This window comes from Roseococcus sp. GW821-FHT12F05 (genome assembly GCF_058806835.1).
The window spans coordinates 166,515-221,176 of the sequence record NZ_JBXAQB010000010.1 but is presented as its reverse complement, the minus strand read 5'-3'; the positions used below and the strand labels follow the sequence as shown (position 1 = coordinate 221,176).

The following is a 54,662-nucleotide window of genomic DNA, read 5'->3' as shown; positions in this document are numbered from 1 at the left end:
CGCTTGAATCATCCTGAGGCGCGCAGCCGGAACCCGACGTTCCGGCCTGCACGATCGACGGTCAGGGGATCACCCGCCCCAGGGGCGTGACGCATGGTCAACTCTGGTTATGCGGGCCGGAATTTCTTGCCTTAGAGCAGGCCATGCGCGCCTTCTCGCAGAGCATGGATCCCAACAGCACGGCCGACATGATCAAGATGCAGAGCATGACCCAGCAGTGGTCGGTGGCCGTCGACCTGGAATCCAACATGGTGAAGACCATCGGCGACGCGCTGAAGGGCATCGTCCAGAAGGTGGGCTAACCGCAGCCCCATGCAGATCGAAACGGCGAGCTAGGATGGCGCGAGCATCCTCCGCGCCCATGGCCGGCTGGATTCGGGCACGAGCGACGCGTTCGAGGCCGCGCTGATGCCGCTGCTGCGCAGCGGCGCGCGAATTGTGGCGCTGAATCTGAAGGGGGTGGCCTATGTGTCCTCCGCCGGCCTGCGGATCTTCCTGCTGGCGGCGAAGGAGGCGAAGGCCACCGGCCGTCGCGTCGTGGTCTGCGGCCTGTCGTCCGGCATCCGCCACATCTTCCAGCTCGCCGGCTTCCTGAAGCTGATGGCCGAGGCCGGCACCGAGCAGGAGGCGCTGCAGGGCAGCGCCTGACCCCTTCGCTTCCTTACCGGGTCAGGCGCGGTGCTTCGGCGCCGACGGCCGCAAGCGTCGCCATCACCCGCTCGAAGTCGCGCAGGTTGGCCATCTCGGATTTCCGCAGGATGGCGCGGATCTGGTTCCGGACCGTCTCGGGGGAGACGTCGCGCTGCGCGGCGACCTCTTCCGCGCTGGCCCCGCCGACGAGCGCGACCGCGACCTCGGCCTCCGAGCGGCTCAGGCCGAAGAGGTCGCAGAGCATCGAGGCCGGCGGAGCGGACCGCCGCACGAGATCCTCGATCACCACCAGCGCCAGGCCCTCCGCGCCGCCCAGGCCGGCCGGGGCCGGCATGACGAAGGCCGCCTGCATCGGCAGCTCCGACACATCCGCGTCGCGGGGCCGGATCCGCAGCGAGCCGCCCGGCCCGCCCTGGGCCGTGGAGGCGATCAGGCGCCGCAGCGCAGCCGCATCCTCCTGGTGGAGCGCCGTCAGGATCGAGCCGTCCGCCCGCGGCCCGGCGGCCCGCATGGCGATGCCCGAGCCGGGCCGCCGGAGCGCCTCCAGGCCGGCGGCGCTGGCGAAGCGCACCACCGAGCCCGCATCCACGCCCACCGCGCGGATGGAAAGCGCGTCGAGAAGGCCGGCCGCGAGGCGGTCCTGCGCGGCATCCGTCTTCGGAAGCGCCTCGACGGCCTGCTCGCGCGGGGCGGGCAGGGGCCTGACCAGGCGGTCCTCGCGCTGAATCTCCCGCCGGAGGTTCCGGAAGCCGGCGTCGCGGGCCGACGGCCGGGTGTTGGCGCGCGGCGCCGGCTGTGTCTTCGCGGCGCTGCCTCGCGCCCAGGGTGTCGTCACCTGCTCCAGCATCGGCATGGTCTCGCTCCGTGTCCCCGCCTGCCGCTGCTCCGGCTCCCGGAGGACATCCGGGGCGGCCACGGCCTTGCTGGCGGGGAGATAGCCGCGGGCGGCGCGGCAAGTCCCGAGAAGCGGGCGATCATGCGCTGAGCGTTTGCCGAAATCCCCGCCGGGAAGTTGTTCGGGAAGCGCGGCGATGTGCCGCCCGAGGCGGCACCATGCCGGGTGTTTTACATCGGCGGGATGCACGCAGGGGTTGCCGGCATGTCAGGGTTCGGCAGAATACCGCTCCTGGAGACTCCAGGCGTGCAGCACGAGCCTGGCTGCACCTGGAGCAGAGGAGCTGGGCTGCGATGGCGGTGGAGAGCCGGGCTGTCTACCGGTTTGACGGGTTTCGCCTCGACACGGTGCGCGGCACGCTGCACGGCCCGGATGGTGCGGAGCTGTCGCTGCGCCCGAAGGGCTTCGCGCTGCTGCGCTACCTGCTGGATCATCCTGGCGTGCTGCATGGACGCGAGGCGCTGCTGGACACGCTCTGGCCCGGCGTCGTGGTCACCGACGACAGCCTGACGCAGTGCATGGGCGACCTGCGCCGGGCCCTGGGCGATCGCGCGAGCCACGTGCTGCGCACCGTCTCGCGCCGCGGCTACCTCCTGGCGGTCGAGGTGACACGCGAAGCCGAGTCGGTGCCTGCGACGCCTGCCGCCCCGCCCGCGGCCGCCTCCGCGCCGGCGGCGCCGGCCGCGCGGGCGGCCTCGGACGGCCGATGCGACCTCGTGATCCTGCATCCCTTCGAGGCCGCCGCCGAGGACGCGGCCCTGCGGCATCTGGCCGGCAGCGTGGACACCGAGCTGATCGGCGAGTTCGCCCGCTTCGAGAAGCTGCGCCTCGTCGCCGCGCCCGCGGGCGAGGGGCAAGCGGACTACCGGGTCCGCGGGACGCTTCGTTTGGCCGACGGCGCGTTGCGGATCGCCGTCCGGCTGGAGGAGGCCGACAGCGGCGCGGTGCTCTGGGCGCATCGGGCCGAGGCGCCGGTGGGCGAGCCGCCCGAAGGCATGATCGGCCGGCTGGTGTCGCTGATCGCCCGGCAGATCGACCGGCAGAGTCTGCAGAGGGCGCGCGCCAAGCCCCTCGCCGCGCTGACCCCGCGCGAGCTCTGCCTGCTGGGGCGCGAGCATCACCAGCGCGGCACCGAGGTCGACACGCTCCTGGCGCGTGAGCTGTTCGACCGCGCCATCCGCGCCGATCCCGGCTTCGCCGTGGCGCATGCCTGGCAGGCCTATACGGTGCACCGCGCGATCACCCACGGCTGGGGCAGCCCGACCGGCGAGCAGGCCCGCGACCTGTCGCTGACGCTCGCGCGCCGCGCCGTCGACCTGGCGCCGGAATCGCCGCTCTGCCTGTCGCGGCTCGCCTTCGCGCTGCTGCTGCACCGGCGCTGGGAGCCGGCGCTGGAGGCTGCGCGGATGTCGCTGCGCAGCACCCGGAACGCAGACCACGGCAGCCGCAACACGGCCGGGGAGGTGCTGGCCCATGCCGGATATCCCGAGGAGGCGGTTGAGGCGGTGCAATGGACCATCGCGCTCGACCCGTATTGCCCTCCCACCACGCGCGCGGTGCTGGGGCGGGCGCTGGTGCTCGCCGGCCGCCTTGAGGAGGCGCTGCCGGAGCTGCGCTGGTGCATCGTGCGCCTGCCGGACTATGCGCCGGCCTATCACTCGCTGGTCGTCGCCGCGGCCGAGACCGGGCGGATCGAGGAGGCCCGCGAGGCGCTGCGCGAGGTCTTCCGGCTGCAGCCCGCCTGGAAGCCGCGCAACCACACCGGCGTCTGGTTCTTCCGCTACGAGCGCGATGCCGAGCGCTTCCTGGCCGCCTTCCGGGTGGCCGGCTGGATCGACGCGGCGGGGTCGCCGCTGGGCGCCGCGCCGCGCCGCGTCGAGAGCGACCCGGCCTCCTGACCGGCCGGCGTCAGCCGCGGAGGAAGCCGCCGGGGGGCTGGAGGGCCGCCGGCGCGTCCTCGGCGTCGTCGATGTCCGCCTCGCCCTCCTCCTCGTCGTCGGCGTTCAGCGTGCCGCGCAGCCGCTCGGCGGTGTTCACGAACTGCTGCAGCGCTCGCTCGAAGGCTGGGAAGTCCAGCCTCTCCATCGCCAGCGGCTGCTGCAGCACGATCGCGCGACTGGCGGAATCGCGCGCCAGCATCGCGCCCTTCTCCTTGTCCACCAGCGGGCTGATCAGGACGTCGTCCAGCGCCCAGGAGGACAGCCCCACCTGCGCCCCGAACTGCTCCAGGACGCCGTTCATCTGGTTATGCAGGGTCGTGCTCATGACGCATTGGCTCAGGATCGGGTGGCGAAGGGGCGGGGGCCGGATGGGGCGGCGGCCTCGCCGGGAGGCATAGGACGCTTCCGCCCGGGCCCCCAGGCGAGCAGCGCCAGGATCGCGGCCGCCATGACGGCCACCGTCAGGCTCATCGCCAGGCCGTAGTCGCCGCCGAGGCGGCCGGCCATCCAGAGCTGGATATTGGCATTGGCCGCCGCGAGGAAGTTGCCCGCCTGGTAGGCGAAGCCGGGGAAGGTCGCGCGCACGGCCGGGGGCGACAGCTCGTTGAGGTAGACCGGCACGATCCCCCAGGCGCCCTGCACGAAGAACAGCAGCAGGGCGGCGGTGAGGCCCAGCGCCGCCGGCGTGGCGGCCGCGGCCCAGAACGGCAGCGCGGGCAGGGCCAGCGCCACCGCGAGGCCCATCGCCCAGGGCCGGCCGATCCGGTCCGACAGGGCGCCGAAGGCCAGCCCGCCGGAGAGCGCGCCGAGATTGGCCGCGATCATGATGAGCGAGATCGTGTCCGTCCCGAGCCGGTGCTCGGTGCCGAGCACGGCGCTCGGATAGAGATCCTGCGAGCCGTGGCCGAGGAAGTTGAGGGCCGTCATCAGCAGGATCGCGAAGACGGCGAGGCGGGCCTGGCCGCGCAGGACGGGCCACAGGCCCGCATGGCGCCCGGCCTCGTCGCGCGCCAGCCATTCCGGGCTCTCGGGCACCGAGCGCCGCACGTAGAAGACCAGCAGCGCGGGCAGGACGCCGACCATGAAGAGGCCGCGCCAGCCGAGCCAGGGCTCGGCCAGGTAGAGCAGCGAGGCCAGCAGGTAGCCGGTGGGATAGCCGGCCTGCAGGATGCCCGAGGCGAGGCCGCGCCGGCCGCGCGGCAGGCTCTCCATCACGAGGGAGGCGGCGACTCCCCATTCGCCGCCCATCGCCACGCCGAAGAGCGCGCGGAGGATCAGAAAGGAGGTCAGCGTCGGCGCCAGGCCGGAGGCGAATTCCAGCAGGGCGAAGCAGACGATGTTGAGCATCAGGATCGGCCGCCGGCCGAAGCGGTCCGCGAGCCGGCCGAAGATCAGCGCGCCCACCGCGCGGCAGCCGAGCGTCAGCGTGACGGCGACGGCCACGCTGTCCAGCGAGGCATCGAAGGTCGCGGCGACCTGCCGCAGCACGAAGACCATGATGAAGAAGTCGAAGGCGTCGAGCATCCAGCCCAGGAAGGAGGCCGCGAGCACGTGCCGGATCTGCGACGGCGTCGCGCTGGCCTGCGGTGGCGGGGCGATGGCGGCGGCGGTGCTCATGGCGGCTCGGTCATTCCTGGTGGCGCGGCCCGGGCCCGAGGACCCGATCCGCGCGGTTGGAGCTTCCGGGGCTTAGCCGCCGGGACGGAGGCCGCGCATGGCCAAATCTGGTCATGCGCGCCGCTGCGGAGCGAGGCACATGTCCCCCCATGGCCGGGCGGCGATCGCCCATCGTGGAGAGCGAGATGACCGATACAGAACATGACCGGCGCGGAATGCTGCGCGCCCTCCCGCTGCTGGCGGCAGGCGTGGGCGTGGTGGCGGCGGGCTGCACCATGGCGCAGACGCCCTTTCCCAACCTGACCGACGCGGAAGAGCATCTCGCCGCGGCGCTCGAGGCGCTGCATCGCGCCCCGGACCGCTTCGGCGGCCACAAGGCCGAGGCGGTCCGCCTGATCCGCGGCGCGCTGAACGAGATCGAGCTCGCCCGCATCGCCTTCCGCTGACCCTCAGACCCAGGAGCACGACATGAGGCATTCGACCTTGACCATTCTCGCGGCCGCCGCGGGGCTTGTCGCCGCCGCGGCCCCGCTCGCCGCCGCGCCGCTTCGGCCGGCCACCGGCCTGACCGCGGGCGCCGTGATCCCTGTCGCCGAGGGCTGCGGCCCTGGGCGCTGGCGCGGGCCCTGGGGTGGATGCCGTGGTCCCGGCTGGGGTCCCGCCCCCGGCTACTCCTACGGCCCGCCGCCCCCGATCCCGAGCTGGAACGGCTGCCCGCCGGGCTTCTGGCGCGGACCCTGGGGGCATTGCCGCGACACTCCCTATCACGGCCGCCTGCCCGGCGGCGGCTGGCAATAGCCCCTTCTCGACATCCCGTAATCCCAAGGATTGCTTCCATGAAGAAGATGCTCACCCTCGCGGCCGTCACCATGCTGGCCGTTGCCGCCCCCACCGCCTCCGATCGCGCCCAGGCGCAGCAGGCGCCCGCTGCCGGCCCGGCCGTGCCGGACTACACGGCCGAGGACGCCCGTGCCGTGCTGAATGCGCGCCTGGCCGCGCTGAAGGCGGTGATCGCGCTGACGCCGCAGCAGGAGCCGCTGTGGGCGCCGGTCGAGACCGCCATCCGGGACATCGTGCGCGACGCCGCCAATCGTCGCGCGCAGCGTTTGAGCGCGGCACCGTCGGCCCACTTCCTCGACGTGCTCGGGGCCATCGCCGATGCTGAGGAAGCGCGCGGGCGCGACCTGCGCCGTTTCGTCGACGCCGCGAAGCCGCTCGTGAACTCGCTGACGGAAGCGCAGCGCCGGCGCGTTCCCGCCTTTCTCGGCATGACGGACCACAGCGGTCCGGCCCAGGCCAGCGGGCAGCTCTGGCTGTTCGAGGAAGAGGAAGGCTGATTGCGGCGACCAGCGCGCCTCTGCTGGCTGGCGTGACCTTCCATCGAGGCGCCCGCCGGGCGCCTCGCCCGCCGGGGCACAGCGGGTCCTGCATGACGAGGGTTGAGCCGCTGCCGGTCTGAGGGACGGCATCCCTGGCCCGGCCGGGCGCAGCCTCCTTCAGCCCCGGGATCGCGGAGCGACGCCGCAGACGAAAGGGATCACCATGCCTCGTCCATTGGACGCCGAAGAGCTGGATCTCCTGGCGATCGGCGCCTGGATCCTGGGAACCGGCGGCGGCGGGTCGCCCTACGCCTCCCACCTCGTCGCCCGCCAATTCTACGAGGAGGGCGGCCGCATCGGGCTTCTCGATCCGGACGAGCTCGCCGATGACGACCTCGTGGCCGTGGTCTCGACCATGGGCGCGCCGCTGGTCTTCCAGGAACGGATGACCGATGCCGCCTTCGCCCTCAAGCCCCTGCGGATCATGGAGGCCTATCTCGGCCGCCGCTTCCGCGCCGTGATGACGGTGGAGATCGGCGGCTGCAATGCGTTCCAGCCGCTTCTTGTCGCCGCCGCATCCGGGCTGCCGGTCGTCGATGCGGACGCCATGGGCCGCGCCTATCCCGAGGCGCAGATGCAGACCTTCTCCATCGCCGGGCTGCGGATGGTCCCGCATGTCGTCTCCGACATCCGCGACAATGACGTCATCATTCCGACGGCTTCCGGCTGGCGGGAGATGGAGCGCGTGCGGCGCCGGGTCTGCACCGAGTACGGGTCGGTCGCGACCACCTGCCAGGCGCCGCGCAGCGGGGCCGAGGTGAAGCGCCACGCCGTGCTGCGCAGCCTGACGCAGGCCATCGCGCTGGGGCGCGAGGTGCGCCGGGCGAAGACGGCGCATGAGGACCCCGTCATGGCCACCGTCGCGGCCGCCCACGGCAAGCGGCTCTTCACCGGCAAGGTGATGGATGTGCAGCGACGCACGACCGAGGGCTTCCTGCGCGGATCGCTCGACCTCGCCGGCCTCGATGCCGATGCCGGCGCGGACTTCGAGATCGAGTTCCAGAACGAGTTCTCCATCGGCCGGCGCGACGGTGTGGTGATCGTCACGACGCCCGACCTGATCTGCGTGCTCGACAGCGTCTCGGGCGAGGCGATAGGCACCGAGAGCCTGCGCTACGGACAGCGCGTGACGGTGATCGCCCTGCCGTCGCAGCCGATCCATCGGACGGTGGAAGGGCTGCGCCATGTCGGCCCGCGCGCCTTCGGGCACGACGTCGATTTCCGCAGCGTCTTCGCGGACGACCCGGCATGAGCCGCATCGGAATCGACGTCGGCGGCACCAACACCGATGCCGTGCTGCTGGAGGACGGCAAGGTGCTCGCCGCGGTGAAAAGTCCGACCACCGCCGATGTCGCGGACGGCGTGCGCCAGGCGCTGGCCGACCTGCTGGCGGCGGCCGAGGGCCTGCCCGCGGCGGGCCGCATCGAGGCGGTGATGATCGGGACCACGCATTTCACCAATGCGGTGGTCGAGCGCCGTCACCTCGACCGCGTCGCCGCGCTGCGCATCGGCCTGCCCGCCAATGCCGGCCTGCCGCCCTTCATCGGCTGGCCGAAGGAGCTCGCCGCGGCGATGCGCGGCAGCACCCACATGGTGCGCGGCGGGCACGAATATGACGGGCGAATCCTGGTGCCGCTCGACCGCGCGGCCGTGCGCCGCGAGGCGCAGCGCATCGCCGAGAGCGGCATCGGCGCCGTCGCCGTCACCAGCGTCTTCTCCCCGCTGACCGATGAATGCGAGCGGGAGGCGGCGGAGATCGTGCGGGAGGTGATGCCGGCGGCACGCATCACGCTCTCGCACGAGATCGGCCGTATTGGCCTGCTCGAACGGGAGAATGCGGCCCTGCTGAATGCCGGGCTGCAAGGCCTCGCGCAGCGCACCACGGCGGCCTTCGAGCGAGCGCTGCGCGACAGCGGCATCAAGGCGCCGCTCTATCTGACGCAGAATGACGGCACCATCGCGCAAGGCGCCGCCGCCGAGCGCCACCCGGTCTATTGCTTCGCCTCCGGCCCCACCAACAGCATGCGCGGCGCGGCCTTCCTCTCCGGCCTCGCGGATGCGCTGGTGGTCGATGTCGGCGGCACGACCACCGATGTGGGTTGCCTGAGGGGCGAGTTTCCGCGCCAGGCCAATGCGACGGTCGAGATCGGCGGGGTGCGCACACTGTTCCGCATGCCGGACCTGATCTCCATCGGCCTTGGCGGCGGCACGGAGATCGCCGGGGACGGACGCCGGATCGGCCCGGGCAGCGTCGGCTTCCGGCTGCCACAGAAGGCGTTGTGCTTCGGTGGGGATACGCTGACCGCCACGGACATCGCGGTCGCGGCGGGACGGATCGCGCTGGGGGAGCGGGGGCGCCTGCGCGCGCTGCCCGGTAGGCTCGTCCGCGACAGCCTCGGCCGCATGGAGCGCATGGTCGCCGAGGTGGTGGACCGCATGAAGACCGATGCCGCGCCGATGCCCCTGATCGCGGTGGGCGGCGGCAGCTTCCTGGTGCCCGACCGCATGGAGGGGATCTCGGAGGTGGTGCGCATCGAGCACCACGCCGTGGCCAATGCCGTGGGCGCGGCCATCGCGCAGGTCAGCGGCGAGGTGGACCGGATCTTCTCGGGCGTCGAGCGCGATGCGGCGCTCGATCAGGCGACCCGGGAAGCCACAAGGCGCGCGATCGAGGCCGGCGCGGAGGCGGGCAGCGTGCAGACGCTCGACGTGGAGGACATCCCCATCGCCTATCTGCCGGGAAATGCGCGGCGCGTTCGCGTGCGCGTCATCGGGGACATCGGGCGGCTCCTCGCGCAGGAACGGCACCTCGAACAGTTGCGGCAGGCTCCATGACGGGCGCCGCACGGCCGTCGCCATCCGGGTCCGGCGGCCGCGTGTCTTCATTCACATCATCGAAGGAACCGAACATGCAGACCAACCTCATTGAACGAACCTCCCAGGAACAGCTCCCCGCCACGGGGCGCGTGTATCGCGAAGCCTCGCCCACGGAGATGATCTACATCGCCACGCGCATGATCGTCGTGAGCCGCAGCAGCATCGCCGGAACGGTCAGCCGCGCGCAGTTCGAGGCGGCCGTCGCCGAGCTTGAAGCCAGGTACGGCATTCTGCGCTCGGTCGTCGAGGACGGATATTTCGTGGAGCGCATGGATGGCCGGTCGGCGGTCGAGGCCTGGCTGCCGGCCGACGGACACTCCGCCGAGGCCCTGTACGCGACGCTGCTGAATGCCGAGCTGGACACGCAGAAGACCCTCTACGGCATCCACGCCATCGCCGGCGACGAGGCGCTCGATGTCTTCATGCTCACCTCCCATGCCATCACGGACGCGACATCGCTGATCGAGCTGCATTCGTACCTCGCCCACATGTGCGATTGCGCCGTGCGAGGGGAGACTCCGACCCTGGACGAGCAGCCCTTCCCGAGCCCCGTCGACGAGGCGGTGAGTCGCAGCCTGGCTGCGCTCTCGACGGAACCTCCCCCCTCTTCCTATTCCGGGGTGTTCGCCGAGATTCCGCTGCGCGCGCCGCATGAGGGCGGCCCCGTGACGCATCGCCTCGAGCGCATCGTGATCGAGGCGGACCAGGTGCAGCGGATCAGGGATGCGGGCCACGCCACCGGCTCATCCATGCACGCGCTTCTCCTGGCGGCGTTCGCCCTCGCGATACGCGACGTGGCCGAGGGTCAGCCGAGCCGGATTCTCATGCGGTCGTCCGTGGACATGCGCCGGCGGCTCGAGCCCCATGTCTCGACCGAACTGGTCTTCACGGCCATCACGGGACACATCACGCCCGTCCCCGACCTCGACCGGCCCATGACCGAGATCGCCCGGCTCATCTTCGAGGATATCCATGAGGGGGTGGCCAATGGCAGCATCTTCCATGACTACGTCAATTACCCCAGGGCGTTCGGCAGCCCGCAGCAGGCGCCGGTCGCGATCAACGTCTCCGACATCCAGTCGGTCCGGTTTCACTGGCCGACGGAGCGGCTGACAGTGACTGGATTCGAGTATGCGCTGGGCTGGCTGAAGAAGTTTCCCAACGTCTCGGTCTCCGTCTACGACGGGAGGCTGATCGCGAACGTCGCGTACGTGGAGGAATTCGCCGAGCCCGACGTCATGCGGGCCATCTCGGAGGGCTTCGTCAGACGGCTGGATTCCGTCTGCCCCTGAGATCGTCCCTGTTCCGGGATCGAGCGCTACGTCCGCCTTGCGGCGAGCGGGGCGTAGCGGGGAGTCCAGACCTTGGCGCGGATGCGCTGATGGATCTGATCGACCGGGACGTCGGCGGCGTAGCCTTCCTGATGCGCCTTCATGGCGACCGCGAGAGCGACCTTGGCGGCGACCTCGCGCAGTGCGCTCACGGGGGGCAGCAGATTGTGCTTGAGGTTGTCGCGGGCCGGCGACGAACTGGCCAGCGCCTTCGCGGCCGCCATGAACATCCCATCGCTGACGCGGCTTGCGCCGACCGCCAGCGCGCCCAGGCCGACACCGGGAAAGATGTAGGAATTGTTGGTCTGGTCCACCTTGAAGCGCAGGCCGTCGCGCGTGATCGGCGGGAACGGGCTGCCGACACCGATCAGCGCGCGCCCCCCTGTCCAGGTCTCGATATCCGCCGGCGTCGCTTCCGCGCGCGAGGTCGGGTTCGACAGCGGAAAAATGACCGGCCGGTCGTTGCATGCGGCCATGGCGCGGACGACCGGCTCGGAGAAGGCGCCCGGCTGGCCGGACACGCCGATCAGAACGGTTGGCCGGGCGTTGCGCACGACGTCGAGGAGTTCGATCCGGTCGGGATGGTCCAATGTCCAGCCTTCGATCGCCTGCCTGGTCCGGACGAAGGGAAGCTGGAAGGGCGCGAGTCCCGGCATGCCCTCGATCAGGAGCCCGTCACGATCGACCAGGAAGAAGCGGGCCGCGGCCTCGCTGTCCGACAGGCCGGCATCGCGCATGGCCGCGCGGATCAGTCCGGCGATGCCGCAACCGGCCGAGCCCGCGCCGAAGACCGCCACGCGCTGCTCGGCGAGGGGCACGCCCGTAACATGGATGGCGGCCAGCAAGGTCCCGGTGGCGACTGCGGCCGTGCCCTGGATGTCGTCGTTGAAGGTGCAGAGCCGGTCACGATAGCGCTCAAGCAGGCGCGTCGCGTTGTTCTTTGCGAAATCCTCCCATTGCAACAGGACATGCGGCCAGCGCTTGGCGACGGCCGAGACGAAGGCCTCGATGAAGTCGTCGTACTCCTGGCCCCGCACGCGTTCGTGTCGCCAGCCTACATAGAGCGGATCGGCCAGGCATTCGGCATTGTCGGTCCCGACATCGAGCAGGATCGGCAGCGTCGCCGCGGGATGCAGGCCCCCGCAGGCCGTATAGAGCGCGAGCTTGCCGATCGGGATGCCCATGCCGCCGGCGCCCTGGTCGCCCAGCCCCAGGATGCGCTCGCCATCGGTCACGACGATCGCCTCAACCGAATCGAAGCGCGGCTGCGCGAGGATCCGGTCGATCCGTGACTGGTGCGGCAGGCTGAGGAACAAGCCACGCGGCTTGCGGAACAGGCGGCTGAACTGCTGGCAGCCGGCACCGACGGTGGGCGTGTAGGCGATCGGCAACAGCTCTTCCAGGTTCCCGACGAGCACGGCGTAGAACAGGGTCTCGTTGGTGTCCTGGAGCTCGCGCAGGAAGGCATAGCGCTCGAGGTCGGTCTCGAACTGGCGCAGCGCCTGGAGAGCGCGGGACATCTGCTCGTCCAGGGTCGAGACGTTCGGCGGCAGCAGGCCGTGCAGGTCGAAGGCGTCCCGCTCGGCCTCGGAGAAGGCCGTGCCCTTGTTGAGCTGCGGATCGGCCAGCAACTCGTATCCGCTTCGCGTGGTCGTTATGTGAGATACGATTGCGTCTGACAATGACATCCACTCCAACCATGCCAGATCCTGGGCCGCTGCCGAGATCGTTGGCTCAACGATGGACGAGATCGCGCGCCGTCATCCAGTCAAGCACGAGGCCGGCGATCTCGGCGCTGTTGTCGTCCGCCATCAACGCATGGCTGTTGCCGCGAATGCCATGCGCGGGCAGGTCGATCCAGGTCACGTCGCCGCCTGCGGCGATCAGCGCATCACGCCAGCACTCGGAGGCCGCGCGGGATTTGACCCAGAATGGATTGTCGTTCCAGTGGTCGCCCCAGATGAACAGATGAGGCACGCCCGTCAGAGAGGCAACGGCGGCGACTGCCGGGTCCGGTGCGCCGGATGGCTCCATCGATATGACCGCACGCACCCGCTCGGGGGCACGAAGCGCGGCGGTGAGGCCGAAATTGCCGCCCTGGCTGTGGGTGAGGATAATGATGCCCGGATCGAGACGCTGCACCAGCGCATCGTAGGCTGCCTGCATCAGCATGTTGTTACAGCTCCATCGCGGCACGCATTGAGCGAGGAACGCCTCGAAGGCCTCCACGGGAAAGCGCAGCCCCGGATGGGGGCGCCGTTTCGACGGATCGGCGTCCCAGGAACCGGCGGGCCCGAAGCGAAAGGTTTCCTCCCAGGCCTCCCGCGCCGTGCGGAAGAAGGGTGCCTCAGGATAGACCTGAGGGAAGGGCGCGAAGGAGGCGCGCCCGCGCTCGACAGCGTCCGAGACGAAGGTGTCGAAGCCCGCCCGCAGGAAGAACATCTGCCAACCGGGCCGCCCATCGGGCGTCGTCTCCCAGTTCACGCCCGTCATGCCCCCGCCGTGCCACATCAGCAGCGGCGCCACCGCCTTCGGCGCGGCAAGCCTGACATACTGGACGTACATCTGCCCGGAGACGATCTCGCCATTGGGGTCGATCTGGCGCGCCGGTCCGCCGGGCGTGCTGACCCGCTCGCGAAGCGGCATGCCTTCGAGGCGCACCATGCGCCCACCCACATGGAAGGATCCGATCTCGGCCACCGAGATGGGAAGGGATGTGCTGGTCACCCGTCAGCTCCTGTGCCTGCGTGCTTGATCTTGCGCGGATGCTCGAGCATGCCGCCCTGCCTCACTCGGTGGGTAGTTCGTGCGGACTCACCGGAGGACCGAGGAACTCGACACCCCATTTGACCCCGAACGCGTTGAGCGCGGCCTGGTCGGGCATGCCGTCGTGCATGGTCGCCGCCAGCTCCGTGAAGAAGGCCTCAGCATCGAGGGCGGGTGCGATGAGGATGTACTGGCGGGCAGGCTTGTCGGTGACGTTGACGAAGCCGTGCTCGACCCCGCCCGGGATGCTCACCACGTCGCCGACCTCGGCGTAGAAGCGCTTTCCATCTGCCTCGTACAGATAGCGTCCTTCGAGAACGCGGAAGATCTCCGCTTCATGATGGCGATGCCTCGGCGGCCCCTTGCCGGGCGCATTGATGGTCTCGATGAGGCAGAACTCCCCGGTGCTCGTGGCAGGCGGCATGCGGACGAAGAGATCGAGCCCGATGGCGGGGATCTTGATGGGGAGCTCCGTCCCGCGGGAATGAAGGAAGGATATGGTCATGGCTTCAGCCTCCTGAGGGTTGATGTCGCGCAGCGGCGGCTGCCGTCGCGTATGCCGGGTGAGTCACGCCGGAATGCGTCTGGTCGCAGTGCGCATCCGCGGCCCACACCTCCAGATAGCTGTCAGGCCCGTAATGGATGGTATTGCGCGAGAAATACGGCGGGACCTGCATGTCGAACTGCGCGTGCCCGTGGCTGACGTCGCTGCGCAGGAGATCCGTGCGGCTTGCGATGTCGAGGCGCAGGCGATCGCCGGGCCTCAGCACCACCGGCTGCGGCGTGAGGCTGAAGACCAGCCTCACGGGCGTGTCCGGCACCAGAGGCTCGGGCCTGTCGATGTCGATGGCGATCTCGGTGGCGGTGGAGCGCGCCGGGTCGATCCGGCGGCAGGCCGGCCGGACCGTGCCCATGGAGAGGATTTGGAAAGCGCCATCCGCCGAGATGAGGCCGGTGCGGGCAACCACGTGGGAGTCGATCTCGTTGGAGCTGAAGGACAGGCTCAGCGTCAGCGGGCCGGTGAGTTCCATCTCCTCGTCGACGGCCATCTCGTAGCTGAGGATCTGGTTCGCCACCTCGTCGAAGCCGGCACACAGGGTCGCGCCGAGGGGCACGGCCGCCCATCGGTTCAGCCCATCCTGCGGCGGGTCGCGTGTCAGCCGGTGCATGGCCGCGTCCGCGCCATTCGGCGCGAGGTGCAGCCGCATCGCGGTGCTGCCGGGAAGCGGCCAGCCTGGCGCCGCGCGATAGGCGTCGATCCCCTGCGCCCAGTATCGCACCGGCGCCTGGCCGGCATAGCCGTTGGCGGCGCCATAAAGGAGGTGGTCGAAGAAGGCGAGCGCCTCCAGCTGCCAATGGTAGGCCGGCAGATCATACTCGGGAGGACCGATGATCAGCCATCTCCGGTCCGGCGGCGTGCCGGCATTCTCGAAGAGGTCGTAGGCGCCGAACTGGTGCAGGTTCAGGTATCCCGGATTCTGCACCACCACGAAGGGCACCGTGATGTCGCCCAGCGTGCCGGAAGGGCCGGCCGGCAGGGGAGAGGTCCCTCGCGTCTTGCCGTCGAGCATCAGGGCCGCGAACAACTCGCGCGCCGCCGCCGTCGGGGTATGCCGCTGGAATCCCGCCATGATCCGGCTCATCCGCTTCTTCAGCTGGGGCCACCACAGGCGCTTCAGGGCGGAATTCGTCACATGGCTCGCCAGCGCGCGCAGCAGCGGCGGCACGCGCAGCGCGAACTGGAAGGGCGTGAAGTTTGCCCCCATCCAGAGCGCGAAGAAGGCCGGCTGCGGCGCGCCGCCGAACATGGCGACATGGCGGAAGAAGTCCGTGCACATCTCGATGGAGAAGAAGCCCTTCAGTGCCGGCGGATGCAGGCGCGCCACCTGCGGCTGCGTCATCCCGTAATAGGAGGTGCCGAACAGCACGACCTGCCCATCGCACCAGGGCTGCGCCGCCGCCCATGCGATGACCCTGGCATGGTCGGCCACGTCCGTGTCGTTGAGGTAGACGGCATCCTTGCCGCCCGAGCGGCCCATGCCGCGCCGGGCCACGATGACATGGGCATAGCCGCGATCCGTGAAGACGGGCGGGCTGCCGGTCTCGTTGTTCCCGGTCGGAGCGCCTGCGGCCTGCAATTCCTTGGAATAGGCCGCGAAGGCGATGACCGCGGGATAGCGGCCGGGGACCTTTGGCAGATGGACGTCGGCCGCCAGCGCGACGGCCGGCTCCACCTCGATCATCCGGTCCGCGAGGATGCGGCAGCCGAGCCCCGATCTCGCGGGCGGGCCGGGCGTCCAGCCCGCAAGCTGGGCCCCGAACAGCCCGCCCTTCAGCGGGACGAGATTGTCCCAGAAGCCCGGCTTCATGGGCGGCTCCGGCATGCCGGATGCCATGGCCCGCCGCGCCGGCTACATCTCAGAGACATCGAGCCCCGTCCTCGTCTGCGCCGCCAGCCTCATCTCGCGCAGGGCCCATTTCTGCGTCTCGTCCGGGATGAAGAAGCCGCCGATCCCGGACGAGAAGAGCAGGTCGAACACCTGCTCCGTCACGCGGGCCAGTTCCTGCTCGATATCCTGGCCCGCCGCGGGCTTCGGCGGCACCAGGATGACGACCGTGTCGTCCACCTGCTCGATGATCTCGATCTTCAGGTCGGGGCCGGGCGTGTAGCCGAATTGCTCGCACACCACCCCGACGGGATCGGCGAGCAGCCTGGCCCGGTAGGCGGGGTCGGTTGCGATGCGCTCGTAATACCGCTCGACGAAATCCGCGTGGCTCACGATCGGTCCTCCAGCTTGCGGGCGGCGTTGCGCAGGGCCAGCAGCCTGAACTTGGCCGCGACTGGAACCAGCCAGACGAACAGGCCCTTGCTGGACCAGAGGTCCATCTGGTTGAGAGGCGCGGCCGGCGGCGCCGATCCGGGGTCCCGGACGGGCGGTATGGTGAAGTAGATCCGGTCTCGGCGCTGCACCACCACCTTCACCTTGAGGCCGGCCGGCACCTCGATGCCCATGGATCCGAGCGCCCCGACCGGGTCGCTCTCCACGCGGGCGGCGAAGGCGTCGTCCGTCCAGACGCGCCGGGTCAGCTCAGCTTCGAAGTCTCCGGACATGGGGGTCTTCTCCATCAGGGTTCGCGATCGATGATCAGGAAGCTCGGGCCGCGATGCGCGAGCGCCCGCGCGAGAACGTCGCCGACCGCCTCGACGCCCGGGATCCGTTCGCTGCGCGCGCCGAAGCCCTCGGCAATCCGCTGCAGGTCCACATTGGGATCGCTGAAGTCCATGCCGACGAAGCGCGTGGTCTCCATGCTCGTCACCATCGCGGCGCACCACAGATCCTTGAGCAGCCGATACTCGTTGTTCACGAAGCACACGAAGATCGAGGGGATGGCGTATTTGGCCGCGGTCCACAGCGCGTGAATCGAGAACAGGCTGCCGCCATCGCCGACGAAGCAGACCGCGGGCGCGCCCGTCGCGAGCCCGATCCCCACGCCGAGCGGCATGGCCCAGCCCAGCCCCCCGCCGCGGGGCGAGAAATGCACATCGCGAAATCCAAGGCGAACGGCCATGTCCTGCACGATGGCGTCCTCGGACGAGCCTTCGGTGACGATATGGGTCGCCCGGTCGAGATGCCGCAGCACCGAGAGGATCAGCGCATCGCTCGGGCGCTGGCCGGAGGCCGGATAGCACGCATCCAGAGCCGCCTCGTCGACGATCCGTGCATCGGCCGGCGCCGCCGCGGCGCCCAGCGCCGACGCCAGCGCCCTCAGGGTCGCATGGATGTCGCCGAGCACCGCCATGTCGCAGGGAAAGTCGAAGCCGAGCTGGCTGGTGGCCGGCGCGATCTGAATGACCTGGAGATCGCCCGGCAGCGCAGGGATGCCATCATAGGTGAAGCTGTCGACCTTCTCGCCGATCAGCAGCATGGTGTGGTAGCGGCCGAGCGTCTCGTTGATCTTCCGCGTCGTCGGCGGAAGCTGGCCGCGGAAGTTCGGATGGAGCGGATCGACCGTGCCCTGTACATGGAAGGGCGCGGCATAGATGTCGGCGGCGAGCGCCGTCGCGATGCGGCCCACATCGTCGACGCCATGCGCCGCGCCGACGGCGTAGTCGGCAACGATGGCAAGCCCACCCGCCGGAACGGCCTTCAGGGCGCGGGCAACCTCGTCGATGGCGCGCGGCACCGTGTCCTCGATGATCCGCGTCTTCTTGAGCGTCGTGTGTTCCGTCTGCTCCAGCATGAAGTTCATCGGGATCGACAGGAACACCGGCCCTGTCGGCTGAAGCCTTGCCTGCAGGTAGCAGCGCTGCAGCGCGACGGCGAGATCGTCGGTGCGGGTCACCTCATAGGCATATTTCGTGGCGGTCTCGGCCAGTTGCGTGTTCGGCGCGCCGAGAACCGGGTTGTGGATGAGGAAGCGCGAATCCTGCTGTCCGTTGATCACCAGCATCGGCACGCCGGACATCAGCGCGTTGCGCATGTTGAACATGCCGTTGGCCAGGCCGGGATAGGTGTGCAGGCTGACGATGGAGGGCTTGCCGGTGACGAGCGCATGGCCGGCGGCGATGCCCACGGCGCTGGATTCATGCAGGGCCAGGATGTAGCTGGCTTTCGAGGCCGCCACAGCCGCCAGGAAGGTGGTCTCCGTTGTCCCCGGATTGCCGAAGACGAACGGAATCTCATAGGCCTCGAGGAAGTCCTGGATGAGTTCGCCGCCAGTCCGAGTGTTCACGTTGTTCTCTCCACAGGAATTGCCGCGCGCGCCGGGCGCCGGCGCTAGCCGTCGCAGCTCAGGTCAGGTTTTGCGGCATCCTTGCCGGGCATCCAGTGCGCGCATTTCGTGGTGCGGCCGATCCCCGGGTTGAAGGCGTTGCACGGGTCGAGCGCCTTGTAGTGCGACACCAGCCCGGGCTTGGCGTGATAGAGATGCCCGACATTGTGCTCGGCGGGATACTCCGCCCCACGCCGGTCGAGCAGCTTCCAGATGCGCTCCTCGATCGCCCGGCAGTCGTTGCCCTTCGCCACGATGTAGTCCTGATGGAAGACGTGGCAGAAGAAGTGGCCGCAGTAGAGCTTGTGGACGAGCGAGGTCTCGATCTCCTCCGGCAGCGTCTCGAACCAGTCATCGTCGTCGCGGCGCAGCGCGATGTCCAGCGCGACGATGTCCTCCACCTCCCGCTCGTGCACCGCGCGGTAGCGGATGGCTGCGCCGGCAGCGGCAAAGCGATGCAGGAAGGCCTTGTCGCCCTCGGCGGGCGTGCACTCGAAGAAGTCTCCCGTCTGCGAGGGAAAGATCAACCTCAGGTGGCCGCGCGCCTCCTCGATCCCCTCGTCGCCCATCTTGAGCAGGAGGTGGTGTTCGTAGCGGTCCCGGTACTCGGTCATGCGCCGGGGCAGGTGCTTCGGGAAGACGCGGCTGATGGCCTGCAGGATCCTGGCGCTCAGGTTCCGCGGCAGGAATCCCAGGCGCTCGCACAGGCCGTCGAAGGCGGCCTGAAGGGCGAAGAGCCGCGGGATCATGTCCGTTCCCAGGTAGTGGATGACCAGGAAGGTGTCCTTGCCGTACTCCTCCGCGCAGTTGAAGGAGGCGCGGTGCATGTACTCGCCCTCGATCGGCAGCTCCTTGAATCTCGCCAGGATATGGCGGCGGATGCCTTCGAGCTCCTTCGTGTCGTTCGAGCCGATGTAGAAGACAGCGGTCTTTTTCTCCTTCGGGAAGGTGTCGAGCCGGACCGCCATCAGCATCACCTTGCCCGCGCTGCCGGAGGCCTCGAACAGCCGCCGCGGATCCGCGTTGAAGCGGGACGGGGTTCCTGCCTCGACGTCGCGCACGTGCCGGGCGTAGTCGTGATCCGAGGCGACGCGGGACGGATCGTTGCTGACCTCCGCCTGCGTGAACGCCCCCTTCTCCACCTTGTCGAGGATCGTCTCCGGGTCGCTCCCGAGCGCGATGCCGAGATGATTGACGAGATGCAGCGCGCCCGCCTCGTCGACCCGGGCGAACAGCGCAAGCTGGGTGAAGGCGGGGCCGCGCTGGATCAGCGCGCCGCCCGAGTTGTTGCAGATGCCGCCGAACACCGAGGCGCCGATGCAGGAGGATCCGATCACGGAATGCGGGGCGCGGCTGATCTTGCTGAGGGCCTTTTCGAGGTGGAACAAGCTGGTGCCGGGCAGGCAGACCACCTGCGTTCCGTCGTTGATCAGGTGCAGCCCTTCGATGCGCATGGTGTTGATCAGCACGACGCCGCGGTCGTAGTCGTCGCCATCCGGTGTCGAGCCGCCGGTCACGCCCGTGTTGGAGGCCTGCATGATGACGATCCTGGCCGCGGCCACGCAGGCCTGCAGGACACGCCATTGTTCGACGAGCGAGCCAGGCCGCACCACGGCGACGACGGGGCCGCTGCCGAAGCGGATTCCGGTTCGGAAGCGGCGTGTCGCCCGCGGGCTCGTCAGGACATGGGAACGACCGACGATCCCCTGAAATTCCCGGATGAGAGCAGCATCATCCGTGGCCCTCGCAACAGGAGGAAGAATGGGGTCGAGAACCGTGGATTCCATGACAAATGCTCCGATGGCCTGGCCCAGCATTGTGCCGGCCGCTGTGTCGGAATCGGCTGTTCCGTCATGACCGATCCCCCTTGAGAGTCCCAGCGACCGGACGGTCCGGAAGCGCGCCTTCCGGCGGAGGCTCAGGCGCCGCATCGGCCCGCGCCTCCGTCGCCTGCCGCGAACGCTGCCGCGGTTGTGCCGGGATTCACCTCCGCCTTCACGATCCGGCCGTCCTCCAGCGCGACCACCCTGTCGGCGAATGCAGGATGCGCGGGTCGTGCGTGACCATCAGGATCGGCACGTTGCGCGCTCGCGCCAGCTCGCGCAGCAGCGTGGCCACCTCATGGCCGCTGGCCTTGTCGAGGGCCGCGGTCGGCTCATCCGCCAGCACCAGGCCCGGATCGGCGGCGAGCGCGCGGGCCACCGCGACGCGCAGACGCTGCCCGCCGGACAATCTTGCCGGCAGGCGGTCCTGGTGCGCGGCCGGACCGACCGCGCCGAGCAGCGCGCCGGCCCGCGCGAGCCGTTCCGATTCCCGGAGCACCCCGTCCTGCTCGAGCGCCAGGGCCACGTTCTGCCGCGCGGTGAGGAAGCCGAGCAGGTTGTGATGCTGGAAGATGAAGCCGATGCGCCGGCGCAACCGCATGCGATCGGATTCCCTGGTGCCGGCCAGATCCTGGCCGAGCACGCGCGCGCTGCCGCCCTGCATCGCGCGCAGCGCCCCGACCAGGTTCATCAGCGTCGTCTTGCCGCTACCGGACGGGCCGGTCAGCATCACGACCTCGCCCGGGCCGACCGAGAGATCGATCCCCTGCAGGAGCGGACGGCGAAGCTCGCCCTCGCCGTAGGCATAGGTGAGTCCGCGGAGCTCGATGGCGCCGTCCATCGCGCTCTTCCGCCAATTCCTTGCGGCCGGATGCGCGGAGGCCTCCGTCTCGTGGCCGAAGTCCGCGGCCGTCGGCCGCCACTGCTGCGCGTTCCTCATCAGAACATCTCCGCGGGATCGGCGTCCCGCAGCTTGCGCGCGGCCAGCGCGCCGGCGATCAAGCACATGGCCAGGATCAATATAAAGACCTGCCCCCCCATCGAGGCGCTCAGGCGCAGCGGCAGCAGGGTCGCGGCGCCCACGGCATCGTAGAGCAGGAACGACAGCAGAAGGCCGGGCACGAAGCCCGTGACGGCCAGGATCAAGGCGGCCCCCAGCACGACCCGCCCCAGATAGAAGCAGGAATAGCCCATGGCCTTCAGCGTGGCGTATTCCTTGAGATGCCCGACGATGTCGCTGAAGAGGATCTGGTAGACGATCACCACCCCGACCACGAGCCCCATGAGGCTGCCGAAGGCGAAGATGAAGCCGATCGGCGTCGACTCGTTCCAGTGGCGGTGCTCGCGCCCGTTCAGCTCGGCCTGGGTGAGCACCAGGACGTCGGGCGGCATGACCGCCCGCAGCTGCGCCTGCGCCGCCCCGATGTCGGCACCTGCGCGCAGGCGGATCGCCACCAGATCGACCGCCGAGGCGTCGCGCGCCCTCGCCACGCGGCGGAAGTTCACCTCCGAGAGCACGACGTTGCCGTCGGCCGCGAAGGAGGGACCGATCTCGACCAGCCCAACGACCTGCATCCGATGGCCGCCGATCTCCACGTCGATCGCGCCATGCTGCTCGGCCAGGAGGTGTGCGACGGGGCCGAACTCGGGCCGCGAGCGCCGATCGAAGGCCAGCGTGTCGGCCCGCTTCAGGCGATCCACCAGCGGGTCGAGGCCCGGGATGTCCAGGACCCCCGCTCCGGTGTCGACACCGATGATCTGGATGGGGCGCCGCGTGCCATCCGCCGGATTCCGCCAGCTCACCTGCGCCAGGTAGACCGGCACGGCGCGCTCCACCGCCGGCAGCGCCAGCGCCTGCTGGGCGCGCACCCGCGGCATCGTCTCCGAGCGATGGCTCGCGACGGTCATGGGATGCACCAGGAAAAGGTCGGCGCGCAAGGCGCCGACCAGCTTGGTCGCGCTTTCGAACAACGCCCCGCGGAAGCCGAGCTGCATGAATACGAGCACGGAAGCGAACAGCACGCCGGCGACGGCGGATGCGAACCGCGCCTTTTCATGGCACAGTTGCCGCCAGGCCAGCCGCAGCGCCAGGCAGGAGGAGACGATGAGCTCCGGATCGCGCGGGGATTCCCCGGTCATGGCCGGCGCGTGCGACATCGACAGGGATGCAGGCCCGTCGGTCAGCTGCAGCGGCCACTCCGGGGCGACGATCTGGTTCATGGGCGGATCGCCACCTGGACCTGCATGTTGGACCGGCGCGCGAGCAGCGGCACGGTCTCCGGTGCCAGGGAGAGCCGCACCTCGACAGTCCGCGCATCGATCGCGGCAATGGGATCGGTGCTGCCCTGGGGCGCGCGGCGCACCTGCCAGCCGATCTCGCGCACCGTCGTGGCGAAACGGCGAACCTCGCCCGGCACATCCACCTCGGCCGGCGCGCCGAGGCGCAGCCGCGGCAGATCGGTCTCATAGACATCGGCCACCACGTCGAGGCGGCTGAGATCGGCCACCTCCATCACGCCCTCGGTATTGGCACGTTCGCCGGCGCGCGCCATGAGGCGGATCACGGTGCCGTCGATCGGCGCGCGCAGCCTGGCGAGATCCGCCTCCGCGCGGAGGCGGGCCAGCGTGGTCTCGGCCGCGGCGAGCTCGGCTTCGGCCAGCACGACATCCTCGGGACGGGGGCGCGAGAGGGTCTCCAGCACGGCCTCGGCCTCGGCCTCGGCCCGCTCTGCGCCGGCGCGGTTGGCCAGGAAGCGGGCGCGCTCCGCCGCCGCCTCGGCACCGACGCCGCTGCGCTCCAGGCGCTCGGCGCGCTCAGCGTCACGGCGGGCGCTGGCCTCGACCTGGCGCAGCGCCTCGATGCGGGCGCGCTGCGCGACGATCTCGGAAGGACGCCCTCCGGCCTGGGTGCGTTCGAGCCTGGCGCGCGCCTGCGCCAGCTGGGCCGCGGCGGTCTTCACGGCGGCGTCCTTGAGCGCGGCGTCGCTGAATTCGGCCAGAAGCTGGCCCGATCGCACGGCATCGCCTTCGGCAATCAGGATCCGCGCGATGCGTGCGCCGTCCTGGCTCGGCGCCGGGCCGAGCCGCAGGATGCGGGAGGCAGGCTCGATACGTCCAAGCGCGCCGATGCCAAGGGGAGGCGCGGACGGTTCGCGCTCGCGCTCGGCTTCGCCCTGCCTGATCCAGAATGTCCCGCCGCCACCTGTGACCGCGAGCAGCATGACACCGAGCAGCCGTTTACGCGTGACCATTCCTCTTCCCCCCACCCGAACGACCCATTCACGTCGGCCGAGAAAGCGGATCGAACCAGGCCGCACGGACCTGGTGGACTGCTGCTGCCGACACATGATGACCCTGCATGACGAGTGGCTGACGGCGTGCGCGGTCCGATCCTTGGATCGCTGTGCCGCGCCGTCACGCCTCATCCCTTGGAGGACCAAGCACGGGGCGGAACTTGCCGGGACGGGCCGGCAGGGCTCATCACCACTTTTGGTCATCAACAAAACTATTTCGACTAGCGATAGGCGGTCCTCGGCCGAACGGGCCGGCGATGCGCTCCAGATGATGGAATCCATGCCCATCGGCAGCAGCGCCTCCGCGGGGCTCGCCCACGGGATTCGGCGCAAGAATGGGCGCGCATCGCCCCGGGCCGCACGTCAGCGCCGCGCCGATGCGCATCTCAGTTGCGCCGCGTCGTATAGCCGGGCGGCAGGTCCTCCGGGCTGCAGGCGATCACCGTCTCGTCGTCGCGCGCGCAATCCTCGAGGAAGGTGATGTCGGCGAACTCGTCGACGAGCTCGGTCGGATAGCTCGGCCCGGCATCGCGGTAGCGGCGCATCAGCTCGATCTGCGGGTTCTGGAAGCAGACGATCTTCTGCGGCGCGTCCACCACCCAGCGCGGAAAGAAGGTGGCGCCGTGCACGCGGCGCTCGGCGAGGTTCACCGTGACGCTCACGCAGGTCCCGGTCGGCTCGACCCAGGACACCTTGAAGACGCCGTCGCCGATGCGGACGACGTGGGCTACCTGGTCCTTGACCCAGCGCCCGCCGACGATGCCGCTGTGGACGCGGTATTCGATGCGGCGCTCGTTCTTGATGTAGAACTCGTACTGCCAGCCGTTCTCGTAGGTGTAGATATAGTGCTTGCCGACGAAGGCGGCGATCTCGGCGGGCCTGGTCGAGGCGAAGGGGGCGGTCATCCTGATCTCCATGCGGCAGGCCGCGTGGCGGGACGCCGGGCCGTTGCGGCAGTAGGAATGCGGCATGCCGGGCCGCACAGACATGACCAGTTCTGGTCAGGTGCCGGATCGGCTGGGCCGGGCGAGGATGCCTGCGACGGCTGGCGGCCCTTTCGCCCCGCCGCCGGCCCTGCTTTCGCCGGCACCCTGCCGATCATCGGGCCCGCAGGGTCGCCTTCCGCCAAGTTCGGCGCCGCGCGGCCGGCGGCATGCCGCCGGGCGGGCGCCAGGGCTCAGGACGGCGTGGTGCCCGGAGCCATCAGCCCGCCGGCCGCCGCGATCGCGTCGAGGCGCTGAGTGACCTGGAAGGCGCTCCTGAAGCGCTCGATATCCTCCGGCCGGCGCAGGAACCAGTAGATCGGCTGCTCGCCCGGCAGCCATTGCGGCCGCAGGCGGCGCACGACCTGCAGGGCGGCGCGCGCCTCCTCGATCAGGCCGGCTTCCGTCGCGGCCACCACCATCGTCCGGGCGCAGGGCGCGTAGTCCGGCAGGCGGGCGGCGCAGCGGCGCAGCTCGCGCAGCGCTTCCTCCTGCTGGTTGGCCATGAGCAGCGCGCGCCCGAGCACCGCCCGCGAGCGCGGCGGGCAGTGCGGATCGAGCGCCAGGGTCTCCCGCAGCGCGGCGATCGTCTCCTCGGGATGGCCGCCGGCGGTGAGCACCTCGCCGCAGGCCGTGCGGGTGCCGTAATCGGCCACGCGGCTGAAGCGCAGCGCGAGCCGCGCGGTCTCGATCGCTTCCTCCCAATGGCCGGCCAGGGCGAGGGCGAAGGCGAGGGCGGACTGGCAGAGGACGGACTCGGGGTCGAGCTCGACCGCCTTCCGGGCCAGCCGCACCGCCTCCTCCTCCGCGCCGCCGTGATGGGAGGGGCTCCACGCGAAGGTCACGACCCGCATCAGCGTGAAGGCCGCCCAGGCATAGGGCGCCGCGAAGCCCGGATCGACCTCGGTCGCGCGCAGGAACAACGCGCGCGCGGCGATCGTGTCCTGCTCCGTGCCCCGCTGGTGCAGGTCGCGCCCGATCAGGCTCAGCTCCCGGGCGGTCAGCTCGTCCTGCGGCTTCTGCTGCGCGCGGCGCAGGCTCCTGCGGCCGATCTGAAGGTCGATCGCGCCGGCGAGCGCCGCGATGGCCGACAGCGGCGGCGTGGCCGCGACGCCCGGCCATTTGACGCGATCCGCCCAGAAGGAGGTGCCGGTGACGATGTCCTCCATCCGCAGGAAGGCGCGGAAGGCCCCGCCGGCCGCGTGCACCTCGGTGTGGAGCGCGACGCCGCGCACGACGCTGGCATCCGGCCCGGCGACGACCCGCAGATCCTCGAAGTGGACGAGCTCGGTGATCAGGTCGGACGCGAAGGCCGGCGTCGTGCGCGCGGCCGCCTCGTCGCCGGGCGGGCTGGTGGCGGGAAGGACGAGCAGCGTGTCGCGCCGCACCAGTGCCAGGCTCTGCAAGGGCCCGCGCGGCGGCGTTTCCGTGCTGCGCGCGGGATCCGCCGACGCTGCCGGGGCAGCCGCCGCCTGCTTCTCCCGGCGCACCTCCGCGACCAGCAGGTAGCCCCGCCGCGGCACCGTGCGCAGGATGGTGGCGGCCTGCTCACCGAAGGCGCGCCGCAGGTCGCTGATGCACTGGGTCAGCGAATCGTCGGTCACCACGACGCCGGGCCAGAGCGCATCGAGCAGCTCCTCCCGGCCGAGCAGCCGGCCGGGATGGTCGAGAAGGTGGTGCAGCAGCGCGAAGGGCTTCGGCCGCAGCCGCACCTCCAGGCCGGCGGGGTCGAGCAGCCTTCCGCGCAGCGGCTCCAGCCGATAGCCCGCGAACAGGTAGCTGGTCTGATCCTCCTGCGGCGGCATCGCCCGGTCCGGTCATCCTCTGGGATCGGCCATTATGCCCGATCGCGGTGCCCCGCAAAGGAGGTTCGCGGCCGGCCGTCGGGCGCCGGGACGAGGAGGCGTTCCGGCCCGGCTCCGACGGCCAGGTGACGACGGACGAGTACAGCCGCAAGGAAAGGTTCGTGCAGTTCTTCACCGGCTCGGACAAGGCCGTGACTCGCGAGATGGACGAGAAGCTGCTGCAGGACGTGCAGGACATCCTGGGCGATGAGATGGGGTTGAAGGCCTTCAAGCTCGCCCGCCCGGAAAGCTTCGGCCCGAACGCCAAGGAGGGGCGAGGCAAGCCGATCACCGTGCGCCAGATCCGCGAGCTGGAAGGCTACATCAAGTCGCTCAGCCTGGAGGATCGGCGCACGGAGGCGACGCAGGGCGCCATGGCCTACGCGCCAGAAACGTCAGGCTTCACCAAGATCGCGAAGGAGCTGGGCGTGGAGGCGAAGCATCTCAGCGCCAACCAGAAGGCCTTCTACAAGCAGGTGCTGCAGCAGCAGGTCGGCGCCACGGTGGACAAGCCCTTCAACGACCCGAAGGAGGTCCGGCTCCTGACCGTCAACACGCTGAAATACGTCCTGGGCCTCAACGACGCCGCCATCCGCCGGAACCGCGCAGCGCTGGACCAGGCGGTGAAGGCGGGCGACGCGCTGGCCCGCAACATGGGCGCGCGGCAACCGGACGCCACGAGCCTGGTGGCCGTCCTGACGAGCTTCCGGGCTGCCACCGCCACCCATCAGGCGACCGCGAGCTTCGGCCAGGTCAAGGCGCAGGACACCGAGACGCGGGTGTGGACATGGCCATCGCGGAGGCGGTAGCGCGCCTGTCGCCGCGGGAGGCCCGGCAGATATTCGAACGGGCGATGGCGCCGCAGGGCGGCGGCCGGGCCCTGCTGCACGCCGCCCAGACGAATGCGGCCGCCATGGGCGAAGGGTGGGTGCTGCCCGGCGCCAAGTTCCCGCCGGGCGGAAGGACGGCCAGGGTGGCGACGTTGGTCACGGACTGCACGGTCTCGATGCTCACGGCGCTCGGCGAGCGCGGCGGCGTCGACCGTGCCAAGGAGAAGGTGGAGGAGTTGCGGAGGGCGAGCGAGACCGCGGCGGCGGCGGCCAGCAGCGCGGGGCAACCTGTCGTGGTCACGGCGGAGGGAGCCCGGGCCGCGGGCCTGAAGGGCCCCGGCCTCGCCAAGGAGCTGTCCCGCGGACTGGCCCGGGCGAGCGAAGCCGAGGGCAGGCTGTTCGACGAGATGGACGCGAAGGAAGATCAGGGACTCATCGCGGCAAAGGCTCGCCATCGGGCGATCGTGAGCCGCGTCCGCGACGGGCTGACGCTCGAGAAGCTCCCGGAGCTCCTGGCGAGGCACGAGCTGACGAAGGACGGCGAGCGGCCGAGCCCCGCGTCGCTCTCGGTCGTCAAGGGGATGATCATCGCGCAGGCGGACCGTCTGGCCCTCAGGCACCTCGTGGAGAACGGCCGGCCCGCCGGCCCGCCGCACAAGGACGAGATCTCGGGCTACATCGATGCCTCGCTCTCTGCGATCTCCCAGAAGGTCCAGGAGATCCTGGCCCCGAATCCTCCCATGGACGAGGCCGTGGGAGATCTCGTGCTGGCCGTCGCCAAAGGGACGCCGAAGCAGGCGGAGGAGGCGGTCGGCGCCTTCGCGGCGCATCTCGCCGCCACCGCGAAAGGCCTCGCGGCGCGGGCAGACGACATCGAGGCGCTGAACAACGACCTGTCGGCCGTGTCGGACCGGATCAGGGAGCTGAGCGATCCCGCGCGGGAGGAGGATCCCACGCTCGCCGATGCCGACCGGTCCGAGCTGCAGGCGCTGATACCCTGGCGGGAGAGCCTGCAGCAGCAGATCGCCACCCTGCAGGCCGTGTTGGCCGTGCAGGCCGCGGCGGACGAGAACACCTCGGCGGCCGCGACCGCGAAGAGCTCCGCTGCGGCCGCGCAGCACGAGGCGGCCGCCGATCCCGACAACCCCGAGAAGGCCGCCAAGGCGGCGAAGGCCGAGAAGGAGGCGGCGCTCAGGGCCCAGCGGAGCGAGGCGCGGGAGGTCGCGCTCCAGGCCGCGACAGGGCGACTGAACGGGAAGATCCTCGGCGACTGGGCCGCCAGCCTAAAGCCGCTCGAGGCGGCCGAGCTTCTGGCCCGGATCGAGCAGCTGCATGACGGGGTCCGCGGCTCGGCGGCGGGCTCCTCTTCCCGCGCACCCGCGCCGGGCCCCCTGGAGGCCTGCTTCACGGCGCTGGAGGACGCGCTGAAGGCGTCGCTGCAGGGGGTCAGCTGCGGGCGCGGCGAGTTCGCCTCGACCGATGGGATCGAGAAGGTGTTGCAGCGGCCCGATCTGGCGCCGGCTTCGGAACTGCGGACATATCCCTTGAACAATGGCGCGGCGGTCAGCCAGCAGTTCTGGAACGATCCGGATCGCTGCGACTTCGCGCTGAAGGGCGCGGATGGTCGGAAGGTCGCCCTGTCGGACGCGGCGGCCTTGCCGCCCCTTCCCGAGAACTCCGAGGAGCAACTGGACGCGCGGAACCGGCGGAAGCAGGCCGCCTCGCAGAAGCTGCATGACTTCGTCGGCAATCCGCAACTGGCCGAACGGGTCTCGCAACTCGTGCACCAGGGGGTGAGCGCTCCCTTCACGGATGCCATCGTCTTCGGACAGACCGACGTCAAGCTACATGACGGCTCCTCCGGGTTTCCGTCGGCGGATGGACACAGCAGCTTCACCCTGTCGAAGGAGAGCGATGGCGTCATCCGGGTCGATGCGAGCTTCAATGTGGACCGCGCCGTGCGGTTCGTGTCCTTGATGGGCGAGGGGCACCGGCTCGATCCGGACAAGTCGTTCCTGAGCCTCAACTACAGCATGCGGATCACCGCGGACTCCTTGGAGCTGCTGCCGAACGCCTCCTACGAGTTCAGCTTCGCCGACAAGGGACTGGCGTGACGGCGCAGTCCTCCGATGTTGCCAACGCCTTGGCGACCTCCGCCTGGCGCGATTCGGCCAGCCAGGTCGGCCGGGACGCGCCCTCGCCGGAAGTGTCGCCCGCCGCGCGCCGCTGAACGTGTTCCATCAGCCCTCCTCTGCTACACAGGAGTGCTACGCAGCGGCGGCCCTGAACGGCTCTGAGCCTTTGGATCCTGTGGAGAAACCAGGCTGGTTGGGGTGCTAGGATTCGAACCTAGGAATGACGGTACCAAAAACCGTTGCCTTACCGCTTGGCTACACCCCAGCGCCGCCCGGATGTAGCGAGGCCGCCCCCGCGCCGTAAAGCCCCCCGCCGGAGGCCCACCAGGCCGACGGCATGGCGCGCCCGGCCGCCTCGGCCCCGGCGGGCGTGGCGAAAAGGCCGAAGCAGGTCGCGCCGGAGCCGCTCATGCGCGCCAGCAGGCAGCCGGGCTGGGCGCGCAGCGCGGCCAGCACCTCGGCGATCTCCGGGCAGAGCGACAGCGCAGGTGCCTCCAGGTCGTTGGCCAGGCGGCCGAGATCCACCGCCATGGAGGCCGCATCCGGCCAGGACCTCGGCAGCGCGGCCGGCGGCGAGAACCCGCCCTGCCGCGCCCGGAACACGGCCGGCGTCGCCAGCGGCACGCGGGGGTTCACCAGCAGCAGCCCGCACTCCGGGAGCTTCGGCGCGGGCCGGATCAGCTCGCCGACCCCCTGCATGACCGCCGGCCGCGAGGCCAGGCAGACGGGAATATCCGCGCCCAGCGGCGCCGCGAGCGCGGCCAGCGCCGCCTCGTCAAGCCCGGTGCCCCAGAGACGGTTCAGCAGCCGCAGGGCCGCCGCCGCGTCGGCCGAGCCCCCGCCGATTCCCGAAGCCACCGGCAGGCGCTTGGTGAGCCGCAGCGCCGCACCGCGCGGCGCCAGTGCCCGCGCCGCGCGCAGCACGAGATTGTCGGGCTCGGCGGAGAGCGCCTCGCCGAAGGGCCCGTCCAGCGCCAGCGTCAGCTCTTCCGCCGGCTCGGCGGCCAGCTCGTCCGCCGCCGGCCCGAAGACCGCGAGGCTGTCGAGCAGATGATACCCGTCCGTCCGCCGCCCGGTGACGTGCAGGTACAGGTTCACCTTCGCGGGCGCGTGTTCCAGCATCGGCGGGCCCTTAGCGGCTGACGGGGATCGGCAGGCCGCCGCGCAGCTTGGTCTCGATCCGGCTCGCCTCGGCCGGGTCGGGATCCATGGTCAGCGCCCGCCGCCACTGGAACCGCGCCTCGTTCTGGCGCCCCAGCGCCCAGTACACGTCGCCGAGATGGTCGTTCACCGTCGAGTTGCGCGGCTCCAGCTCCACGGCGCGCTCCAGCTGGCTCACCGCGCCCGGCAGGTCGCCCATCTTGAACAGCACCCAGCCGAGGCTGTCGGCGATATTGCCGTCCTGCGGCCGCTGCAGGGCGGCGCCTTCCAGCATGGCGCGCGCACGGGTGAGGTTCACGCCCTGATCCGCCCAGGTATAGGCGAGGTAGTTCAGGACATAGGGCTGATCCGGCGACAGCTGCAGCGCGCGGAGGAAGTCGGCCTCGGCGCCCGGCCAATTGCCCGAGCGCTCGCGCGCGATGCCGCGGGCGTAGAAGAGTGGCCAGTCGTATTCCCGCACCTGCTCCAGCCGGCTGATCGCGGCGTCATAGGCGGTGGCAGCCTCGGCGAAGCGCGAGCGGCGGCGCAGGATGTCGCCCAGCCGGGTGAGCGGCTGCGGCAGGGTCGGCACCGTGGCGGCGGCCTGGGTCAGCAGTGTCTCCGCCTCGGGGAGGCGGTCCAGCCGGTCGAGCAGGGCGGCGCGGCGGAGCTGCGCAGGGCCGAAGAGCGGATCGTCCGAGCGGATCTGGCCCAGCACCGTCACCGCGGCCTCGAGCTGCTCGCCCTCGGTCAGGGTGTCGGCCAGCAGCAGCAGCGCTGGGCCGAAGCTCGGCCGCAGCCGCAGGGCGAGGCGCGCCAGCAGCCCGGCCATCTCCTCCAGCCCCTGGCCGCGCAGCGCGCTGCCGAGCGCCACATAGGCCTCGGCGATGCCGTCGGCGGGGCCGGTGATGCTCTTCTGCGTGAGCACGGCGGTGCGGGCCGGCTCCAGCACCGCCAGCGCCAGCTCGTCATGCGTCTCGGCGAGCTGGTCCAGCAGGCGCAGGGCGTCGGCGTTGCGGCCGGCGCGGTTCAGGATGCCGGCGGCGAGCAGGGACAGGCGCAGCGTCGGCTCGGGCTGGCCGGCGAGGGCCAGGCGCACATAGCGCTCCGCGTCGCGCGGGCGGTTCGCGACATCGGCGATCAGCGCTGCATGCAGCGCGTTCAGCGCCCGGAAGCGGCCCTGCTCGGCCAGCGGGCGGAGCAGGGCGATGGCCTGGTCCGTCTGGCCGCGGCCGGCGAGGCTCCAGGCCATGAGCACGGGCTGCAGGGCCTGCATCGGGCCCTGGCGGCCCAGCGCCCGGGCGCGGCTCTCGGCGCGGTCCCAGCGCTGACTGACGATCTCGGCGCCGAAAAGCACGAGCTGGGCGGAGGTGTTGTCCGGCAGGCGGCGTGCCAGGCGCAGCGCCTCCGGCCTTCCGTCCATCAGCGCGGCGGCGAAGGCCCGCTGCACGATCTCGAGCTGGTTGGGCTCGGCCCGCAGGGCGGAGAGGAGGTTATCGGCAGCGACGGCCGTGTCCTGCTCGTCCGACGCGAAGCGGCCGACCAGGAAGCTGCCGAAAACCGTGCCCGCCGCGCTGGCATCGGCGCGGGAGGGGGCGGTGCGCCCGCTGCGGTCGGCAACGTCGAGGCCACCCGCCGCGCAGGCGGCAAGGAGGCTCGCGCAGAGCAGCGCGAGGCGGGGGGGAGTGCGGCTCTGAGCCATAGCCTGGAATGTAGCAGCAAAGCTGCGCTGCACCATGGGTCGTGACCTGTTCTCCACACCGGTTCAACACATTGTGACATTTGCGCATCGGAAGGTTGAAAGCCGCGGGCTTGAAGCAGCCCCTGTGCCATGCGCTCATGTGCCTGACCGTTTCGAGACAGGATTCGATGCTTCCGCCCAGCCTCTATGCCGACACCGCAACGCCCCGTCTCGACACGCCGCCGCTCGAAGGAAACGCCCGCGCCTCGGTCTGCGTGATCGGCGGCGGCTTCACCGGGCTCTCGGCCGCGTTGCATCTCGCCGAGGCCGGGACCGACGTGATCCTCATCGAGACGGAGGAGCCCGGCTGGGGGGCCTCGGGCCGCAACGGCGGGCAGGTCAATCCGGGTCTGAAGCCCAATCCGGACGAGGTGGAGGCCGATTTCGGGTCCGAGATGGGCGGCCGCATGCTGGCGCTCTCCTACGGGGCGCCGGACGCGGTCTTCGATCTGATCCGCCGCCACCAGATCCCATGCGAGGCGCGGCAGGAGGGCACGGTCCGCGCGGCGATCGGCGCGTCCAACGCCGTCACCGTCGGCGCCACCGCGGAGCAGTGCATCCGCCGCGGCGGGCCCGTGGAGATGCTGGACGCGGCCGGCGCGGCGGAGCTCACCGGCACGGACCGCTACGCCGGCGCGATGCTCGACCGTCGCGGCGGCGACCTGCAGCCGCTCTCCTATGCGCGCGGGCTGGCGCGGGCGGCGATGCAGCTCGGCGCGCGCGTGCATGGCGGCACGCCGGCGACCGGCCTCGCGCGGACCGAAGGCGGATGGCGCGTCACGACGCCGAAGGGCGAGATCGTCGCCGACAACGTCGTGCTGGCGACCAACGGCTATACTGGCGACCTCTGGCCTGGCCTGCGGCGCAGCGTGGTGCCGGCCTACAGCTCCATCGCCTCCACGGCTCCGCTGGCCGAGGAGGTCGCGCGGCGGGTGATGCCGCGACGGGCCTCGCTCTACGAGGCCGGGCACATCACGGTCTATTATCGCATGGACCAATCCAACCGGCTGCTGATGGGCGGCCGCGGCCCGCAATCGCCGCTCACCAACCTCGAGCCGGTCCGCTACCTCATGGAATATGCCGCGCGCCTCTGGCCGGAGCTGAAGGGCGCGGAGTGGACGCATGGCTGGAACGGCCAGATCGCCGCGACCAAGGACCATTACCCGCATCTGCATGAGCCCGCGCCGGGCCTGCTGGCGGGCCTCGGCTACAACGGCCGCGGCGTGGCCATGGCGACGGCGATGGGCCGGCAGATGGCGCTACGGCTGCTGGGCCGGCCGGCGGCCGAGCTCGACATGCCGGTGCTGCCGATCAGGCCGATCGCCTTCCACGGTTTCTGGAAGCTCGGCGTGGCCTGGGTGCTTCTTCAGGGACGCCTGCGCGACCGCTTCGGCATCTAGCTCCGGCGGATGTTCCAGAAGATGTTGAAGCCCCGCAGCATGTCCGTGAGGTTCGCCCGCGCCGCGGTGGAGTAGAAGACCTGCCCGAGCGGCAGGAAGGGCACGGATTGCAGCGCCTCGCGCTGGATGTCCTCGCAGATCCGCTTCTGCTCGGCCTCGTCGGCGCTCTCCAGCCATCGGGTCCGCAGCGCCTCGATCCGTGCATTCGTCGGCCAGCCGAACCAGGCGCGGTCGCCGGTGCCGCGCAGCGAGAGATGGCCGGCGGGGTCGAACATGTCCGAGCCGGAGAAGGTGGTGAAGAAGGCGCTCCACCCGCCCTGGTCCACGGGATCCTTCTTCGCGCGGCGCTGGATCACCGAGCCCCAGTCCATGGTGAGCTGGTCCACGTTCATGCCGATGCGGCGCATGAGGTCGCAGGCCACCTCGCCGATCGCCATCAGCTTCGGACTGTCCGTCGAGACCAGGATCGCGGCGCGCTCGCCGCGGTAGCCGGCGGCCTCCAGCGCGCGCTTGGCCACCTCGACGCTGGCCGGCTGGCGGAGCACCTCCATGCCGGCGTCGTTCGCCATGGGCGAGGCCGGCGCGAAGACGCCGATGCCGTCGCGCCAGAGGCTGCGGTCCTCGCCCATCATCGCCAGCATGAACTGGTCCTGGCGGACCGCCGAGAGCACCGCGCGCCGCACCCCCGGATTGTCGAAGGGCGGGTGCAGATGGTTCACGCGCATCAGCGCCAGGTTGCCCAGCGGGTCGAGCTGGTGGATGCGCAGGTTGCGGTTGCGCTGGACGAGCGGCATCAGGTCGGAGGGCGGGTTGGCCACCATGTCGACCTCGCCCGCGAGCAGCGCGTTGACGGCCGTGCCGCCGTCGGGCTGCACCAGCCATTCGACGCGATCGAAGTTCACGATCTTCGGGCCGGCGGTGAAGCTCGGCGTGCCGTTCTCGCGCGGGCGATAGTCGGCGAAGCGTTCGTAGACCGCGCGGGCGCCGACCATGCGCTCGTCCGTCTTGAAGCGGTAGGGGCCGCTGCCGCAGACCTCGGTCACCTGGGTATAGGCGTCGGTGCGGGCGAGCCGCTCGGGCATCATTGCCGGATAGGGCGCGCCGCTGCGGGCGAGGCAGAAGGCCAGCCGGGGAAAGGGGCGCTTGAGGCGGAAGACCAGGGTGTCGTCGCCGGTCGCCGTCAGCTCCTCGGTTGCGGCCCAGAGCGCCTGGCCGAAGGAATCGCGCCGGCACCAGCGCGCGACGCTCGCCACGCAATCCCGGGCCAGCACGCGCTCGCCGTCGTGAAACTTCAGGCCGGGGCGGAGCGTCAGCGTCCAGCGCAGGCCGTCGTCGGAGACCGTGTGGCCTGCCAGCATCTGCGGCTGCGGCCGATAGTCGGAATCGAGGGCGAAGAGCGTGTCGTAGATCATCGCCGCGTGGTCGCGGGTGATGTAGGCGGTGGTCCAGATGGGGTCGAGCACGGTCACATCGGTGAGGGGCACGTGCTTCAGCACGCGGCTGCCCTGCGCGGCCGCGATGCCGGGGGCGGGGAGGAGGGGGGCCGCGGCCATGCGCAGCGCCGTCCGGCGGTCGATCATGCTCCGTCTCCGTCAGATTGCTGCGACGCAATCTGGGCGGGGAGCAGGCGAGACGCGAGCATAGAATGAGCCTCGAGGCTTGCCTCCGGTCGCGACGATGGCCAATCCTTGGGCAAAGGCGCAGGGAGGCGCCGTCCGATGCTCCATCGCCGTTCTTTTCTCGCCGCAGGTGCCGCGCTGCCGATGGCGGTGCAGGCGCAGACCGCCTGGCAGCCTACGCGGCCGCTGCGCATGATCGTCCCCTTCGTCGCCGGCGGCAGCACCGATGTCGCGGCGCGCCTCGTCTCGGACGCGATGGGCGAGAAGCTCGGCCAGCCCGTGGTGGTCGAGAACCGCGGCGGGTCCGGCGGCAATATCGGCGGCGAGATGGTGGCCCGCGCGCCCGCCGACGGCCACACGCTGCTGATGGGCGTGACGGGGCTGCTCACCACCAACCCGCACATCTACCGGACGATGAGCTTTTCCCCCACGCGCGACCTCGCGCCCGTCGGCATGTGCTACACCAGCGACCTCGTGATCGTGGTGCCGCTCTCGCTGCCCGCGCGGAACCTCGCCGAGTTCATCGCCCTGGCCAAGGCGCGGCCGGGCGAGATCTCCTTCGGCTCCTCGGGCCACGGAGCTTCCACGCATACGGCGGCCGAGCTGTTCCGCATCGCGGCCGGCATCGACATCCAGCACGTGCCGTATCGGGGCTCGGGCGGGGCGATGAACGATCTCATCGCCGGCAACATCCAGATGATGATGATCCAGATCGCGGGCGCCGTCGGCGCCGTGCAGGACCGGCGCCTGCGCGCGCTCGCCGTCACCGGGCCGCAGCGTCACGCGCTGATGCCGGAGGTGGCGACGCTGGCGGAGCTCGGCTTCCCGCAGGCCACTGCGACCTCCTGGGGTGCGGTGATGACCACGGGGGGCACGCCCGCGCCGGCCGTCGCGCGGCTGAACGAGGTGCTGCGGGAATCGCTCGCCTCGCCCCTCGTCGTGCAGCGCATGACCTCGGCCGGCGTGGATCCGCAGTCCAGCACGCCGGAGGAGCTGGCTGCCTTCATCGCCAGCGAATCCGAGAAATGGGGCCGCGTGGTGCGCGAAGCGCACATCACGGTGGAGTAGCTGGAAGTCCGATCGTCGAGGGCCGAATGGCCGGAGACGTGAATCGGTCTCCGAACTGTCAGGCCGGCTTCAGCGCGAAGTCGTAGCGCAGCGCGCGCCACGCCGTGTTCATCCGCGTGCCGTCGGGCGCGACGCCCGGCGGCTGCTCCGCGAAGGGCGTGACGAGCGCGTCCTTCACGCCGAAGACGGAATCGCTGTCGAGATAGGCGTCGCCCTCGGCGAAGACATGGGTGACCAGGGTCTCGTGCCCGGGTGCCGCGATCATGAAGTGCAGATGCGCCGGTCGCATCAGATGGCCGCCGGTGGAGCGCAGCATGGCGCCGACCGGGCCGTCGCCGGGCACGGGATAGGCGGTGGGCGTGGTCGTCCAGAAGTGGAACTTTCCGGCGGCATCCGTGTGGAAGCGGGCGCGCAGCGGCGCGGCGTCGGGCTTCTGCACGTCGTAGAGTCCGTCCTCGTCGGAATGCCAGATGTCGATGAGCGCGTCCGCGATCGGCGCGCCGCCGACGCTCGTCACCTCGCCCGAGACATGCAGCCGCTCGCCCGTCACGGCCGGCGCGACCTCGGCGCCGAGCGGCAGCTCCGGCGCGTTCTCCACGAAGAAGGGGCCGAGCACGGTGGTGGGCGTGGCGCCCTCGGGCAGCCGGTGGTTGATGGCGTCGACGAGCATCGAGACGCCGAGCGTGTCGGAGAGCAGGATGAACTCCTGCCGCTTGTCGTCGCACATGTGGCCCACGGCGGTGAGGAAGCCGATGGCCTGCTCCCATTCGGCGAAACTCGGCTCCACCTCGCGTACGAAGCCGTGCAGGTGGCGGACCAGGCTCTGGAGAATCTGGTGCAGGCGTGGATCGGGCGTCTCGTCGAAGCGCTCGAGCACGGCGGCGGTGATGCTGTCCTCGTTCAGGTCGCGCATGGGCGGCTCCTCTGTTGGGCTGGCGCAGTCTGCCACGGCGCAAGCGGGGCTGCATGTCACGGCGGTCACATGGCTTGCCAAACCGGGCCATCGCGAAGAGGGTCCGCCGCATGAGCCGGGACATTCCGCATGGGGGCAATCTGACCGAGGCGCGCGCGCGCTTCCCGGAGGCGCGCGGACCCTGGCTCGACCTCTCCACCGGCATCAGCCCCTTTCCCTATCCGCTGCCGGAATTTTCCGCCGAGGCCTTCACGCGCCTGCCGGAACCGGCGGATGTGCGGCGGCTGCAGGCGCTGGCGGCGCGGCGCTACGGCGCGCGCGACCCGGCGCAGGTGGTGGCCGCGCCGGGCACGCAGATCCTGCTGCCGCTGATCGCGAAGCTGCGGCCGCCGGGGCGTGCGTGCGTGCTGGGGCCGACCTATGCCGAGCACGCGCGCGCGGCGGCCCTGGCGGGGCATGAGGTGGTGGAGGGTGGTCCCGTGGACCTGTTGACCATCGTGAACCCGAACAATCCCGACGGGCGGTTTCGGACGCGGCGCGAACTGCTGGCGGCACGTCCCCGGCCGGGCCTGCTCGTGGTGGACGAGGCCTTCATGGAGGCCGCGCCGCACGATGAAACCCTCGCCGGCGAGGTGGAGGATGGCGTGATCGTGCTGCGCTCCTTCGGCAAGTTCCATGGCCTGGCCGGGCTGCGGCTGGGCTTCGCCATCGCTTCTGCGCCCGTCGTGGAGAAGCTGCGCGACGCCCTTGGCCCCTGGGCGGTCTCGGGGCCGGCGCTGGCCGTCGGGCTGGCCGCCCTGGCCGACGAAGCCTGGGCGGCCGCCATGCGCGCCCGCCTCGCCGAGGCTGCCGCGGCGCTGGATGCGGTCCTGGCGGCGGGCGGGTGCCGCGTGCTGGGCGGCACCTCGCTCTTCCGTCTCGCCGAGGTGCCGCCCGGCATCTATGAGCGTCTGGGACGTGCGGGCATCCTGGTCCGGCGCTTCGACTATTGGCCCGACCGCATCCGCTTCGGCCTTCCGCCGGACGCGGCCTCGCTCCGGCGTCTGGCCGAAGCCCTGACATGACGCTGCTGCTGATCGCGCTGCTGATCGAGGCGGCGTTCGGCTACCCCGACCGGGTCCTGCGTGCCGTCGGCCACCCCGTGATCTGGATGGGGCGGCTGATCTCCGCGCTCGACCGCCGGCTGAACCGCCCGACGCTGGATTTCTCCGAACGCCGCACATTTGGCATCTTCGCGCTGGCGGCCCTGGTCGTCGCGGCCGGGCTGGCGGGCGACGTGCTGCAGGCTGTCCTCGGCGTCGTGCTGACGGGCGTGGTGGCCAGCTCGCTTCTCGCGCAGCGCAGCCTCTACGAGCATGTGGCGCGTGTCGCGGAGGCGCTGGAAACCGGCGGGCTCGATGCGGGGCGCGAGGCGGTCTCGCACATCGTCGGTCGCGACCCGCAGAGCCTCGACGAGGCCGGCGTGGCACGTGCCGCGATCGAGAGCCTTGCCGAGAATTTTTCGGACGGCGTGGTCGCGCCCGCCTTCTGGATCGGCATCGGCGGGCTGCCGGGCGGCGCGATCTACAAGGCGGTGAACACGGCCGACAGCATGATCGGCCATCGCTCGGAGAAGTACCTGGCCTATGGCTGGGCCTCGGCGCGGCTGGACGACCTGCTGAACCTGCCGGCCTCGCGGCTTTCCGCGCTGCTGATCGTCGGCGCGGCGCGCGTGCTCGGCCTGGACTGGCGCGGCGCCTGGCAGGCCGTGCGGCGCGACGCCCCGCACCACCGCTCGCCCAATGCCGGCTGGCCCGAGGCGGCGATGGCCGGCGCACTGGGCCTCGCGCTGGCGGGGCCGCGCGCCTATGGCGGCGTGGTGGTGGAGGACGGCTTCATGGGCGACGGGCGTCGCGAGGCCGGCGCCGCCGATATCCGCGCGGCGCTGCGGCTGTTCCGCATGGCCGACACCCTGGGCGTCGCGCTGGTCGCGCTGCTCTGGCTCATCGGGCGAGCGTGAGCAGCCGGTCCAGGTCCAGATGCGCGGCGACATGCGCGGCCAGCGCATCCAGCGCGGCCTCGACACGCGCCTCGTAGCCGATCGCCGGCGCGCCTGCGGCGAAGCGGGCGAGCCAGGCGGCGCGCTGGGAATCCGCGGAGAACAGTCCATGCACGTAAGTGCCGAAGACGCGGCCATCGGCGGAGGCCGCGCCTTCCGCGGCGCCGCCGGCGAGATGCGCGAAGGGGCGTGCGCGATCTGGCCCCTCGGTGATCCCGATATGCATCTCGTAGCCGCTGAAGCCGGCGCCATCCGCGGTGGCGCCGCTCGCCGGCTCCAGCCGCTTCTCGCCGCTCAGCACCGTGGTGACATCGAGCAGGCCCAGGCCCGGCACCGAGCCCGGCGGGCCCTCCACGCCCTCCGGATCGGCGATCTCGCGCCCCAGCATCTGGTAGCCGCCGCACAGCCCGAGCACCGCGCCGCCGCGCCGGAGGTGCGCGGCGATATCCACGTCGAAGCCCGCCGCGCGCAGGTCGGCAAGGTCCGCGATGGTGGCTTTGGATCCCGGCAGGATCACGAGGTCCGCATCCCCGGGCAGGGCGGAGCCCGGCCGCACGCGGATCACCTCCACCGCCGGTTCCGCGATGAGCGGGTCGAGATCGTCGAAATTGGCGATGCGCGGCAGGATCGGCACGGCGATGCGCAGCTTCGCGCCGGGATTGCGCGGCAGCGCATGGTCCAGCGCCAGCGCATCCTCGGCCGGAAGCTGAGCCGCCTCGGGCAGGAAGGGCAGCAGTCCGAGTGGCGCCCAGCCGGTGCGCTCGGCGATCAGCGCCATGCCGTCAGCGAAGAGCGCGGGGTCGCCGCGGAACTTGTTCACGACGAAGCCGCAGATCATCGCGGCATCCGCGGGATCGAGCACGGCCTTGGTGCCGACGAGGCTCGCGATCACGCCGCCGCGGTCGATGTCGCCGATCAGGATCACCGGCACGTCGGCCGCGCGGGAGAAGCCCATGTTCGCGATGTCGTTCGCGCGCAGGTTCACCTCCGACGCGCTGCCGGCGCCCTCCACCAGCACGAGGTCCGCCTCGCCCCGCATCCGGGAAAAGCTGTCGAGCACGGCCGGCATGAGCCCGGCCTTCAGCCGCTGGTACTCCGCGGCCTTCGCGCTGCCCCGCATGCGCCCCTGCACGATGATCTGCGCGCCGATCATGCTCTGCGGCTTCAGCAGCACCGGGTTCATGTGCACGCTGAGCGGCACGCCCGCCGCGCGCGCCTGCAGCGCCTGCGCGCGGCCGATTTCGCCTCCGTCAGCCGTCACCGCCGCGTTGTTCGACATGTTCTGGGGCTTGAACGGACGCACCCGCAGCCCGCGCTGCGTGAAGGCGCGGGCCAGTCCCGCCACCAGCAGCGATTTTCCCACGTCGGAGCCCGTGCCCTGGAACATCAGGCTCCGTGCCGGCATCAGAACTCCACGCCCTTCTGCGCGCGCACCCCGGCGGAAAAATGGTGCTTGGTGGCGCCCATCTCCGTCACGCAATCCGCGGCCTCGATCAGCTCCGGCTTGGCGTTCCGCCCCGTGACCACGACGTGCAGCCCCTCGCGCCGCCCGGCCAGCGCTGCGACCACCTCGGCGAGGTCCAGCATCTCGTAGCGCAGCGCGATGTTGAGCTCGTCCAGCACCACGAGGTCCAGCGACGGATCCGCCAGCATGCGTAGCACCTGGTCCCAGGCCCGCGCCGCGGCGGCGAGGTCGCGGGCGCGATCCTGCGTCTCCCAGGTGAAGCCCTCGCCCATGCTGTGCCACTGCACGCGGTCGCCGAAGGCGGAAAACCCGTCCTGCTCGCCCGAATGCCAGGCGCCCTTGATGAACTGCACCACGCCCACGCGCCCGCCCGTGCCGAGCATGCGCAGCGCCAGGCCGAAAGCCGCCGTGGATTTTCCCTTGCCCGGTCCGGTGTTCACGATCAGCAGGCCCTTCGCGACGATGGGCTTGGATGCCACCTCCGCATCCTGCACAACCTTGCGCTTCTGCATCTTCTGGCGATGCCGCTCGGCCTCTTCCTCGGTGATGCTCATTTCAGTCTCAGGGGAATGCCGGCCACGACCAGTTCGACGCGTCCCGCCACCGCGGCGACCTCTTGGTTCAGCCGGCCCTGCGCGTCGCGGAACCGGCGGCCGAGCGGCGTCGCCGGCACGATGCCGGAGCCGACCTCGTTCGAGACCAACACCGTCGGCGCCACGCGCGCCAGGAGGGCCGCCAGCAGCGATCCGGTGGCGGCGTCCAGCTCCGCTTCGGCCAGCATCAGGTTGCTCAGCCACAGCGTCAGGCAATCCACCAGCAGCGGCGCATCGGGCGTCGTCGCGATGGCCTCCGGCAGGTCGCGCGGGGCATCCACGGTCACCCATCCCACGGGCCGCCGCGCCCGGTGCTCGGCGATGCGCGCGGTCATTTCCGCATCGTAGGATTCGGCCGTCGCGATGTAGGTCCAGGGCGGTGCCTCCGCCTGGACAAGCGCCTCCGCGTGCCGGCTCTTGCCGGAGCGCGCGCCGCCGAGGACGAGGGTGAGCGGGCTGGACATGGGCGCGGACCATGGCCGCGTCCGCTCCGGACGGCAATGGGTCGCCCGGCCCCACGCAGGAGGCCGGGCGAAGGCCGCTCAGCGAGCGGGGACGCCTGCCGGCATCTGCTGCGCCGTGTAGCCGGCGGGAACCGAGAGGCGGGCCGGATCGATGGCGCCGTAGGCGACCTGGGTGGCCTCCATGGTCACGGCGGCGCCGTTGGGGCCGGTCGAGACGGAGCGCAGCAGGACCCCGTCGTCGGTCATGCAATTCGTGCCGCGCACCTGGCCGAGGGCCATTTCCCACTCGGTGCAGGCGGTGCCGGCCACCGTCGCTCGCCCCTTGCGGGTGAAGGTCGCGCCGGCCGGCGCTTCCTGGTTCATCGCGGCGACCGTGGCCGGCGGCATGGTCACCACCATGCGCTGGGCGTCCATGACCATGACGGCGGAATTGGCCTGCCGATCAATGAGGATCCAGCCGGTATTGCCGGGCGGGTCGACGCGCTGCTTGCCGGTGCTGACGGAGAAGGCCATCCGCGTCTCCTGCGGGGGCATGCCGGCGAGCCCGGTCATGCGATAGGTGACCGTCACGTCCCGTGTGGGGCGAAGGTTCGCGGGCTGCGCCAGGGCCGGAAGCGCGAGGGCGGAAAGAGTGGCCGCGGCGGCCAGAAGTCGGATCATGCGGTACCTCCTGAGGTTCATTTTTTAATTCCTTGGAATGTAGATGGTTGCCCGCCGCCGGTCGAGCCGCCCTCCCATCCCCGCCGCATCGCCGTTGACAGTGCCGGCCCGCCCGTGTCTCTCATGCCCTCGCTTGATGGTCCCCGCCGGGAGGCGGGGTGAAAAGGGAACATGGAGCGGGCGCCGCGAGGCTCCCGAAGCCGTGGCTGCCCCCGCAACTGTGAGCGGAGAGCCCGTGCCAAACAGCCACTGGACCCGCCCGCGAGGGCGTTCCGGGAAGGCGGCACCGGGCGTCGATCCGCGAGCCAGGAGACCTGCCATCTCGCGACAGACCACCGTGCCGGGCGGGGTGCCTCGGCGCGGCCGCCATCCCGGCGACGGCGCGTGTCCCGCGCCGCGACTGCATCCCCATTCCCGCGCTTCCAGGCGCAGGAGGAGCATGCGCTTGTCCCTCTCCGAACACGTCGCCGGCCCGGTGACGCTCTTCGTCTGCACGACCTGCCGCCATCCCGACGACGCGGTGGACGTCCAGCCTCGCGCCGGCGCCCGCCTGGCCGCGACCCTCACCCCGTCGGAGGGCGTGGACATCCGCGAGGTGGAGTGCCTGGCCAATTGCAGGCGCGGCCCCTCCGTCGCCATGGCGCGGCCGGGCGGCTGGAGCTACGTCTTCGGCGGTCTCGCGCCGACCGACGGCACGGCGGTGCTCGAGGGCGCGCGCCTTCTGTCCCTCTCGGCCGACGGCCTGATGCCCTGGCGCGGTCGCCCCGAGCCCCTGAAGCGCGGCCTGATCGCCCGCATCCCGCCCATTCCCGGAGCCCGCGCATGAGCCTCGCCCGCATTCCCTGCACCATCGTCACGGGCTTTCTCGGCGCTGGTAAGACGACCCTGATCCGCCACATGCTCCAGAACCCCCAGGGAAGGCGGCTCGCGGTGATCGTGAACGAGTTCGGCGATGTCGGCATGGACGCGGAGATCCTGCGCGGCTGCGGCGCCGAGGCCTGCGACGAGGCCGGCATCATCGAGCTCGCGAACGGCTGCATCTGCTGCACCGTGGCCGACGACTTCGTGCCCGCCCTGGACGCGCTGCTGGCGCTGGATCCGCAGCCCGAGCACATCCTGATCGAGACCTCCGGCCTCGCCTTGCCCAAGCCGTTGGTCCAGGCCTTCCACTGGCCCGCGATCCGCGGCCGCGTGACGGTGGATGGCGTGGTGGCGGTGGTGGACGGCGCGGCGCTCTCCGAAGGGCGCGTGGCGGCCGACCCGGCGGCGCTGGCGGCGCAGCGCGCGGCCGATCCCTCGTTGGATCATGAGGATCCGGTCGAGGAGGTCTTCGAGGACCAGCTCGCCTGCGCCGACCTCGTGGTGATGACCAAGGCGGACCTGCTGGACGCGAAGGCGCTCTCCCGCGCGCATGCCGCGATCGCCGAGGCGATGCCGCGTGCCGTGGCCGTGGTGACGACCGCGCAGGGCCGGCTCGAGCCGGATGTGATGCTGGGCCTCGGCCTCGGCACGGAGGCGGATATCGCGAACCGGCCCACGCATCACGACAATGAGCTGGAGCACGACCACGACGATTTCGACACGGTGGTGATGGACCTGCCCGAGGCGGCCGATCCCGCGGCGCTCGCCGCCCGCGTGGCGACGGCCTGCGCGGTGACGGGCGTGCTGCGCGCGAAGGGATTTTCCTCTGTCGCCGGCAAGCCCTTGCGGCTTCTGGTGCAGGCGGTCGGCCAGCGCGTCACGCATCAGTACGACCGTGCCTGGGGGCCTGCCGAGGCACGCCAGGGCAGGCTGGTGGTGATCGGGCTCAAGGGCTTCGACCAGGCCGCCGTTGCCGAGGCGCTCGCGGGGTAGCATGCACATCCTCGCCACGTCAGCCGCCTCGATCGACGGGCTCGCCGAGCCGGTCGACCTGCGCCAGGCGCCGGCCCCGATGGTGGTGCTCTCCTTCACCGACAGCGACCTCGCGGGGCTCGCGGCAGCTTACGAGATGGAGCAAGAGGTGGTGCCGGAGCTCAGGCTCGTGCATCTGCGCGAGCTGCGGCACCCGATGTCGGTGGACTTCTGGCTGGAGCGGACGGGATCGCAGGCCAGGCTGATCGTGCTGCGGCTGCTGGGCGGGCCGGACTGGTGGCGCTACGGCGTCGAGCGGCTGGCCGAGACGGCGCGCGCGCAGGGCATCGCGCTGGCGGTGCTGCCCGGCGAGGACGGCGACGACCCGCGGCTGGCGGAGCTCGGCACGCTGCCCGCCGAGGAGCACGCGGCGCTCCTCGCCTACTTCCGCGAGGGCGGCCTGGCCAATCTGCGCGCGCTGCTGCGGCGGATGGCGGGACATGCGGGCGTCGCGCTCGACGCCGCGCTGCCGCGCCGCCTGCCGCGCGCGGGCGCCTGGAAGCCGGGTATCGGCGAAGTCGAGGTTCGGAGCGGCGGCGACCGGCCGGTGGTGCCGATCCTCTTCTACCGCTCGATGCTGCTGGCCGAGGATGCGGCGCCCGTCGCCGCGCTGGCCGAGGCGCTGGAAGGGCAGGGGATCGCCGCCGTCCCGCTCTTCGTCGCGAGCCTGAAGGAGGCGGAGAGCCTGGCCTTCGTGCGCGAGGCGATGGGCGTGCTGCGGCCTGCCGCCATCGTCACCACCACGGGCTTCGCGTCGGGCGACGCGGCGGCGCTCGGCGCGCCAGGGGTGCCGATCCTCCAGGCGGTGATGGCGACGACCGCGCGCGCGGCCTGGGCGGGCAGCCCGCGCGGGCTGGGCGGCGCGGACCTCGCCATGCATGTGGTGCTGCCGGAGCTCGACGGCCGCGTGCTGGCCGGCGCGCTGAGCTTCAAGGAGGGCGGCATCGGTCCGGTGAACCGTGTGGAGCCCGATCGCGTCGCGCAGGTCGCCGCGCGCGTGGCGGCGCTGATCCGGCTGCAACGGACGCCGCGGGACGAACGGCGTGTCGCCGTGCTCATCCCGGACTACCCCGGCGCGGGCGGCCGTGCGGGCTATGCGGTCGGACTCGACGTGCCGGAAAGCGTGCGCACGCTGCTGCTGGACCTGGCGGAAGCGGGCTACACGGTCGGGCCCGCGCCGCCGACCGCGCGCGAGCTGATGGCCGCGCTGGAGGCGTCGCAGGAGACGGCGCCGATCCACGCCCTGCCGGCCGAGGTGCGGGCCGCCTGGGGCGATGTGGAAACCGCGGTTTTCCGCGCGATGCACTTCGGCAACGTCACCGTCGCCATCGCGCCCGATCGGGGCCGGGCGGAATCCCGTCGCGCGGATTGGCACGATCCCGCGCTGCCGCCGCATCCCGCGCTGCTCGGCTTCGGCGCCTGGCTCCAGCGGAACTTCGACGTCCTGGTCCATATGGGCGCGCATGGCGCGATCGAGTGGCTGCCGGGCAAGGCCGTCGCGCTCACGGCCGCCTGCTTCCCCGAGCGCGTGCTCGGCGCGCTGCCCGTGATCTACCCCTTCCTCGTCTCCAACCCCGGCGAGGCCGCGCAGGCCAAGCGGCGCATCTCGGCGACCATCCTCGGCCACCTCCCACCGCCCCTGGCCGGCGCCGGGCTGCACGGCGCCACGCGCGACCTGGAGCGCTTGCTGGACGAATACGCCATCGCCGACGGCCTCGATCCGCGCCGGCGCGAGCGGCTGGCGAAGCTCATCCTGGAGCAAGCCGGCGGGGTGCCCGGCCTCGCGCCCGACGCCGCGCCGCTGGAGGTGCTGAAGCATCTCGATTCCTGGCTCTGCGACCTGAAGGAGCTGGCGATCAAGGACGGGCTGCACGTCTTCGGCCGCGCCGAGGACGAGGAACGCCGGCCCAGTGCGACGGCCGAGTGTGCGGCCCTGCTGGATGCGCTCGACGGCCGTGCCGTCGCCGCCGGCCCCGGCGGTGCGCCGGCCCGCGGCCGTCGCGACGTGCTGCCCACTGGCCGCAACCTCTACGCTGCCGATCCGCGTGGCTTGCCGACGGCGACCGCCATGGATCTCGGCCGCCTCGCCGCCGAGGAGGTGGTCCGCCTGCATCTTCAGGAGCAGGGCGAGATGCCGCGCGCGATCGTCCTCGACCTCTGGGCCAGCGCGACGCTTCGCAGCGGCGGCGAGGAGATCGCGCAGGGCCTGGCGCTCATGGGCTGCCGCCCCGTCTGGGACGAGGCGACCGGCCGGGTCACCGGTGTCGAGGTGCTGCCGCCGGCGGTGATGGGTCGCCCGCGCGTTGACGTGACCTTCCGGCTCTCCGGCCTGTTCCGCGACCTCTTCCCGGCGCAGATCGCGCTGCTGGACGCCGCGACCCGCGCGGTGGCGGACCGCCGGGAGAGCAGGGACGAAAATCCGCTCGCTGCCGCGCCCGGCCGGCGCATCTTCGGCGCCGCGCCGGGCGCCTACGGCGCGGGCGTCGAGGACGCGCTCGCCTCCGGCGGCTGGGCCACGCGCGAGGAGCTGGGGCGCGCCTATCTCGACGCGACCTCGCATGTCTACGGCGGCCCGGGCGGCGACGGCGCTCCCGCGCCCGGCGCCTTCGAGGAGCGGGTCGCGACGGCGGACGCGCTGCTGCACGGCAGCGACGATCCGGGCCGGGACCTGCTGGAAGGCAGCGCCGATTCCGCGCATCTCGGCGGCTTCGCCAGCGCCGCGCGGCTGCTCGGCGCTGCGCCGCTGCTGATCTCCCTCGACACGACCGATCCCGCGCGGCCGCGGGCACGCCCGCTGGCGGCCCAGCTCGCGCGGCTGGTCCATGGCCGCATCGCGCCGCGCTTCGTCGCGGGCCAGATGCGCCACGGCCCGCGCGGCGCCGCCGAGCTGGCCGAGACCGTGGACCGCCTCGTCGCCTTCGCCGAGACCACCGACGCCGTGCCGGATTCCGCGCTGGACGCGGTGCACGACGCCTATCTCGGCGACGCTTCGGTGCGTGACTTTCTGGCGCGCGAGAATCCCGCCGCGCTGCGTGCCATCGCCCGGCGCTTCGCCGATGCGCGGCGACGCGGGCTGTGGCACCCGCGCGCCAACGATGTGGATTCCGGCCTCGCCGCCTTGCTGGATCAGGCCGCATGACACCGCGCGGCGCCTGCCCGAGCCTGGCCATGCCGATGCAGACCGGCGACGGTCTGCTGCTGCGCGCGCCTGCTGGCGATTGGAGCCCGGCCGTGGCCCTGGTGATCGCCGAGGCTGCGCGGCGCTGCGGCAACGGCGTGGTGGAGGTCACTGCGCGCGGCAACCTGCAGATCCGTGGCCTCCGTCCGGACACGGCAGCGGATTGCGCCGATGCGCTGACCGCCGTCGGCATCGTCGATGCGCCGGCCGTGATGGTGGGGCCGCTCGCCGGCCGGGACCCGGCTGCGCTTGCCGATCCGCGCGGCATCGCGGCGCGGATCGCGGCGGGCTGGCCGGAGGGGCTCGCGGCAAAGACCTCGGTGGTCGTGGATGGCGGCGGCGCGCTGCATCTCGACGCGGTCTCGGCCGATCTGCGGCTCGTCGCGGTTCCCGGCGGGGACTGGCTGCTCGGCCTCGGCGGCCGGGACCCCATCCGCTGGCTGGTACGCCTCGCCGCGGAGGCGGCGGCCGGAGCGGCGCTCGCCTGGCTGGATCAGTTCGGCCCCCGCCGCGCACGCGAGGCCGAGGCGAAGGGGCGCGTCGCCGGGCCGGCGACGCGCCCGCCCGCTGAACCGGTCGGCTGGCATGCGGCCGGCGCCCTGGGTGTCGCGGGCGCCTTCGGGGCGCTGGACGCCGAGGAACTGTCCGCCCTGGCGAAGGCCATGCCCGCGCAGGCCCGGCTGCGCCCGGCGCCGGGCCGGGCCTGGCTCGTCCTTGACCTCGATCGCGCAGAGGCCCTTGCCCTGCGCGACCATGCCGCGCGACTTGGCTTCGTGACCGATCCGGCCGATCCCCGCCGCCGCATCATCGCCTGTCCGGGCCGTCCGGCCTGCGCTGGTGCGGAGGCGGAGACCCGCGCCCTCGCCCGGGAACTGGCGGCGTTGCCGGACCTGCCCGGCCTGCTGCACATCTCCGGCTGCGGAAAAGGCTGCGCCCATCCCGGCCCGGCGGCGATCACCCTGGTCGGGCGTGACGGCGGCTTCGGCCTGGTCCGGGCTGGCGGGCCGCGCGATCTTCCGGCATGCCATCTGGCGCCCGGCGAGGTGGCCGCGGCGATCAGGGACCGGTGATGACCGACTACATCCGCGATGGCGCGGCGATTTACGAAAGATCCTTCGCGATCATCCGCGCCGAGGCCGACCTCTCGCGCTTTGCGCCGGAGGAAGAGGACGTGGCCGTCCGCATGATCCACGCCTGCGGCATGGTCGAGGCGGCGGCCCATTTCGCCTTCGCGCCCGGCTTCGTCGCGGCGGCGCGGGCCGCGCTGGCGGCCGGCGCGCCGATCCTCTGCGACGCCGAGATGGTGGCGCGCGGCGTGACACGGGCGCGTCTGCCGGCGGGCAACGAGGTGCTCTGCGCCCTGCGTGAGCCTGAGGTGCCGGCGCTGGCCGGACGCCTCGGCACCACGCGCTCGGCCGCCGCCTTCGAGCTGCTGCGCGACCGCATTGAAGGCGCGCTGATTGCCATCGGCAATGCGCCGACCGCGCTTTTCCACCTGCTGGAGATGCTGGCCGCCGGCGCCCCGCGCCCCGCGGCGATCCTCGGCATGCCCGTCGGCTTCGTCGGCGCCGCCGAATCCAAGGAGGCGCTGAGCGCGAGCACCCTCGGCATCCCCTGGGCCGTGGTCCGCGGACGGCTGGGCGGCAGCGCCATGACGGCGGCGGCGGTGAACGCACTCGCCCGGCCCGGGCTGTGAGCCCCGGCCGGCTTTACGGCGTCGGCACCGGCCCCGGCGATCCGGAGCTGCTCACGCTCAAGGCGGCGCGCGTCCTGGGCCAGGTGCCGGTCGTGGCGCATTTCGCCAAGCGCGGGAATGTCAGCAACGCGCGCGCCGCGCTGGGCGCGCTGCCGTTGCGCGCGGATGCGATCGAGCTGCCGCTGCTCTACCCCGTGACGACGGAGATCGACCGGCACGACCCCTGCTACAGGGAGAAGATCGCGGCGTTCTACGAAGCCGCCGCGGCGGCCGTCGCCGCGCATCTCGACGCGGGCCGCGACGTTGCGGTGCTGAGCGAGGGCGACCCGCTCTTCTACGGCTCCTACATGCACCTGCACTTGCGCCTCGCGCCCCGCTACGCGACGGAAGTGATTCCGGGCATCACCAGCATGTCGGGCGCCTGGTCGATGGTCGGCGCGCCCATCGCGCAGGGCGACGACGTGCTGGCCGTGCTGCCCGGCACGCTGCCGGAGGAAGAGCTGGCGCGGCGCCTCGCCGGCGTGGAGGCGGCGGTGATCATGAAGGTCGGCCGGCACCTGCCGCGCATCCGCCGCGCGATCGAGGCCGCGGGCCGGCTGGACGGCGCCATCTATGTGGAGCGCGCGACCTGCGCGAATGGCTGCACCGAGCGGCTCGCCACGCGCGACGACCGGCCGGCGCCTTATTTCTCGCTCGTGCTCGTGCCGGGCTGGCGGTGACGGGCCGGCTGGACATCGTAGGGCTTGGGCCCGGCCGTGAGGGCCTGGTGACGCCCGAGGCGAGCGCTGCGCTGGAGGCAGCGTCGGCGGTCTATGGCTATGGCCCCTATCTCGACCGCGTGCCGCCGCGCGAGGGGCAGGCGCGCAACCCGTCCGACAACCGCGTCGAGCTGGATCGCGCGCGCGCGGCGCTGGCCGTGGCGGAGGGCGCTCGCGTCGCGATGGTCTCGGGTGGCGACCCCGGAGTCTTCGCCATGGCCGCAGCCGTGTGCGAGGCGGTGGAGAACGGCCCGGCCTCCTGGCGCGCGATCGAGATCACCGTGCATCCCGGCATCACCGCGATGCTGGCCTTGGCCGCGCGGGTCGGCGCGCCGCTCGGGCATGATTTCTGCGCGATCTCGCTCTCGGACAACCTGAAGCCCTGGCCGCTGGTCGAGCGGCGCCTGGCCGCCGCCGCGCAGGCGGGCTTCGCGATGGCGCTGTACAATCCGATCAGCCGCGCGCGCCCCTGGCAGCTCGGCGCGGGTCTCGACATCCTGCGCGCGCATCTGCCGGGCGCGACGCCCGTGATCTTCGGCCGCGCCGTCATGCGCGAGGACGAGGACATCCGGGTCACCACCCTCGCCGAGGCCGATCCCGCCGGCGCGGACATGGCCACCTGCATTCTCATCGGCACGGCCGAGACGCGGGTGATCCCGCGTCCCGCGCTGCCGCCGCTGGTCTATACGCCGCGGAGGGCGCCGGCATGATCGAGCCAGGCCAGCGCTTCCTCCGCCGTCGCGACCTGGGGCGCCTCGGGCAGCTCCGGACGGCGCAGCATCACCACACGGATTCCCAGCGCGCGCGCCGCGGCGATCTTGCCGTAGGTCGCGGTGCCGCCGCTGTTCTTGCAGACGATAGTGTCGATGCGCGCGTCGCGCAGCAGGGCGTGCTCTGCGGCCTCGTCGAAGGGGCCGCGCGCGAGGATGTAGTGGGCGTGCGGAACGGCAAGCGGCGGCTCGACGGGATCGACGCTGCGGATGAGATAGTGGTGCCGGGGCGCCCCGACGAAGGGCGCCAGCTCCTGCCGGCCCAGCGCCAGGAAGACGCGGCGCGGCGCGGCGCCCAGGGCGGCGACGGCCTCGCGCGCTTCCGCGACTTCAGTCCAGTCGTCGCCGGGTGCGGGCTGCCAGGGCGCGCGGCGCAGCGCGAGGAAGGGCGTGCCCGTCATCGCCGCGGCCAGGGCCGCGTGGCGCGACATGGTGGCGGCATAGGGATGCGTCGCATCGACCAGCACGCGGACGCCGGCTTCGCGCAGATGCACCGCCAGCCCTTCGGCACCACCGAAACCGCCGAGGCGCACCGGCACCGGCATTGCGACGGGATTCGCCGTGCGGCCGGCCAGCGAAAGGGTCGTCGCAATGCCACGCGCGGCCAGCAGCGCTGCGAGCTCACGCGCCTCCGTCGTGCCGCCGAGAATCAGGATGGGTGACGCCATGCCCTCCGAAACTGCGGCCGTGACACGCTGGCTGTCCATCCTCGGCATCGGCGAGGAGGGCGTCGCCGGCCTGCCGCCGCTCGCGCGCGGTCTGATCGAGGGCGCCGAGGTCGTCTTCGGCGGCCGCCGGCACCTGGAACTGGCCTCGCCCCTGATCCGCGGCGAGGCCCGCCCCTGGCCCTCGCCCTTCGACGTCTCGGGCGTGCTGGCGGAGCGCGGGCGCCGCGTGGTCGTGCTCGCCTCGGGCGACCCGATGCTACACGGTGTCGGTGCGACACTCCTGCGGCGCATGCCGCCGCAGGAGGCGCTGGTGGTGCCCGCGCCCCCGGCTTTCAGCCTTGCGGCGGCGCGGCTGGGCTGGCCCTTGGAGGGCGTCGTGACCCTCTCGCTGCATGGCCGACCCATCGAGCTGCTGCGGCCGCACCTGCATCCGGGCGCCCGCATCCTGGCGCTGACGAGCGATGCCGACGGACCCGCCGCGGTTGCCGCCCTGCTGCGCGCGGGATTTTCCTGCACGCGCATCACTGTCCTGGAGGCGTTGGGCGGTGGACATGAGCGCATCCGCGAGACGACCGCGGCCGATTTTGCGCTGGCCGATATCGCGCCGCTCAACCTTGTCGCGCTGGAGGTCGTCGCCTCGCCGGACGCACGCATTCTCGCCTGGACACCGGGCTTGCCTGACGCGTATTTCGAGCATGACGGCCAGCTCACCAAGCGCGAGATCCGCGCCGTCACGCTCTCGGCACTGGTCCCGCGACGGGGCGCGCTGCTCTGGGACATCGGCGCCGGCGCGGGCTCGATCGGCATCGAGTGGATGCTGGCCGGTCCCTCGCTGCGCGCCATCGCCATCGAGGCCCGCGCCGACCGCGCCGCACGCATCCGCCGCAACGCGCTGGCGCTCGGCGTGCCGGGGCTTTTGGTCGTTGAGGGCGAGGCGCCGCCGGTGCTGGCCGGCCTGGAACCGCCCGACGCCATCTTCCTCGGCGGCGGCGCGGGCGATGCGCTCGACGCCGCGCTGGCCGCGCTCAAGCCGGGGGGGCGCTTCGTGGCCAACGCCGTCACGCTGGAGACGGAGGCGTTGCTTCTCGCCCGTCACGCCGCGCTGGGCGGCGAGATGATCCGCCTCGCCGTCTCGCGCGCGGAGCCGGTGGGCGGCCTCACCGGCTGGCGCGCGGCGATGCCGGTGACGCAATGGGTCTGGGACAAGCCGGCATGAGCCTGGTCGCAGGAATCGGGTGTCGGCGGGGTGCAACGGCCGAGGACATCCTGGAGGCCATCGACGCCGCGCTGGCGGAAACGGGCCGCGGGCGAACGGAGCTGGCGCGGCTCGCCACCATTCCGCAGAAGGCGGAGGAGCCGGGCATCGCCGCGGCGGCCGCACAGCTCGGAATCGGGCTGGCGATCGTCGCCGACGCCGCCGATTTCCCCGGCCCCACCGAAAGCCGCTGCTCGCGCGCGACCACCGGCCTGGGCTCCGTCGCCGAGTCCGCGGCGCTCGCCGCGGCCGGCCCCGGCGCGCGGCTGCTGGCGCCGCGCAGCAGCACGCGCCGCGCCACCTGTGCGCTGGTGGAGACCGCGACATGACCGTGCATTTCATCGGTGCCGGGCCGGGTGCCGCGGACCTCATCACGCTCCGCGGGCGCGACCTCATCGCGCGCTGCCCGGTCTGCATGTATGCCGGCTCACTGGTGCCCAAGGCGCTGCTGGAGCATTGCCCTGATGGCGCGCGCATCCTGGACACCGCGCCGCTCGACCTCGATGCCATCGAGGCCGAGTTCGTCGCAGCGCATGCGGCCGGACAGGAGGTCGCGCGGCTGCATTCGGGCGACCTCTCCGTCTGGTCCGCCGTGGCCGAGCAGGTCCGGCGGCTCAAGGCGCGCGGCATTCCCTACACGCTCACGCCCGGCGTGCCCTCCTTCGCCGCCGCCGCCGCCGCGCTCGGGCAGGAGCTGACGATTCCCGAGGTCGCGCAGTCGCTGGTGCTGACGCGCATGGGCGGGCGTGCCTCCTCCATGCCCGAGCGCGAGACGCTGAGGAATTTCGCGGCCAGCGGCACGACGCTGGCCATTCACCTCGCCATCCACGCCATCGCTGATGTGGCAGAGGAGCTCGCGCCTTTCTACGGCGCAGACTGTCCCGCCGCGGTGGTGGCGCGTGCGAGCTGGCCGGAGGAGCGCATCATCCGCGGCACGCTCGCCGACATCGCGCAGCAGGCCAAGGGCATCGAGCGCACAGCGCTGATCCTGGTCGGGCCGGCGCTCGGCGCGAGCGATTTCCGCGAGAGCGCGCTCTATTCCGCGGACTACCGCAGAAGGTTCCGCGGCGCATGACCGACCAGCCGGCCCTCGCGGTCGAAGATCACGACCTCCAGGGCGATGTCGGCGCCGCGCAGGACCTCCGCGGCCGTCTCCCGGGCGCGTGTCGCGATGACATCGCCGAGCGTGTCGCCGGCGCGCGAAAAGGCCTCGGCCACGGTGTTGCAGGAAGCGAGCTCAGGCATACCGGCAAGCTCGGCCAGCGCCGCCATGTCGGCCGTGCCGCGCTTCGAATGCAGGTCCAGCAGGCCCTGTGCCAGCTTGGTCATTTTCGCGACGCCGCCCGCGATGGTGACGCGCGGGATGGGATGCATGCGCAGGTACTTCAGCATGCCGCCGACGAAGTCGCCCATCTCGATGAGCGCCACCTCCTCCAGCCCGTGCAGGCGCTGCACCGCGGCCTCGCTGGTCGAGCCCGTGCTGCCGGCGACATGCGTGATTCCCATCGCGCGCGCCACGTCGATGCCGCGATGGATGCTGTCGATCCAGGCCGCGCAGGAATAGGGCACGACGATGCCCGTGGTGCCCAGCACCGACAGCCCGCCGACGATGCCGAGCCGCCCGTTCAGCGTGCGCTGCGCCAGCTTCTCGCCGTCCGCGATGGAGATGGTCACCTCGATGTCGGGCGCGTCCTCCACCTCCGCCAGCGCGGCGGCGATCATGCGGCGCGGCACGGGGTTGATGGCGGGCTCGCCGGGCGGGAGGGGCAGGCCGGGCCGCGTGACGGTGCCCACGCCCTCGCCGGCGCGGAACACCACGCCGCTGCCGCGCGCCAGGCGCCGCAGGGTGACGCGGATCAGCGCGCCATGGGTGACGTCGGGATCGTCGCCGGCGTCCTTCACGATCGCGGCCATGGCGCCGTCGCCGAGCGCGTGCTGCGCCAGCGCGAAGGCCGGGCGCTCGCCGCCGGGCAGGGCGATGGTCACGGGATCGGGGAATTGGCCGGTCGCGAGCGCCGTCATCGCCGCCTTGGCCGCCGCGGTGGCGCAGGCGCCCGTGGTCCAGCCGCGGCGCAGATTCGGTCCCGGGCGATCCTCGGTCTCCATCCGGCATGGCCTATCGCGGATGCGCCGCCGCGTCACGTAAGGTCCTTTGGACGGCTGGTCCGCGGGCGCGTTCGGCGGCGCTTTTCCGCGCCTGCGGCGT

Annotated in this window: 51 protein-coding genes, 1 tRNA gene and 1 riboswitch; of the genes, 25 read left to right on the top strand and 27 right to left on the bottom strand. The window is 71.6% G+C overall.

What is annotated here, in order from left to right:
- Window positions 1-143: 143 nt before the first annotated feature.
- Together AC1ROY_RS22770 and AC1ROY_RS22765 are read left to right on the top strand one after the other, a co-directional pair.
- The gene (locus AC1ROY_RS22770) at window positions 144-302 is read left to right on the top strand and encodes an EscF/YscF/HrpA family type III secretion system needle major subunit (protein WP_493151185.1); all 159 of its coding nucleotides are present in this window, start codon (window positions 144-146) and stop codon (window positions 300-302) included.
- 46 nt (window positions 303-348) lie between these two features.
- On the top strand, window positions 349-648 hold the full coding sequence (locus tag AC1ROY_RS22765; protein ID WP_493151194.1) for an STAS domain-containing protein: 300 nt from the start codon (window positions 349-351) through the stop codon (window positions 646-648).
- Between the two features lie 13 nt (window positions 649-661).
- Here AC1ROY_RS22765 and AC1ROY_RS22760 read toward each other — a convergent pair whose 3' ends face one another.
- A complete protein-coding gene (locus tag AC1ROY_RS22760) occupies window positions 662-1,504 on the bottom strand; it encodes a helix-turn-helix transcriptional regulator (RefSeq protein ID WP_493151184.1) in 843 nt (280 codons plus the stop codon).
- Window positions 1,505-1,839: 335 nt separating this feature from the next.
- Between AC1ROY_RS22760 and AC1ROY_RS22755 the strand changes: the two genes are divergently transcribed.
- Window positions 1,840-3,444 (top strand): winged helix-turn-helix domain-containing protein, encoded by a 1,605-nt coding sequence (locus tag AC1ROY_RS22755; protein ID WP_493151183.1) that lies wholly within the window; start codon window positions 1,840-1,842, stop codon window positions 3,442-3,444.
- A 10-nt stretch (window positions 3,445-3,454) separates the two neighbouring features.
- Here the strand turns inward: AC1ROY_RS22755 and AC1ROY_RS22750 are convergent, their stop codons facing one another.
- Together AC1ROY_RS22750 and AC1ROY_RS22745 are read right to left on the bottom strand one after the other, a co-directional pair.
- Window positions 3,455-3,811, bottom strand: a complete 357-nt coding sequence (locus AC1ROY_RS22750) for a type III secretion system chaperone (protein WP_493151182.1) — start codon at window positions 3,809-3,811, stop codon at window positions 3,455-3,457.
- 11 nt (window positions 3,812-3,822) lie between these two features.
- Window positions 3,823-5,103, bottom strand: a complete 1,281-nt coding sequence (locus AC1ROY_RS22745; protein ID WP_493151181.1) for an MFS transporter — start codon at window positions 5,101-5,103, stop codon at window positions 3,823-3,825.
- Window positions 5,104-5,288: 185 nt separating this feature from the next.
- Here AC1ROY_RS22745 and AC1ROY_RS22740 point away from each other — a divergent pair, with 185 nt between their 5' ends.
- The 6 genes from AC1ROY_RS22740 to AC1ROY_RS22715 all read left to right on the top strand — a co-directional run bounded on the left by AC1ROY_RS22740 (window position 5,289) and on the right by AC1ROY_RS22715 (window position 10,651).
- Complete coding sequence (locus tag AC1ROY_RS22740; RefSeq protein WP_493151180.1) at window positions 5,289-5,549, top strand: hypothetical protein; 261 nt, start codon at window positions 5,289-5,291, stop codon at window positions 5,547-5,549.
- A 22-nt stretch (window positions 5,550-5,571) separates the two neighbouring features.
- Window positions 5,572-5,901, top strand: a complete 330-nt coding sequence (locus tag AC1ROY_RS22735; protein WP_493151179.1) for a GCG_CRPN prefix-to-repeats domain-containing protein — start codon at window positions 5,572-5,574, stop codon at window positions 5,899-5,901.
- Between the two features lie 38 nt (window positions 5,902-5,939).
- A complete protein-coding gene (locus tag AC1ROY_RS22730) occupies window positions 5,940-6,440 on the top strand; it encodes a hypothetical protein (protein ID WP_493151178.1) in 501 nt (166 codons plus the stop codon).
- 205 nt (window positions 6,441-6,645) lie between these two features.
- Window positions 6,646-7,734: an S-methyl thiohydantoin desulfurase family protein gene (locus AC1ROY_RS22725; protein ID WP_493151177.1), complete on the top strand. Its 1,089-nt coding sequence runs from the start codon at window positions 6,646-6,648 to the stop codon at window positions 7,732-7,734.
- On the top strand, window positions 7,731-9,317 hold the full coding sequence (locus AC1ROY_RS22720; RefSeq protein ID WP_493151176.1) for a hydantoinase/oxoprolinase N-terminal domain-containing protein: 1,587 nt from the start codon (window positions 7,731-7,733) through the stop codon (window positions 9,315-9,317). Before AC1ROY_RS22725 ends, AC1ROY_RS22720 begins: the two co-directional genes overlap by 4 nt.
- Before the next feature lie 74 nt (window positions 9,318-9,391).
- Entirely contained in the window at window positions 9,392-10,651 is a 1,260-nt protein-coding gene (locus AC1ROY_RS22715; protein ID WP_493151175.1) for a phthiocerol/phthiodiolone dimycocerosyl transferase family protein, read from the top strand.
- A gap of 26 nt (window positions 10,652-10,677) precedes the next feature.
- Here the strand turns inward: AC1ROY_RS22715 and AC1ROY_RS22710 are convergent, their stop codons facing one another.
- From AC1ROY_RS22710 to AC1ROY_RS22650, 13 genes are all read right to left on the bottom strand, one after another.
- Window positions 10,678-12,378 carry an NAD-dependent malic enzyme gene (locus tag AC1ROY_RS22710; RefSeq protein WP_493151174.1) on the bottom strand — a complete coding sequence of 567 codons (1,701 nt, stop codon included), beginning with the start codon at window positions 12,376-12,378 and terminating at the stop codon, window positions 10,678-10,680.
- A gap of 46 nt (window positions 12,379-12,424) precedes the next feature.
- Entirely contained in the window at window positions 12,425-13,417 is a 993-nt protein-coding gene (locus AC1ROY_RS22705) for an alpha/beta hydrolase (protein ID WP_493151173.1), read from the bottom strand.
- A gap of 61 nt (window positions 13,418-13,478) precedes the next feature.
- On the bottom strand, window positions 13,479-13,961 hold the full coding sequence (locus AC1ROY_RS22700) for a cupin domain-containing protein (protein WP_493151172.1): 483 nt from the start codon (window positions 13,959-13,961) through the stop codon (window positions 13,479-13,481).
- 4 nt (window positions 13,962-13,965) lie between these two features.
- Window positions 13,966-15,840, bottom strand: a complete 1,875-nt coding sequence (locus AC1ROY_RS22695; RefSeq protein WP_493151171.1) for a CocE/NonD family hydrolase — start codon at window positions 15,838-15,840, stop codon at window positions 13,966-13,968.
- A 27-nt stretch (window positions 15,841-15,867) separates the two neighbouring features.
- Complete coding sequence (locus AC1ROY_RS22690; protein ID WP_493151170.1) at window positions 15,868-16,236, bottom strand: hypothetical protein; 369 nt, start codon at window positions 16,234-16,236, stop codon at window positions 15,868-15,870.
- Window positions 16,233-16,568: a hypothetical protein gene (locus tag AC1ROY_RS22685; RefSeq protein WP_493151169.1), complete on the bottom strand. Its 336-nt coding sequence runs from the start codon at window positions 16,566-16,568 to the stop codon at window positions 16,233-16,235. The genes AC1ROY_RS22690 and AC1ROY_RS22685 overlap by 4 nt, the downstream gene beginning before the upstream one ends.
- Window positions 16,569-16,582: 14 nt before the next feature.
- Complete coding sequence (locus AC1ROY_RS22680; protein ID WP_493151168.1) at window positions 16,583-18,190, bottom strand: thiamine pyrophosphate-binding protein; 1,608 nt, start codon at window positions 18,188-18,190, stop codon at window positions 16,583-16,585.
- 44 nt (window positions 18,191-18,234) lie between these two features.
- Window positions 18,235-20,016, bottom strand: coding sequence for a D-lactate dehydrogenase (gene dld, locus AC1ROY_RS22675; RefSeq protein ID WP_493151167.1), 1,782 nt, complete (start codon window positions 20,014-20,016; stop codon window positions 18,235-18,237).
- Between the two features lie 208 nt (window positions 20,017-20,224).
- Entirely contained in the window at window positions 20,225-20,992 is a 768-nt protein-coding gene (locus AC1ROY_RS22670) for an ATP-binding cassette domain-containing protein (protein ID WP_493151166.1), read from the bottom strand.
- Window positions 20,992-22,272, bottom strand: coding sequence for an ABC transporter permease DevC (gene devC / locus AC1ROY_RS22665; protein ID WP_493151165.1), 1,281 nt, complete (start codon window positions 22,270-22,272; stop codon window positions 20,992-20,994). The genes AC1ROY_RS22670 and devC overlap by 1 nt, the downstream gene beginning before the upstream one ends.
- A complete protein-coding gene (locus AC1ROY_RS22660; protein ID WP_493151164.1) occupies window positions 22,269-23,399 on the bottom strand; it encodes a hypothetical protein in 1,131 nt (376 codons plus the stop codon). Before AC1ROY_RS22660 ends, devC begins: the two co-directional genes overlap by 4 nt.
- Before the next feature lie 332 nt (window positions 23,400-23,731).
- Entirely contained in the window at window positions 23,732-24,334 is a 603-nt protein-coding gene (locus AC1ROY_RS22655; protein WP_493151163.1) for a phenolic acid decarboxylase, read from the bottom strand.
- A gap of 188 nt (window positions 24,335-24,522) precedes the next feature.
- Window positions 24,523-26,133: a winged helix-turn-helix domain-containing protein gene (locus tag AC1ROY_RS22650; protein ID WP_493151162.1), complete on the bottom strand. Its 1,611-nt coding sequence runs from the start codon at window positions 26,131-26,133 to the stop codon at window positions 24,523-24,525.
- Window positions 26,134-26,294: 161 nt separating this feature from the next.
- Between AC1ROY_RS22650 and AC1ROY_RS22645 the strand changes: the two genes are divergently transcribed.
- Together AC1ROY_RS22645 and AC1ROY_RS22640 are read left to right on the top strand one after the other, a co-directional pair.
- Window positions 26,295-26,981, top strand: a complete 687-nt coding sequence (locus tag AC1ROY_RS22645) for a hypothetical protein (protein WP_493151161.1) — start codon at window positions 26,295-26,297, stop codon at window positions 26,979-26,981.
- A 44-nt stretch (window positions 26,982-27,025) separates the two neighbouring features.
- The gene (locus tag AC1ROY_RS22640) at window positions 27,026-29,116 is read left to right on the top strand and encodes a hypothetical protein (RefSeq protein WP_493151160.1); all 2,091 of its coding nucleotides are present in this window, start codon (window positions 27,026-27,028) and stop codon (window positions 29,114-29,116) included.
- 211 nt (window positions 29,117-29,327) lie between these two features.
- Here AC1ROY_RS22640 and AC1ROY_RS22635 read toward each other — a convergent pair.
- From AC1ROY_RS22635 to AC1ROY_RS22625, 3 genes are all read right to left on the bottom strand, one after another.
- Window positions 29,328-29,402 (bottom strand) — tRNA-Gln (locus tag AC1ROY_RS22635).
- Window positions 29,393-30,259, bottom strand: coding sequence for a 4-(cytidine 5'-diphospho)-2-C-methyl-D-erythritol kinase (locus AC1ROY_RS22630; RefSeq protein ID WP_493151159.1), 867 nt, complete (start codon window positions 30,257-30,259; stop codon window positions 29,393-29,395). Before AC1ROY_RS22630 ends, AC1ROY_RS22635 begins: the two co-directional genes overlap by 10 nt.
- 10 nt (window positions 30,260-30,269) lie before the next feature.
- On the bottom strand, window positions 30,270-31,979 hold the full coding sequence (locus AC1ROY_RS22625; RefSeq protein WP_493151158.1) for a tetratricopeptide repeat protein: 1,710 nt from the start codon (window positions 31,977-31,979) through the stop codon (window positions 30,270-30,272).
- Window positions 31,980-32,146: 167 nt separating this feature from the next.
- Here AC1ROY_RS22625 and AC1ROY_RS22620 point away from each other — a divergent pair, with 167 nt between their 5' ends.
- The gene (locus AC1ROY_RS22620) at window positions 32,147-33,418 is read left to right on the top strand and encodes an NAD(P)/FAD-dependent oxidoreductase (protein WP_493151157.1); all 1,272 of its coding nucleotides are present in this window, start codon (window positions 32,147-32,149) and stop codon (window positions 33,416-33,418) included.
- Here AC1ROY_RS22620 and AC1ROY_RS22615 read toward each other — a convergent pair.
- Window positions 33,415-34,998, bottom strand: a complete 1,584-nt coding sequence (locus AC1ROY_RS22615) for an ABC transporter substrate-binding protein (RefSeq protein WP_493151156.1) — start codon at window positions 34,996-34,998, stop codon at window positions 33,415-33,417. The two genes, AC1ROY_RS22620 and AC1ROY_RS22615, sit on opposite strands and share 4 nt — an antisense overlap.
- Before the next feature lie 138 nt (window positions 34,999-35,136).
- Here AC1ROY_RS22615 and AC1ROY_RS22610 point away from each other — a divergent pair, with 138 nt between their 5' ends.
- Entirely contained in the window at window positions 35,137-36,105 is a 969-nt protein-coding gene (locus AC1ROY_RS22610) for a Bug family tripartite tricarboxylate transporter substrate binding protein (protein ID WP_493151155.1), read from the top strand.
- A 58-nt stretch (window positions 36,106-36,163) separates the two neighbouring features.
- On the opposite strand, the gene AC1ROY_RS22605 is transcribed toward AC1ROY_RS22610, so the two are convergent.
- The gene (locus tag AC1ROY_RS22605) at window positions 36,164-37,018 is read right to left on the bottom strand and encodes a dioxygenase family protein (RefSeq protein ID WP_493151154.1); all 855 of its coding nucleotides are present in this window, start codon (window positions 37,016-37,018) and stop codon (window positions 36,164-36,166) included.
- Between the two features lie 110 nt (window positions 37,019-37,128).
- Here AC1ROY_RS22605 and cobD point away from each other — a divergent pair, with 110 nt between their 5' ends.
- Window positions 37,129-38,082 carry a threonine-phosphate decarboxylase CobD gene (cobD, locus tag AC1ROY_RS22600; protein ID WP_493151153.1) on the top strand — a complete coding sequence of 318 codons (954 nt, stop codon included), beginning with the start codon at window positions 37,129-37,131 and terminating at the stop codon, window positions 38,080-38,082.
- A complete protein-coding gene (gene cbiB / locus AC1ROY_RS22595) occupies window positions 38,079-39,017 on the top strand; it encodes an adenosylcobinamide-phosphate synthase CbiB (RefSeq protein ID WP_493151152.1) in 939 nt (312 codons plus the stop codon). The genes cobD and cbiB overlap by 4 nt, the downstream gene beginning before the upstream one ends.
- Here cbiB and AC1ROY_RS22590 read toward each other — a convergent pair.
- From AC1ROY_RS22590 to AC1ROY_RS22575, 4 genes are all read right to left on the bottom strand, one after another.
- Window positions 39,001-40,461 carry a cobyric acid synthase gene (locus AC1ROY_RS22590; protein ID WP_493151151.1) on the bottom strand — a complete coding sequence of 487 codons (1,461 nt, stop codon included), beginning with the start codon at window positions 40,459-40,461 and terminating at the stop codon, window positions 39,001-39,003. The two genes, cbiB and AC1ROY_RS22590, sit on opposite strands and share 17 nt — an antisense overlap.
- Entirely contained in the window at window positions 40,461-41,075 is a 615-nt protein-coding gene (gene cobO / locus AC1ROY_RS22585; RefSeq protein WP_493151150.1) for a cob(I)yrinic acid a,c-diamide adenosyltransferase, read from the bottom strand. The genes AC1ROY_RS22590 and cobO overlap by 1 nt, the downstream gene beginning before the upstream one ends.
- Window positions 41,072-41,578: a bifunctional adenosylcobinamide kinase/adenosylcobinamide-phosphate guanylyltransferase gene (gene cobU, locus AC1ROY_RS22580; protein WP_493151149.1), complete on the bottom strand. Its 507-nt coding sequence runs from the start codon at window positions 41,576-41,578 to the stop codon at window positions 41,072-41,074. Before cobU ends, cobO begins: the two co-directional genes overlap by 4 nt.
- 78 nt (window positions 41,579-41,656) lie before the next feature.
- A complete protein-coding gene (locus tag AC1ROY_RS22575) occupies window positions 41,657-42,238 on the bottom strand; it encodes a hypothetical protein (RefSeq protein WP_493151148.1) in 582 nt (193 codons plus the stop codon).
- A gap of 120 nt (window positions 42,239-42,358) precedes the next feature.
- Window positions 42,359-42,574: riboswitch (cobalamin riboswitch) on the top strand.
- A 109-nt stretch (window positions 42,575-42,683) separates the two neighbouring features.
- Here AC1ROY_RS22575 and AC1ROY_RS22570 point away from each other — a divergent pair.
- The 7 genes from AC1ROY_RS22570 to AC1ROY_RS22540 are packed head-to-tail and all read left to right on the top strand — an operon-like array spanning window position 42,684 to window position 50,473.
- Window positions 42,684-43,064 (top strand): DUF1636 family protein, encoded by a 381-nt coding sequence (locus AC1ROY_RS22570; RefSeq protein ID WP_493151147.1) that lies wholly within the window; start codon window positions 42,684-42,686, stop codon window positions 43,062-43,064.
- Window positions 43,061-44,092: a cobalamin biosynthesis protein CobW gene (gene cobW, locus AC1ROY_RS22565; RefSeq protein WP_493151146.1), complete on the top strand. Its 1,032-nt coding sequence runs from the start codon at window positions 43,061-43,063 to the stop codon at window positions 44,090-44,092. Before AC1ROY_RS22570 ends, cobW begins: the two co-directional genes overlap by 4 nt.
- Window position 44,093: 1 nt before the next feature.
- Window positions 44,094-47,270: a cobaltochelatase subunit CobN gene (cobN, locus tag AC1ROY_RS22560; RefSeq protein ID WP_493151145.1), complete on the top strand. Its 3,177-nt coding sequence runs from the start codon at window positions 44,094-44,096 to the stop codon at window positions 47,268-47,270.
- Window positions 47,267-48,379 carry a ferredoxin-like domain-containing protein gene (locus tag AC1ROY_RS22555; RefSeq protein ID WP_493151144.1) on the top strand — a complete coding sequence of 371 codons (1,113 nt, stop codon included), beginning with the start codon at window positions 47,267-47,269 and terminating at the stop codon, window positions 48,377-48,379. Before cobN ends, AC1ROY_RS22555 begins: the two co-directional genes overlap by 4 nt.
- Window positions 48,379-49,005: a precorrin-8X methylmutase gene (locus tag AC1ROY_RS22550; protein ID WP_493151143.1), complete on the top strand. Its 627-nt coding sequence runs from the start codon at window positions 48,379-48,381 to the stop codon at window positions 49,003-49,005. The genes AC1ROY_RS22555 and AC1ROY_RS22550 overlap by 1 nt, the downstream gene beginning before the upstream one ends.
- A complete protein-coding gene (locus AC1ROY_RS22545) occupies window positions 49,002-49,724 on the top strand; it encodes a precorrin-2 C(20)-methyltransferase (RefSeq protein WP_493151142.1) in 723 nt (240 codons plus the stop codon). The genes AC1ROY_RS22550 and AC1ROY_RS22545 overlap by 4 nt, the downstream gene beginning before the upstream one ends.
- Entirely contained in the window at window positions 49,721-50,473 is a 753-nt protein-coding gene (locus AC1ROY_RS22540) for a precorrin-3B C(17)-methyltransferase (protein ID WP_493151141.1), read from the top strand. Before AC1ROY_RS22545 ends, AC1ROY_RS22540 begins: the two co-directional genes overlap by 4 nt.
- Here the strand turns inward: AC1ROY_RS22540 and AC1ROY_RS22535 are convergent.
- Window positions 50,446-51,201, bottom strand: a complete 756-nt coding sequence (locus tag AC1ROY_RS22535) for a cobalt-precorrin-6A reductase (protein WP_493151140.1) — start codon at window positions 51,199-51,201, stop codon at window positions 50,446-50,448. The genes AC1ROY_RS22540 and AC1ROY_RS22535 overlap by 28 nt on opposite strands.
- Here AC1ROY_RS22535 and cbiE point away from each other — a divergent pair.
- Genes cbiE through cobM form a run of 3 tightly spaced genes read left to right on the top strand, consistent with a single transcriptional unit; the run spans window position 51,200 to window position 53,531 of the window.
- The gene (gene cbiE, locus AC1ROY_RS22530) at window positions 51,200-52,417 is read left to right on the top strand and encodes a precorrin-6y C5,15-methyltransferase (decarboxylating) subunit CbiE (protein ID WP_493151139.1); all 1,218 of its coding nucleotides are present in this window, start codon (window positions 51,200-51,202) and stop codon (window positions 52,415-52,417) included. The genes AC1ROY_RS22535 and cbiE overlap by 2 nt on opposite strands.
- Window positions 52,414-52,785, top strand: a complete 372-nt coding sequence (locus tag AC1ROY_RS22525) for a cobalamin biosynthesis protein (RefSeq protein WP_493151138.1) — start codon at window positions 52,414-52,416, stop codon at window positions 52,783-52,785. The genes cbiE and AC1ROY_RS22525 overlap by 4 nt, the downstream gene beginning before the upstream one ends.
- A complete protein-coding gene (gene cobM, locus AC1ROY_RS22520; RefSeq protein WP_493151137.1) occupies window positions 52,782-53,531 on the top strand; it encodes a precorrin-4 C(11)-methyltransferase in 750 nt (249 codons plus the stop codon). Before AC1ROY_RS22525 ends, cobM begins: the two co-directional genes overlap by 4 nt.
- Here the strand turns inward: cobM and AC1ROY_RS22515 are convergent.
- Window positions 53,504-54,562 carry a cobalt-precorrin-5B (C(1))-methyltransferase gene (locus AC1ROY_RS22515; protein WP_493151136.1) on the bottom strand — a complete coding sequence of 353 codons (1,059 nt, stop codon included), beginning with the start codon at window positions 54,560-54,562 and terminating at the stop codon, window positions 53,504-53,506. The two genes, cobM and AC1ROY_RS22515, sit on opposite strands and share 28 nt — an antisense overlap.
- Window positions 54,563-54,662: the final 100 nt, after the last annotated feature.

Bases quoted from the DNA above. Each gene is read 5' to 3' on its own strand.
- AC1ROY_RS22770 (WP_493151185.1), top strand. From the start codon at position 144: ATGCGCGCCTTCTCGCAGAGCATGGATCCCAACAGCACGGCCGACATG.
- AC1ROY_RS22760 (WP_493151184.1), bottom strand. From the start codon at position 1,504: ATGCCGATGCTGGAGCAGGTGACGACACCCTGGGCGCGAGGCAGCGCC.
- AC1ROY_RS22755 (WP_493151183.1), top strand. From the start codon at position 1,840: ATGGCGGTGGAGAGCCGGGCTGTCTACCGGTTTGACGGGTTTCGCCTC.
- AC1ROY_RS22750 (WP_493151182.1), bottom strand. From the start codon at position 3,811: ATGAGCACGACCCTGCATAACCAGATGAACGGCGTCCTGGAGCAGTTC.
- AC1ROY_RS22745 (WP_493151181.1), bottom strand. From the start codon at position 5,103: ATGAGCACCGCCGCCGCCATCGCCCCGCCACCGCAGGCCAGCGCGACG.
- AC1ROY_RS22740 (WP_493151180.1), top strand. From the start codon at position 5,289: ATGACCGATACAGAACATGACCGGCGCGGAATGCTGCGCGCCCTCCCG.
- AC1ROY_RS22735 (WP_493151179.1), top strand. From the start codon at position 5,572: ATGAGGCATTCGACCTTGACCATTCTCGCGGCCGCCGCGGGGCTTGTC.
- AC1ROY_RS22730 (WP_493151178.1), top strand. From the start codon at position 5,940: ATGAAGAAGATGCTCACCCTCGCGGCCGTCACCATGCTGGCCGTTGCC.
- AC1ROY_RS22725 (WP_493151177.1), top strand. From the start codon at position 6,646: ATGCCTCGTCCATTGGACGCCGAAGAGCTGGATCTCCTGGCGATCGGC.
- AC1ROY_RS22720 (WP_493151176.1), top strand. From the start codon at position 7,731: ATGAGCCGCATCGGAATCGACGTCGGCGGCACCAACACCGATGCCGTG.
- AC1ROY_RS22715 (WP_493151175.1), top strand. From the start codon at position 9,392: ATGCAGACCAACCTCATTGAACGAACCTCCCAGGAACAGCTCCCCGCC.
- AC1ROY_RS22710 (WP_493151174.1), bottom strand. From the start codon at position 12,378: ATGTCATTGTCAGACGCAATCGTATCTCACATAACGACCACGCGAAGC.
- AC1ROY_RS22700 (WP_493151172.1), bottom strand. From the start codon at position 13,961: ATGACCATATCCTTCCTTCATTCCCGCGGGACGGAGCTCCCCATCAAG.
- AC1ROY_RS22695 (WP_493151171.1), bottom strand. From the start codon at position 15,840: ATGCCGGAGCCGCCCATGAAGCCGGGCTTCTGGGACAATCTCGTCCCG.
- AC1ROY_RS22685 (WP_493151169.1), bottom strand. From the start codon at position 16,568: ATGTCCGGAGACTTCGAAGCTGAGCTGACCCGGCGCGTCTGGACGGAC.
- dld (WP_493151167.1), bottom strand. From the start codon at position 20,016: ATGGAATCCACGGTTCTCGACCCCATTCTTCCTCCTGTTGCGAGGGCC.
- AC1ROY_RS22670 (WP_493151166.1), bottom strand. From the start codon at position 20,992: ATGAGGAACGCGCAGCAGTGGCGGCCGACGGCCGCGGACTTCGGCCAC.
- devC (WP_493151165.1), bottom strand. From the start codon at position 22,272: ATGAACCAGATCGTCGCCCCGGAGTGGCCGCTGCAGCTGACCGACGGG.
- AC1ROY_RS22660 (WP_493151164.1), bottom strand. From the start codon at position 23,399: ATGTGTCGGCAGCAGCAGTCCACCAGGTCCGTGCGGCCTGGTTCGATC.
- AC1ROY_RS22655 (WP_493151163.1), bottom strand. From the start codon at position 24,334: ATGTCTGTGCGGCCCGGCATGCCGCATTCCTACTGCCGCAACGGCCCG.
- AC1ROY_RS22650 (WP_493151162.1), bottom strand. From the start codon at position 26,133: ATGCCGCCGCAGGAGGATCAGACCAGCTACCTGTTCGCGGGCTATCGG.
- AC1ROY_RS22640 (WP_493151160.1), top strand. From the start codon at position 27,026: ATGGCGCCGCAGGGCGGCGGCCGGGCCCTGCTGCACGCCGCCCAGACG.
- AC1ROY_RS22630 (WP_493151159.1), bottom strand. From the start codon at position 30,259: ATGCTGGAACACGCGCCCGCGAAGGTGAACCTGTACCTGCACGTCACC.
- AC1ROY_RS22625 (WP_493151158.1), bottom strand. From the start codon at position 31,979: ATGGCTCAGAGCCGCACTCCCCCCCGCCTCGCGCTGCTCTGCGCGAGC.
- AC1ROY_RS22620 (WP_493151157.1), top strand. From the start codon at position 32,147: ATGCTTCCGCCCAGCCTCTATGCCGACACCGCAACGCCCCGTCTCGAC.
- AC1ROY_RS22615 (WP_493151156.1), bottom strand. From the start codon at position 34,998: ATGATCGACCGCCGGACGGCGCTGCGCATGGCCGCGGCCCCCCTCCTC.
- AC1ROY_RS22610 (WP_493151155.1), top strand. From the start codon at position 35,137: ATGCTCCATCGCCGTTCTTTTCTCGCCGCAGGTGCCGCGCTGCCGATG.
- AC1ROY_RS22605 (WP_493151154.1), bottom strand. From the start codon at position 37,018: ATGCGCGACCTGAACGAGGACAGCATCACCGCCGCCGTGCTCGAGCGC.
- cobD (WP_493151153.1), top strand. From the start codon at position 37,129: ATGAGCCGGGACATTCCGCATGGGGGCAATCTGACCGAGGCGCGCGCG.
- cbiB (WP_493151152.1), top strand. From the start codon at position 38,079: ATGACGCTGCTGCTGATCGCGCTGCTGATCGAGGCGGCGTTCGGCTAC.
- AC1ROY_RS22590 (WP_493151151.1), bottom strand. From the start codon at position 40,461: ATGCCGGCACGGAGCCTGATGTTCCAGGGCACGGGCTCCGACGTGGGA.
- cobO (WP_493151150.1), bottom strand. From the start codon at position 41,075: ATGAGCATCACCGAGGAAGAGGCCGAGCGGCATCGCCAGAAGATGCAG.
- cobU (WP_493151149.1), bottom strand. From the start codon at position 41,578: ATGTCCAGCCCGCTCACCCTCGTCCTCGGCGGCGCGCGCTCCGGCAAG.
- AC1ROY_RS22575 (WP_493151148.1), bottom strand. From the start codon at position 42,238: ATGATCCGACTTCTGGCCGCCGCGGCCACTCTTTCCGCCCTCGCGCTT.
- cobW (WP_493151146.1), top strand. From the start codon at position 43,061: ATGAGCCTCGCCCGCATTCCCTGCACCATCGTCACGGGCTTTCTCGGC.
- cobN (WP_493151145.1), top strand. From the start codon at position 44,094: ATGCACATCCTCGCCACGTCAGCCGCCTCGATCGACGGGCTCGCCGAG.
- AC1ROY_RS22555 (WP_493151144.1), top strand. From the start codon at position 47,267: ATGACACCGCGCGGCGCCTGCCCGAGCCTGGCCATGCCGATGCAGACC.
- AC1ROY_RS22550 (WP_493151143.1), top strand. From the start codon at position 48,379: ATGACCGACTACATCCGCGATGGCGCGGCGATTTACGAAAGATCCTTC.
- cbiE (WP_493151139.1), top strand. From the start codon at position 51,200: ATGCCCTCCGAAACTGCGGCCGTGACACGCTGGCTGTCCATCCTCGGC.
- AC1ROY_RS22535 (WP_493151140.1), bottom strand. From the start codon at position 51,201: ATGGCGTCACCCATCCTGATTCTCGGCGGCACGACGGAGGCGCGTGAG.
- AC1ROY_RS22525 (WP_493151138.1), top strand. From the start codon at position 52,414: ATGAGCCTGGTCGCAGGAATCGGGTGTCGGCGGGGTGCAACGGCCGAG.
- cobM (WP_493151137.1), top strand. From the start codon at position 52,782: ATGACCGTGCATTTCATCGGTGCCGGGCCGGGTGCCGCGGACCTCATC.
- AC1ROY_RS22515 (WP_493151136.1), bottom strand. From the start codon at position 54,562: ATGGAGACCGAGGATCGCCCGGGACCGAATCTGCGCCGCGGCTGGACC.